Genomic DNA, 57671 nt, shown 5'->3' with positions numbered 1-57671 from the left:
TGAAACTGCTTGTGGAGTTATGCTCATGGGTTAAATGGCTCCTGATGTTTTGGCACGGTATTTGTTCAGCAAGAAACTAGCGATCGCCACCGCCGCAATCAATATTAAAAATGTCACTACTACCAGGGCTGCTCCATAACCAAAATCTAAGTAGCGCATCACCGTAGAGTAAATGTACAATGACACCACTTCTGTAGCGCCACCAGGGCCACCCCCAGTCATCACAGCAATCAAGTCAAAAATCCCGAAAGCTTGAGCAAACCGAAATAGCACTGCAATTAAGATTTGCGGCAGCAGTAATGGCAGGGTAATATTGCGGAAACTTTGCCAAGCAGTTGCTCCATCAACTGAGTAAGCTTCATAGAGGTCTTTTGATATCGACTGCAACCCAGCTAGCAACAGGATACTAATAAACGGCGTAGTTTTCCAAACATCAGCAAAAACCACTGCGATCATCGCCAGCGTTGGATCTCCTAACCAATTAATCCCAGTTTTAATCAGCCCCAACCGCAGCAAAATATCGTTCACAACCCCAAACTGGTCGTTAAAAATCCAAGACCACGCCAGACCAATCAAAGCAGTAGGCAAAGCCCAAGGGATAATTGCAGTTGTACGCACTATGCCCCGCCCAAGAAACGCCTGATTGAGAACTAAGGCAATCCCTAGTCCTAGCAGTAGTTCTGAAATTACTGATGCTGTTGTGAACACGGTTGTCGCCCACAAACTCTGCCAAAAACGACCATCCCCCGCCATCCGCACATAATTCTCTAAACCAGAGAATACAGGTTGTAGCTCTGTTGCCAAATTTTTAGTAAATACGCTTAACCAAAATGCTCGTAAAATCGGGTAGGCAAATACAAACAACAACAGCAGTAATGCGGGTGTTAGTAAGATCCAGGCTGTCTGTTGTTCTCGATTTCTGAGTGTATGTAAATTAGTCATTTGTCATTTGTCATTGGTCATTGGGCATTGGGAAGAGACTTGGGGACAAGGAGAAGGGAAAGACTTGTTGTAAGTTCTAACTTTTGTCCCCTTGTCCCCTTGTCTCCCTTGTCTCCCCTGCCCCCTGCCGCCAGCAATCGGCGTGTTTCCGCAGCAGCAGCTTGCATTGCTCGTTCAGGATTCATCCGACCAGATAAGGCGGCGCTGAGATAACGCTGCAAAATATCTGATGTCTGAGGATATTGCGCGATCGGCGGACGTAAAACTGCATTGTCCACAACCTTCAATAACTGCGGATAGTGAGGGTATTTAGCAACAATCTCTTGGTCAGTAAACAATTCCCGGCGACTTGGCACATAGCCTGCACTGAAAATGAATCGGCGCTGTGCTTCCCGACTGGTAAAATACTGAATTGCTTTCCAAGCTTCTTCTGGATGTTGAGAAGATTTCGCAATCCCTAAACCCCAGCCCCCTAGACAAGCCGCTCCCGTCTTACCAGGAGCATGAACCATCGGTTTAATCGCAATTTTGCCCCGGATTGGCGAATTTTCTGCCTGGGCTAAAGGCCACGCGTAGGGCCAACTGCGTAAAAATGCTACTTGACCACTTTGAAACAAGCGTCGGGTATCTTCTTCTTGGTAAGTCGTGACTCCAGGAGGAGAAACGCCCTGCCTAACGGTACTACGCAGAAACTCAATGGCTTGTAATGTTTCTGGTCGATCTAGTCCAACTTCGAGGGTCTTGGGATTAACCCAGAAGCCACCAAAGCCATCGAGGACTTCTGCAAACATCGCCACAAGTCCTTCATATTGCCGACCTTGCCAAAGATAGCCCCAATTTACCTGTTTTTTCTTTTGCAAAATTTGGGAAATTCTAATCAAATCATCAAAGGTTTCTGGCGGTTTCAACCCTGCTTGTTTAATTAAATCTTCCCGGTAGTAGAGCATTCCCACATCGGAACGCACTGGAATGCGGTACAGCTTGTCTTGGTAACGTCCCCCTTCTACATCCTGGGATGAAAATGCTGCTAACTCTTTTTTAGAAATGCGATCGTCTAAGGGTAGCAACCATCCAGCAGCAGCAAACTTGGATGTCCAGATCACATCCATATTGATCAGGTCATAAGGGGATTCACCCAAGATAAAAGATGAGGTATACAGGTCTTCGAGCAAATTTGTGGCATTGGGCCCTTCAACTAGGTTAATCCGAATACCTGGGTTCTCAGCCTCGAAGTCTCTAATTAAACCCTTCCTCCAAGGTTCGGCATCAGGAGCAGTCATTAATATATTCAGGGTAACTGGTTGCTGTGAAAGTGCTACCCAACTGAAAAATATAATACTCAAGAGAGTTGCCAAAAAAAACCCTATATGCAAATAACTTTGTTTTTGGATGAATTTTTGCAACTTGTTTATTGGCTTTCGGTACAACATTATCAATGTAGCGATCGCTAGTGGTAATTATTTAAGAAATAAAAACATAAAATATCTGAAAAAAGGTTATTTTGTATTATTTTTTATCAAAATGCTTGAGTAATGAAGAAGCAAGTCAATAAATTTAACATTAAGCTGGTATAAAAGTAAGTAATCTGATTGTCAATCAACGTTAAATGTTGCTAACAAACCGTAAACATTCAGTAGCCCATTTTCAGATAAAAAACTGTTTAATCATACTATTAAAGAGTAGTGCTATAAATGCAAATTAAATTATTTTTAATCAACTTACATCAGGTTAGCAGTTAGAGATAAAAACTGCTATATTGAAATATTTAAATATTGAATACTGAATAGATTATGCGTGCAATGATTTTATCAGCACCGCGTCAGCCTTTACGTTTAATTGACTTGCCACTACCAAAACCCAATCCTGAGCAAGTACTAATTCGCATTCATGCTTGCGCTGTTTGTCGCACAGATTTGCATATAGTTGATGGAGAATTAACAGAGCCAAAACTACCTTTGGTACTTGGACATCAAATTGTAGGTACTATTGAGGGTATTGGCGAACGTGTTAAAGGATTTACTATCGGTCAACGTGTTGGTGTTCCTTGGTTAGGCTACACTTGCGGCGTTCACTGTCGTTACTGTCTCTCTGGTCAGGAAAACCTTTGTGATTATGCGGGGTTTACTGGTTACAATTTTGATGGCGGTTATGCCGAGTATACTGTCGCTGACCATCGCTTTTGCTTGACTTTAGACCCTAGTTATTCTGATTTACAAGTTGCCCCTTTGTTGTGTGCTGGTTTAATTGGCTACCGGGCTTATAGAATGACTGGTGCTGCTCAAAAACTTGGTTTTTATGGCTTCGGTTCCTCTGCCCACATTTTAATTCAACTGGCACGCTATCAGGGACGGCAGGTTTTTGCTTTTACACGTTCTGGGGATATTGAAGGTCAAAATTTTGCTCGACAATTGGGTGCAAGTTGGGCTGGTGATTCAGATGTATTACCGCCAGAACCCTTGGATGCAGCAATTATATTCGCCCCGATGGGTCAGCTTGTTCCAGCGGCTTTGCGTGCAGTTGTCAAAGGCGGCACTGTAGTTTGTGCAGGGATTCACATGAGCGAAATTCCTGCTTTTGCTTATGAAATTCTTTGGCAAGAAAGGGTATTACGGTCTGTTGCTAATCTGACTCGCAAGGATGGAGAAGAATTTCTCGCTTTAGCACCCAAAGTTCCGATCCAGACACAAGTAAGTCTTTTCCCTTTAGCTGAAGCTAATGAGGCTTTGAATGCACTTCGCAATGGCTTATTTGATGGTTCGGTAGTATTAGTTATCGATGACAAAGGCTCTAGTTGAAAAATTGGCAGCAGCAAGTAGGGAAAAGATATTTTTCTTTGCAAGTACTTAAACATAGAGCTTGATAGTTGATAAATTTCTGCCTGTTAACTCTGTCATTTGTTAGAGTAAACAATTGTTCTTGTTGATTAGGATGTGAGTGCTGTCCTTAGTTCCCATACATGGAAGAGAGCGATCATGGCTACCCTTGAACAATTGCAAGCATGGCATGAGTTGGCACAACAACTGCGAATTGATAGTATTCGTGCCACCACCGCAGCCGGATCTGGTCATCCCACCTCCTCAATGTCAGCTGCTGACCTGATGGCAGTGCTACTTGCCAAGCATCTGCGTTACGACTTCAGCAATCCGCACTCCCCTAACAATGATCACTTAATCTTCTCAAAAGGACACGCATCACCGTTGTTGTACTCAATTTATCGAGCGGTGGGAGTAATTGATGATAGCGAATTGATGTCCCTGCGCAAGTTTGGTAGTCGCCTAGAAGGGCATCCAACCCCAGCATTACCTTGGGTAGATGTGGCAACGGGTTCGTTGGGACAAGGACTACCGATCGCTGTTGGTATTGCTTTAGCTGGAGAGTATTTAGACAAGCTGCCTTACCACACCTGGGTTTTGTTGGGGGATAGTGAAATGGCGGAAGGTTCTATTTGGGAAGCCTTTGAACACGCCAGTCACTACAAACTGGCAAATCTGATTGCTATCCTTGATGTCAACCGTTTGGGACAGCGAGGTGAAACGATGCTAGGCTGGAACACCCAAACATATTGCGATCGCGCTCTTGCTTTCGGCTGGAAGGCAATTGAAATCGACGGTCACAACCTAGAAGAAATTGACGAAGCATACACAGCAGCTATCGATAACCCTAACTGTCCGACACTGATTGTGGCTCGGACAAAGAAGGGCAAGGGTGTTGCAGATTTAGAAGATATTGGCGGTTGGCATGGAAAAGCCTTGAAACCTGACCAAGCAAAGGCAGCGATTAAAGAACTAGGTGGTGAACGTCAGATCACTATTGCCGTTTCCAAACCTAATTTACAAATCCAAAAAACTGCAATTGGGCAAATTCAAACTCTCCAACTTCCTAGCTATCAATTGGGAGAAAAAGTGGCGACCCGTAAAGCTTATGGGGATACCTTAAAAGCTCTCGGAGCGTCTCGACCAGATGTAGTTGCTTTAGATGGTGAGGTGAGCAACTCCACCTACGCCGAGGAATTTGCCAAAGCTTATCCTGAGCGCTATTTTGAAATGTACATTGCCGAGCAGCAAATGGTTGCCGCAGCAGTGGGGTTACAAGTGCGCCAGTATAAACCTTTTGCTTCTACTTTTGCGGCATTCTTAAGTCGCGCTTATGATTTTGTGCGGATGGCTGCCATTTCTCGCGCCAATATTAAACTTGTTGGTTCTCATGCAGGAATTTCAATTGGTGAGGATGGCCCTTCACAAATGGCACTGGAAGACTTAGCTTCTTTGAGAGCAGTGTATAGTAGCACTGTGCTTTACCCTAGTGATGCCAATCAAACCGCTCAACTTGTCGCCCAAATGGTCGATTGTGATGGTATTGTCTACCTACGCACAACCCGTGAAAGCACACCTGTTCTCTATGAAGCTGAGGAGGATTTTTCAATTGGTGGCAGCAAGGTCATCTATAGTTCCGATCAGGATCAAGCAGCAGTGATTGCAGCAGGTATTACGCTACATGAAGCACTTAAAGCATATCAGCGCCTCAAGCAGGAAGGGATTACGATACGCGTTATCGATGCTTACTCAGTCAAACCAATTGATGCTACAACTCTGCATCAGGCTGCCCGTGATACCCAGGGCAAACTTGTTGTAGTCGAAGACCATTGGGATGAGGGTGGACTCGGAGCTGCTGTCCTCGATGCTTTTGTGAGTACAGATGCTGCTTCTACCTCTGATGGATTGCCACTAAACTTAATCAAACTGGCAGTACGGTATCTGCCTGAATCTGGGACTCCAGAAGAGCTACTTCATGCAGCAAAAATTGACGCTTCTTCTATTGTTGAGGCTGTGCGATCGCTTGTTAAACAGCCTGCTTGGGCATCAACGAAGTAATACCAATTCGCAATTCGCAATTGAGAATTGGTTTTTACCTTGTGCTTTGTGCCCTATCTACAATTTTAAGAGGTAAATTACAATGTCAAATAGTTTAAAAACAATCAAATCTTTCAACGCACCCTAATTCAAGAAGAACGGCTAAAATAGTAATTTCTATTCTCAGAGATAATTACTGATTGTTTTCCAGTCCGCGTAAGCGGACTTTGTTTGTATAGCTATAGCGGGTTGATCCCGTAGAGAAGCGATCGCAGCTTGTAGATACTGTCTTATTATTGTTTGCTGTTATATAGAGACATTTATACGTATTATCTCGTAGTTTTTTTCAGAAATAAAATATGATTCCTATAGGATAAGTATTATCCTATGCTTACTCCAAACAGGCGTTAAAATTCTCTGTTCGATAAGCTTTTGGCTTATTTGTTTGGCATCTTGCTCAGTCAGCTTTTGGTAAACTCCCTAATTCACTAGAAATTATTTTTACAAGAGTTTTTTACAGATTGAGCTTTATGACAGAACATTCATGTTGAGCCTTGTTGCAATGGTCTTAGCAAGATACCCCAAAAATACTCAGCAGCCCCTTGTTGAGACAATAATTTCTTCACATTCTGTTGGCTTGCAAAGAAAGCCATTCCCAAAGGTTGCAGAAAAAGAGCATATCCATCATCAACTATAGACATGGATTCATTAATACTATTATCACTTCCTGAAGCATTCGAGGAATATGCAATGTCGCTTCCAGAAAGACGGCTACTTCCTCCTGTCCAAATTCGACATTCAGTAGCTTTCTTTCCCCTAATGTAGACAATAGCCGAAAAATGATTTGCATCTATACGCTTGAAATGTGTATCAACTTCTGGATTTCGGTTGGATAGTTCAGCAAGTGAATTCTCAAAAAAGTTGGATATGTATTCAAACAATTCCTCTACAAATTGATCCCTGTCTCGATCCGAGAATGTTTTGCGAATACGGAGATTGCTCGATCTTGGTATATCCAAAATTTGTGGTTTGACAGCAGAACCGTAACTTTTGCTTGGTGGCGTGGAATCCTGATGGGGTTGTAAGCGAGTAATTGTCGCTTGTACAGCGTTGACTACTTCAAGAAAAGCATCGTCTTGATCAGGGAATTTTTTGATAGGCTTGCCATCAGTCGGCGTGACTAAGAGCTTGCCAAATGGTGCACTGCGCCAATCGCATGAAAGCAGGATGACTGGTATAATGTGGGATTCTCCTTGCTCATGCTTTTGCATTGCACGTTGCATCTCAATGTCATAACAATAATTGGAAGCTAGAAAATCTGAACTGACTAATAAAAGAATGATGTCTGCTTCTTCCAAGTTTTTGCTTATCGCCTTATCGAATTCCTCACCAGCAGTTATTCGCCGATCATGCCACGTCTCTATGAAGCCTTGCCTTTTTAGCATAGCAAGATGAATTTCCAGCTCATCGCGCAGGGTTTCATCCCGATGTGAATAAGAGAAAAAAATTGTAGCCATTCGACGATTATTAATTAAAGGCAGGTATTTACTTATGATCAATATCTTTATATTTTATACCAGTACAAAAGAACTAATTCCCGAAAGTAAACATCAAGTTTGACGCTTTGTCTTTTGACAGCGATCACAACTTCACTTACAGTCCGCACTAGGGGAGTGTTGAGTACTGAGTAAAGAAGAAAAGAAAAAATTTCTTAATTTAGACACTCAGGACTCATAACTCAGAATCTCGGGACTTTTTTTATGGTAGATTTGTTGCTGATCGCAATCGTGGGGTTCCTGGGGAGTTTTGGACATTGCTTTGGGATGTGTGGGCCGCTAACAGTGGCATTTTCTCTGTCTCATCAACCAAAAAGTCCACAAACAGTTTCCTTGGGACGGACATTAACCTTAGAAAAACCCGATACTTGGCAACAGCAATTAAAATTTCATATCCTGCTAAACCTGGGGCGGATGTTGAGCTATGCTCTAGTCGGTGCTGGCATTGGGGCGCTAGGTTCGGTATTGCTGCAAAGTGGACAGCTAGCGGGTGTTGGCAGCGACTTCCGGCGCTGGATGGCAATTCTGACTGGTGTGATGTTGATTTGGTTTGGCTTAGGACAAGTGAAACCCAATTTACTACCGCGCATTCCCGTGTTACATCCCTTATCGCAAGGTAGTTTACACGATCGCCTCAGCAGAGGAATGGTTAAACTTTCCTTAAAAACCAAATGGTGGACGCCAATGCTTTTAGGGATGACTTGGGGGTTAATGCCCTGTGGTTTCCTATATGCTGCCCAAATTAAAGCCGCTGGAACTGGCAATTTATGGATGAGTACAGCTATTATGCTGGCTTTTGGCTTGGGAACCTTGCCTACGATGCTAGGTGTAGGCGTTTCCACATCTTTGCTAAGTAAAGACAAGCGCAGTCAGTTGTTTCGATTAGGCGGTTGGGTAACACTTACCATTGGCATCATCACCTTGCTACGGACTGGTGACACAATGGTAGATTACACTGGACACGCCGCCTTAATCTGCTTAATTTTGGCGTTAATTGCGCGTCCGATTAGTGGCTTGTGGGCTTCACCACTGCGTTACCGCCGCGGCTTAGGAGTGGGATCTTTTGTGCTTTCTGTGGTTCACACCCTCCACATGATAGAACACTCATTGCAATGGAATTTTGCCGCTTTTTCGTTTCTGCCGCCAGAATTTCAGTGGGGGATGGCTGCGGGTGCTGTAGCATTGGTATTAATGTCCCCCGCCGCTTTTACAAGTTGGGAATCGTTGCAAAAATCTTTGGGCAAGCGTTGGCGACAGATTCATCTATTGGGTGTGCCAGCCTTGCTATTGAGTGCCATTCATACTGTGTTGATTGGTTCCCATTACCTGGGTTCCTTGCAATCAACTTGGGGAAATAAATTAGCGGCAGTACTGATGGTAATTGTTACTCTCAGTGTCTTGCTAGTGCGATCGCGCTTTTTTTGGTCAAAGTTAGCCGTAGAAAAGTTTTATGTTCCCCCAACCAAATCGCGGTAAATCATCCTTATTTTCTGGCTCCATTCTAAAGAGTCAAAAACAGAGGCGTTACCCCCTCAAAGACATTTTCTGGAAGAATCAAGGAAAAATAAAGTATTTATTATTCCTAAGTTGCTTAGTTATATCAATAACTAATCTTTACCCTGCTTTTGCTCATAAGGTGGAAGTAGCTTCAGATGTTGGCGGCACTCTCCACATTGAACCAAATGATAATCCCCGTGCTGGAGAACCAAGCCAAGCCTGGTTTGCACTTACCCGTAGAGGTGGAAAGGTGATTCCCCTCTCACAGTGTAATTGTCAATTGGCTGTTTATGCCGAACCTTATGCAGCCGGAGAGCCGCCGCTTTTAGAACCACAGTTACAACCTGTGGCAGCCGAACGTTATCAAGGCATCCCAGGTGCAGATATTACCTTTCCCAAACCAGGTCTTTATGAATTGCAACTAAATGGAAAACCTGTCTCTGGGGCAAGATTCAAACCCTTTGAATTCAAATTTGAAGTAACTGTGGCAGGAGGTGGGTCTACACAAGATTCACGAAACCTGCGAAATGTCAATGGCGATTTAGTAGGAGGTGAATCTCAACAATTACCAACTTGGGCGATCGCACTGCCAATTCTCGGATTTATTGGCATCTTAGTTGTAGTCATGCAAAGTATGAGGAGGGGTGGGGAGTAGGAGAGTGGGGACAATACGGTTCGGATAAGCAGGGGGAGGCAGGGGAAGAAAGAGTTGATAAATTAGTTCTTTCCCCCCCTGCTTCTCTTCTACCCCTGCTCCAGAAGCTCACCTCAACGCAGAAATTCCTTAACAAAACGGTATTGAGAGTGGGGAGACATTTTTTTGTGTCTCCCTTTGTGCGCGTCAGAGAGTCAGTTAACCAAAGACCAAAATAACGCCATCGCCTTTTTTCTCCATGTTTTGGACATCTAGCTGTGCGTCTTGGTTCTCGATTTCTACTTTTTTAAATGAGTCAGCCAAAGCATCTGATTGATGCATTACGATCCCAATTTAAAAAATGATTGCGACAGATGCCTTTACAAAGCCCTGACGCAGAAGGCGATTCCCAATCCGTCTTAGAAAGTCTGAGCGTTGGAAATCGACGCTCAGATTTTCCACAAAATCTCAAATCCCAAATGGTATGAAGTACAGAACCGAAGCCTCAAAGCCAGATATGAAAACAGTTTTACCTCAGGCATTTATGCAGCTATAAGGCTGCGATGTTCATCCTGAATTATGTTGTAAGTCCGCATTCTTCATCAAAAATGCAGCACAAGTTCAGATTCAAGCGAAAACCACTATAAATCTTAACTAAGTATAGCTAGCATTCAACATTTCTGGCACAAGACAAATCAGCAAAGCCTAATTTTATTCTAAACCTGGGTGAACAGCCACTTAAAATGACTTTCACTGGCTATAGCTTGCCAGAATTAGGATTGCAATATAATCAAGATAGTTCTATTCCAATTGAATTAATCGTTAAGCCAGATAATTCTGAACTCAGGTTAAAACTGGCTAATAATACAAGTTTATCAATAGATTTACCTAATCCTAGTCAAGTAGATTATGAGCAATGGCTACGAGGAAATTTAGCAGTTAAAAACGTGCAATTTAAGGAGATAGACAAAACTGGAATTAATGTTAATGATAATTTAGAAAAATCCACCATTATTAATGGTGATATCCGTATGGGAGAACGAAATCTTAAAATTGAATCTCATCAGTTCCTTATGATAGAAAATCCGGGAATTGAATACCTGCGACATTTAGCAATTATTCCAGCTAAAACAAGTCAAGAAGTAGAATTACGCATCAATGGTGAAAGTGTAGAAATCTCTGAACCTCCTGAAGGAATAGAAGTGAGGATTGCAGGTAAATCTAAACAAATTCATGTAGGAATAGATCCCCCCGTTTACCTGTAAATAGTCTGCAATCAAACTTACTCACTAGCTGGGGATTACCTAATGATGTGGTAATTGCTATTATTCCATTTGTTATGGGTGTAATTGCTTCGGTTTTTACTTGGCTAATCAATGACTTTTTATCTTGGCTCAAAGAAAAAGATGTTAAACCAAAAAGTTAATGCGATCCAGCCATTTGCATTATCCCACCACGGATGTGAAGCCAACTTAGATTGAGATTTTGGTGGAGATTGAAGCATTTGAATATTGAGGTACTTCATCCCGCAGATTTTGTGCGATCGCTTTTACACCTTAATTGTAAGCAATTCTTTGTGGAACTGGCTTCAGACATTTTCATGTCTATCCTTTGAGTCTGTCTCCTTGTAATCTAGTTAATAATATACAAGTGTTGGGAGCAGCACTTCCCCCAGCACATGTACTTATCTACTTTTGACTTCTTTTACTTATGTCGCTTTTGATGCCACTGCCACGCATGAGCGACGATATCTTTAATGGATGGATACTGAGGTTGCCAGCCTAAGATTGTTCTGGCTTTATCGCTGGTGCCAATGAGAATTGGGGGATCGCCAGGACGGCGATCGCGTTCTTCTACTGGTATCAAAATTCCTGTCACATCTTCGACTGCGGCAATGACTTCTCTGACGGAGAAGCCACTGCCATTGCTCAAATTAAAAACTTCGCTATCACCACCTTTTAATAAATATTCCAATCCCAAAATATGGGCATCTGCTAAGTCATTAACGTGAATATAATCTCGAATACACGTACCATCGGGCGTGGGGTAATCAATGCCGAAAATTGAAATGGCTTCTCGTTTGCCTAAAGCTGTCATTAGTACCAAGGGAATCAAATGGGTTTCTGGGTTGTGATCCTCACCCAGTAAGCCATTGGGATTAGCACCAGCAGCATTGAAATAGCGAAAACGCACTGATTGCAAACCGTAAGCGACATCAAAATCAGAGAGAATCCTTTCTACCATCAGCTTTGTAGCGCCATAAGGATTAATCGGATTTTGGGGATGGGTTTCTGGAATCGGCACGAATTCCGGTACCCCGTAGGTGGCACAGGTAGAAGAAAAGACAAATTTCTTTACAGATGCTGTCAGCATCGCTTCTAACAGCGTCAAAGTACCAAGGACGTTATTGCGGTAATATTTGGCCGGATCGGTAACAGATTCTCCTACGTAGGCATAAGCAGAAAAATGCATCACTGCAGCAATATCGTGGGTTTTAAATAGATGATCGAGCAAAGCGCGATCGCTTGTGTCCCCAATTATCAGTTCTACCTGTAAAACCTTTTCTACTAAATCGCGATGTCCATAGACCAGATTATCAAGTATGACAACGCTATAACCCGCTTTCTTCAAAGCAAGCACTGTATGGGAACCAATATATCCAGCTCCCCCTGTTACCAGAATAGTAGGCTTTTCAGGCGACATAGTTTTTCCTTTTAAGTCGATTACTTAATTAATTTAGTTTATCGGTGCCATATTACTCTTCTGGAAAATTGTAAATAATAGACGCAGTGTCAAAAAATTGCACTAAAATCACTACGACGGTAGTCTTTGGGTGTGAGGTTTGAGAAATTTTAAGTCAAACAGTACGATTACAATTTGACAATAAAATAAATCCATTTCCTGAAACCTCTAGGTTGAGCCTTACGGGTGACGCTTCTAACGTCGCTATCAGTAAGAAGTCGCCAGTTGTTTTATGCAGGGAAACCATGCATAGCAGTCCTTTCTGGGGGCAACTCCAATCGAAACGGACTGCCTTACACCACACTGGCTCACTGCACCAGAAAATTTGAGAGTTAGTCTATGTTTCTATTGTTAAGCCGGGTACTGCTGTGGCTGCTGATTGGCACTATCGTTTATTCTCTGTTCCAGCGATTTTATCCCTCTGGAAGTTTTGTCGGGCGATTAATCTTAGTCGTTATCTTGGTAATCGTAGCCCTATCATTTCTTAACCCCAACGAACCTGCTGTGGCGTCGTTGTGGAGGATGCTATCTTTTCCACTCAAGCCTCTAGGAGCCTCTGTTTTACTGATGATTATTGCCGCTCAGAAAATCAAAGGAGGTGGAATAGACAAACCAGGAGGATACTTGATCGGTTGGGCACTGACGATTTTGCTGTTAGCAAGTACACCAGCAGTTGCCTATTTACTTTACAGAGCGCCAATAGCAATGACAGGTGAAAACTCTGTCGCATCTGTTACACCAACATCTGAGACACTGGTGGCATTAGGGCAACCCACCACAGCTAACATCTCAGATGTAACGGGAAGCATTCTTTCTTATAATTTAAGAGTGCCTCCCTATTTATTACAAGGAAGTCCTCAAGATATTCGTACACGCGGTTTACGACTTGAAGACTTTGTACCAAATTCGGAAACATTGCAATTGACAACAAGAACTTGGGAAAGTTACCTCGTTGAAATTTACAGATTCTTGCGTGTTCAGCGGTAATCAGGTAAGAAAATTTTATTGGGTTCGTAGTAAGCGCTTGAGTGCTTAATCCAAGGACTAAAGTCCTTACTACGAACTTATTTCTTCATTAAAGTTGCTGTGGTGGACTATTAGTAATGAATGGCAATAACTATCCAGTTAAAAGAGGTAACAAAAGCTGAATTTATAACAAGTGATATTTCCTCTGCATAGCTACCTTCTGGGACTAGCAGTTAATCTAGATGATAAAGTTGCACAATTGCTTTAATGGCAAAATCTCGACGAATTGCTAAACTCGGTGCTTACCTACGACCCCATTGGCGGGAAGCCTCCTTGGGTATTCTCGCTTTGTTGTCTGTCAACGCACTAGGTGTTTATATTCCTTGGTTGATTCGTGCTGGTGTTGACAAACTCTCGGCAACCTTCAGCTGGAACCAAATACTACATTACGTAGTAGTTATTGTCTTGCTCAGTTCGGCGATGTGGCTAATGCGGATGGCATCACGCATTTGGCTATTTGGGGTGGGACGGCAGGTGGAATTTGACCTGAAACAACGGATTTTTGAACACTTACTGAAGCTAGAGCCTGCTTATTTTGCTAGTAATACTGCTGGCGATTTGATTAGTCGGGCTACTAGTGATGTGGACAATATCAAGCGGTTATTGGGTTTTGCGGTCTTGAGTTTGGCAAATACGGTGTTTGCCTACGCCCTGACACTGCCAGTAATGCTGGCGATTAGTGTGGATCTCACTCTAGCCGCCCTAGCAGTGTACCCTTTTATGCTCTTGTTGGTGAGTCTATTTAGCGATCGCTTACGCAAACAACAAGCAGCAGTCCAAGAGCAACTCTCTGACATCAGCGAACTCATCCAGGAGGATATGAGTGGCATTGCCTTAATAAAAATCTATGCTCAAGAAGCAAACGAGCGTCGAGCTTTTGCCAAGAAAAATCAGCAGCTATTGACTGCTAACCTGGAATTGGCAAAAATCCGCAATACACTGTTTCCACTAATTGGTGGGCTAGCTAATATCAGTTCATTGGTAATCATCTGGCTAGGGTCGGCACGGATGTCTGCTGGAACGCTTCAGGTTGGCGATTTTTTAGCACTGTTAATTTATGTAGAGCGCCTGGTTTTTCCCACTGCTCTTTTAGGATTCACAATTACTGCCTACCAACGCGGTGAAGTTAGTATCGATAGGCTGGAATCTATTCTCTCTGTCACACCAAAAATTAAAGATGCAGCCGACGCTATACATTTACCAGTAGCTGAACTTAAAGGCGAACTGACAGCTAAAAATCTTACCTACAATTACCCTGGTTCCACTACTCCAGCTTTAGCAAATGTTAACTTTACCATTGCTCCTGGAGAAACTGTAGCGATTGTTGGGGCAATTGGTTCGGGGAAATCTACTTTGGCCAATGCTTTACCCCGCTTGTTGGATATTGAATCAGGACAATTGTTTTTAGATGGGCTAGATATTACTAAGATCGCTTTGACAGATTTACGAGGTGCGATCGCCTACGTTCCTCAAGATAGCTTTCTATTTAGCACTACAATCAAAAATAATATTCGCTACGGCGATCCACTTAGCGAACAACAGCAGGTAGAATCTGTCGCTAAACTTGCCCAAATTGAATCAGAAATTCAGAATTTTCCGCAGCAATATGAAACTATTGTTGGTGAACGCGGTATTAATCTTTCTGGCGGTCAACGGCAACGTACTGCTTTGGCTCGCGCAATGTTGATTAATGCTCCAGTGTTAATTTTGGATGACGCTCTCTCTAGTGTGGATAATCAAACCGCCACGCAAATCCTCAAAAATCTCTCTAGTGGTACTGAACGTAAAACAGTAATTTTTATTACGCACCAATTATCAGCGGCGGCGGCGGCTGACCGAATTTTTGTAATGGAAAAGGGAAAAATTGTGCAGGTCGGAAATCACTTAGAACTTTTAAAACAACAGGGTTTATACAGAACTTTGTGGAGCCAACATCAAGTTGAGGAATTACTGCGGTGAAGAAGACAGTATAAAACAAGTTTCAAAAGCCTTGAATGAAAGAATAACTGATAGCTTGCCCAGTTGAGCAAATTCATATCTAGCAACCTTTTGGGCTTTTCTATCCATCGAACTTACCTTAACAAGAGGTAAATATCATCATGCTTGAGAATAAAGTTGCCCTAGTTACAGGAGGTACATCAGGATTGGCATAACGGCAATCGCCTTTGGTGCTGCCAAAGCAAAAGTCGTCTTCTCAGGTAGACGCGAAGCCGAAGGTGAAGAAACTGCTGCGATGATTTGCGATCCTGGCTCAGATGTTCTTAATTTTTTCTAATTCTCTATCTGTAATCAGTATTTCACTTTTTGAAACTTCACGAGAATTAATACCAATAAACGAAAGGATAGGATTTTGATCTATTAATTATTGCCCGATTTTTAATCTATCTTTAGCCTGCTGGATTAGTTTTGACTTGTCTGACTCTAACAAGTCATCTACTTGCCGTTCTAAATCAGCTAAATTATATATTTGAGCGCTTCTTAGAAAAATAATTCTCTTGTAAAAAATGGGGGTATCGGTATTGGACACGATAGAAAACGATCAATATCAAGTAAAACCACTCTATCTTTGAGTAGTTGCTTTTCTAATCTTATTAATTTTCCTGTAATTCATATTTTATAGCTTCATCAAGAGCGATCGCCGCTAAAGAATCCCCATGTTCTCGACGAGCCAGAATAGTTACCCAAGTGCTGGCAATCCTATCTGTGTGTAGACGCTTTGCGGCTTGTCGTTAGCAGCCCATGTGCTGGGCGCACCTTCAGGATGAAAGAAACTGGAAATCCACAATACCAGGCAAAATAGTCAAAAAAATGACTTCAATAGAGAGATAATGGCATGTTCAGACAGTTAAGACCACACTAAAAAAACAGCTAATCGTGCTAATCTTGCTTTTTGCCAAGCTGCTGCTGCCCTCAAAGCCAGTAATACGACTTTAGGGCATTTTTATCGCCGGATGCGTAGCAAATTGGGGGCACCGAAGGCAATTGTTGCAACAGTCCATAAACTTGCTCGCATTGTTTACCACATGCTGAAGTATCGGGTGCCATTTGAAGCTATAACTCCACAGCAGGAAAATACTCGCTATCGCCAACAGGCTTTGCGACAACTGCAAAATAAGGCTCGTCAATTAGGAATGACCATAATTATAGAGCCTCAGCCAGAATCCGCTTGATGCCTTGATTGCGACTTTCGGCAATCAGAGGTTTCTTAGGAGACATTGCCCCCTTGCATTTGCACTGGGCTTTTCATATCTTGGTCAGTTCTCCAATGCGTTGAGCCAGCATATTTTCATCAGTTCGTCAGAGCTAATTCCACCTTGACATCTCCTTTATCACCCAAGGATATAATTGTCGGCACCAACGAATCTGCTTCGACCAATAGAATACTTTGTTCTAAAAAGGGAGTCCAATTTTGTCCAGATAAAGGTTCAGATGCCACAATAACTCCGTTGAAATTTTCCTGCTGATTACCAGACCAATAAAGAGTAGGTGCTTGCATACCATAAGCATAGCGGACTGCGGCAATCGCTTGACCATCGCTAACAATCATATTGGCACTAAAACTGGTATCGTACTTTTGAGCTAAATTAGTCAATTGTTGCAGCGTCATGCTTAGGGCTGACAAAAGATTGCTATCTGGAGATGACTGCCACATTTCTACTAACAAAGCAAAGATATGCTCTGAGTCTGTCATACCTTTAATTAGATGGTATGTTAAATCAGAAAGACTATCACGTATCGGTCTATAGAGAGTTTGTTGAAAGCTGGATATTTCACCATTATGAACAAACAAAAGGTTCTCACTGCGAAATGGCTGACAGTTACTAATGTCAAGTGCTTCGCCTATTCCTGCTAATCGAGCATAACCTACGGTACAATGAGACTGTATATATTGACTTAATTGTTGCAAATTTGTATCGTTCCACAGTGGAATAGTGTTACGGTAAATAAACGATTTTCCCGCTTCATCGTACCAACCTATACCAACACCATCGCCACACATTACTCCAGACTTCAATTCTTGAGAATTATAACTTTGTTGATAAAGAGAGTGTTCTGGTTTATATAACAATTCCTCTAATAAAATACTCTTGCCAAGATAGCCAACTAATCTACACATAGAAAAAATGATGTAAAAATAAGCAAATTTAGCTAAAAACTTAATCTCAATTGTCCGACTTTAGCTATTGTTAACTATTTTTATTTTAACAATCAATTTATATATTATGTAGGCATTAACTATGACTAAAGTCATGAATATATTTATAACTTTAGCTAGAAGATATTTATTTAAGAACTAGATTTAATAATATCAAAACTATCTAAAAGCCAGTAGGAATTTAGATAGTAAAACCTCATTAAAACCGCCGTCTGGGGACATTCACAAAAAGAGCAAAAACAAAAAAGCACCACCACAAGAAGATATCAAATCAGCCGAAAAAGAAACTAGGGGGACAGCCAGGACATCAGGGCAAAACCCGTAAGGGTTTTGGCTGAGTAGATCGTTTCCGAAAACAGATAAAAGCTTTGCATGACTGACTTTCATCATGCGATCGCCTTATAGCTTGCCTAGTTGAGCAAATTCATATCTAGCAACCTTTTTGGGCTTTTCTATCCATCGAACTCACGTTAATTTATTTATTGGAAATCCCTGCCTGCCGACTTTACTGAAGGATTGTAAAGAGGCCTAGCAAAATAATTGCATTTGTCATAACTTGATAGTTATGTAACTATTGATTTGATCGCTTCATTACTCATGGTTAACACCCTACCGAAGCCAGAAATCAAAACCCCCAGCAAAGAAACTGTACTCACCCCCCGGTTTTACACTACAGATTTTGAAACCGCAGCCAAGCTGGATTTGTCTGCTCAGGAAACGGAGTTGCAGGCGATGTTGACAGAAATGCGGACAGACTATAACCGCCACCATTTTGTTCGGGATGAAGCGTTTGAGCAGTCTTGGGAACACATTAGCGGTGAAGCAAGGCAGGCATTTATAGAGTATTTGGAACGCTCCTGCATTTCTGAGTTTTCCGGCTTCTTGCTATTCAAGGAATTATCCCGCAAGCTAAAAAATCGTAGTCCAGTGCTAGCGGAAATATTTCAAATGATGGCGCGTGATGAAGCCCGCCACGCCGGATTTCTTAACAAAGCAATGACCGATTTTAAACTCTCCCTTGATTTAGGCACTGTTACTAAAACCCGCACTTATACATTTTTCCCGATTGAATGGGTACTTTACACCGTTTACCTCTCAGAAAAAATCGGCTACTGGCGTTACATTATTATTTTCAGGCATCTAGAAAAGCACCCGGAAAACCAGTTTTACCCTATATTCCGCTACTTTGAAAGTTGGTGTCAGGACGAAAACCGCCACGGGGACATATTCAAAGCATTATTGCGTTCTCAACCGCAACTTTGGAACACCTGGAAATCCAGGCTGTGGAGTCGCTTTTTCTTGCTATCAGTATTTGCTACTCACACTCTGACAGTTCATGAACGTTCCGGGTTCTACAAATCATTGGGACTTAATGCCACAGAATTTGATATTCAAGTTATCTGCAACACCAATAAAACCGCAGGACGGGCTTTTCCTGTAATGTTGAATACCGAACATCCCAAATTTTTCCTACGTCTGCAACGCTGTGCTGGTTATAACTTAAAAATTGCAGAGATTGAAAGCAGTTCTAGTCCGAAATTGGTAAAGCTAATTCGTAAACTACCTTTGATTGCAGCAATTGTTTGGAATCTGCTGTTAATTTACCTGATCAAACCAATTGATACTGAAGCCCTGCGGGGAACAGTTCGTTAGCTATTTATCAGACATCTGCTGGTGAAATTAATTGTGTATCCTGAATAACGCATAATTAATTTCACTAGATGTCAATTCTTGAATATTTGGGTAGCTGAAAAATGACAAAACTAGACTAAAGTCTATACATAAGTATGTCAATAAAATAGTTAAATTTTTGTATATATAGGACTCATATTTGATTTTTGAAATACACGTAGTGGCGTGGCAAGGCTAACGCACCAAAACCTTTGGGTGGTGCGTTACGCTACGCGATAACACACCTTACATATACTGAGGAATTTACAGCTTTAGAATTATGGCGGGCATTGAGTAGCAGTCCAGCCGAGTGTTTGGGTCAGAAAGTCAGTGCGATCGTACCTCATCAATCAGCAGACATTCTGAGATTCACGACCCGGATTGGGCAGTTCCACCAAGTGTCAAAATTACTAGGCAATGCTGGAAAGCAACCTAGAACACCGATTCATTAATAAAGCACAAGACTGATAACCCTGTTTTAACGCCGATGCAACTTTTACAGGAGCAGACTTAGAGCAGGTAATTGGGTTGCGTCGCTAAGGTGCGATCGCTATTGATTACGCACCTACACCTAAATCTGACTCCAATTCATGCCCAATTCTGAGGGCTGATACCTTTCTTCTTTTTTGTTAAACTTCTCTACCGCCTGTATGTGAAGAAGTTAACGTCAATAAATAGCCGTCCGGTCCAGTCAAGGTAAATGAACTGTGGATTCTGCCTGTTTCGATCTCAGAAACAGTCAGTCCCCACTTCTTAAAAGTATCTCTGGTGACAGAAACATCATCTACCATCAGATCAAAAGGTGCGTTGATTCCAGGAGCGATTGTCTCTGAACTTGTTCTCAGAACTAAATGCGTTCCTCCCCGTAATTCTAAAACAGCTAATTGTTCTGATTGAGCGATCGGACGCAGCCCAATCAGAACGAAAAAATCCCTAGCCTCTGCTACATTACTCACATATAATCTCACATGCCCAATCGCCACCGGGGGACGGGTATCCTTTTCTTTTGCAATAGTTTCTGGTAGTGACATAGCTTTAATCCAAAAATCTTTAGTTACCGTTTAACTCTGTTGACTTCAGCAGGTTTGCGATCTCCCAAATCAGCTTGGTCAAATTCAGCAGTTTTGGGCAAATTTATCTCAACGTTTGATAAAGTATCAAGTTATACTTTAGCATTTTGAAATTGTCTATTTAAAATATGTTCTTCAGTTTTTCGATTTCCAGTTATGAAATGAAAGTGATAGCCATTAAGGATAATTTTTAGTCGGTAAGCGCTGATTTAATAATCGCTGCAATTGTTGATAATTAATCTGCTCTTCTATATTAATTAATATTTGTGGGATGTTGCTGAGTTTTTCCTGGAAGAATGATATTTAATAATGCAGTTATGGTTAAAATAGTGAACCATAAATAACGCTTGATTTTCATAATATAAAAATTATTACTTTTGAATACTCCCGCACTACGTAGTAATATCTCTAGGTGCCTGAAAGGCAGCTTATCATAGAGTAGGAGGTTGACAGTGACTAGCTTACAACATAGCAATAAATGTAAATTAATGAAACAAATCTTTTTGCTGGGTGCTTGATTCTTTTGTCTATCTTGTGATAGTTTTCTTTCTATGTCTTCAAAAATACTATAAAACTATCGGTTTACCGTAGTTATTTAAATATGATCAACCTAGTTGTAGAGATTTGGGTTAAGAAGGACTAGCCAAATCTATCGGTTTATTCTTGTAGGCAGTAGATCGTGAACCATCGCTCTAGAAATTTATCTTTAAGTCAGGGCATTCTCTATGAGTAAAATACGTGCTGTGATTGTTGATCCGAATGTAGTTGGACGTTTGGCACTGAGTGAAGTGACTGCACCGAAGCCTACCCCAGATGAGGCACTAGTCAGAGTGGCGGCGATTTCTCTCAATCGGGGAGAGATAAAACGTTCAACCACTGCTGAGGCTGGTTGGCAGCCTGGTTGGGACTTAGCAGGTGTAGTGGAAACCTCTGCTGCTGATGGTTCGGGGCCTTCCCAAGGAGCGCGTGTTGTTGGCTTGCGCCGTGTCGGTGCTTGGGCAGAACTCGTGTCTGTTCCTACTAACGCCTTAGCAGAAGTGCCGTCATCAGTATCTTTTGCTCAAGCCGCCACACTGCCTGTAGCAGGTTTAACTGCATACCATGCAGTGTTAAAAGGTGCTTCACTTTTGGGTCGAACAGTTCTGGTTACAGGTGCATCAGGAGGCGTTGGTTACTTCGCTATCCAATTGGCGCAACTGTCAGGAGCGCAAGTTGTGGCACATATTCGTCAAGCTGGCTATGAAACTCTAGTTAGAGAAGCAGGAGCGCAATCGGTGGTGATTGGCGAAGACCTTTCACCCGCCAGCGAGTACGGCCCCTACGATCTAATTGTAGAGTCAGTAGGTGGCAAGACTTTGGGGATAGCCCTTGGCTTACTGGCACAGGATGGGAAAACTGTGCTGTATGGAGTATCTGGGGGAGATGAAGTGACATTCAACGCCGCTCAGTTTTTTGGAACTGGTAGCGTCAGCCTATATGGTTTACGTCTATTTGATGAATTGAGATTTGAATCAGCCGCAGTCGGTCTAAAACGGCTTTTGAGTCTAGTAGAAGCAGGTGAGTTACATCCTCACATTGATTTAGAAGCTTCTTGGACACAAATAGCTGACGTGGCCCAACAACTACTCGATAGGCGTTTTCCTGGCAAAGCTGTGTTGCACATTTCAAATTGAGCAATAGCAGATGGTATGAGGGATAGTACTGACTTCTGGTTCAAACTAGATCGGCTTGTAGCCATTAGCAATCTCAAGATAGATCGCCCAAAAGGGACATCACATCCACGTTATCCATCTTTCATTTATCCCCTGGACTATGGATATTTACAAGATACTTGCTCTGGAGATAAATCTGATATTGATGTCTGGATAGGTAGCTTGTCTAGTAAAACAGTAACTGCTGTCATTTGTAGTGTTGACTTGGAAAAGCGAGATACAGAAATCAAGATACTTCTAAGTTGTACATCTGAGGAAAGCCGAGTCATCTTGGACATCCACAATACAGGTTCTCAATCAGCAGTATTGTTGGTTCGCAAGTAAATTACATTTTTGAAGGTAACTGTGTATGAGTTTAGAACTAAAACTATCAGGTAAAACAGCGATCGTCACTGGAGGAAGTGCGGGAATTGGTTTAGCAACTGCCAAAGCACTCTATAGTGAAGGTGTGAATGTGGCGATCGCAGCCCGCAATCAAGAACGCTTAGATCAAGCTGTAGCTGACATCCAGTCTTTACCAACTCCTGGGGCGAAAGTTATTGCCATCAGTGCTGATTTGACTAAAGCAGAAGATGTTGAGAAAGTTGTCTCCACAACATTGGCCCAGTTTAATCAAATTGATATCTTGATTAATAATGCAGGTTCAGCCCGTGCTGGATCTTTCCTAGAATCCACTGATGATTTATTTTTGGATGCTTGGAACTTAAAATTATTGGGCTATATCCGCTTAGTTAGAGCTGTCGTTCCCCATCAAAAAAATCGCGGTGATGGGCGGATTGTCAATATAGTCGGTGGTGCAGGACGGACACCTCGTCCTAACTTCCTAGCTGGTGGTACAAGCAATGCCGCCTTGCTCAACTTCACGCGGGGTATCTCTAAAGAGTTAGCCGAGTATAACATTCGTATCAATGCCATTTCACCAGGCGCTACTGCCACCGAACGTGCTGAAACTCTAGCCAAGCAGAACGCTCAAGCTCGTGGGATTACTGTAGAGCAGGCAAAAGCAGAAAGTCTTCAAAGCATTCCTTTAAAGAGAATTGCCCAGCCAGAAGAAATTGCAGCATTAGCGCTGTTTTTAGTTTCTGACCTGGCTGCTTCGATTACAGGAGCAGAGATACAGGTTGATGGCGGCTCTACTCCTGGTGTTTAAAGAGCGATTTTTACCAATGTCAGAGTTAAGACAATGGTGAAAATTAGAAAGGCAGAAGTAGCAGATGCACCGATTTTAGCGGCAGCTGAAGCCAAGATAGCCGAGACAGCAGGATATCTAGTTTCCCGCCCTGATGAAATCACACCGGATGCCTTCACAACAAAAATTGCCGACCTCAGCCAGCATCCTCGTGGACTTTACATCGTAGCCTTATTAGAGGACAAAATTGTTGCTCATGCCATGCTCGATCCCATGAGTTTGTCGGCACTGGCCCATATAGTCCGACTGAACATTTTCGTCTATCCAGAATTCCAACGTCAGAGAATCGGACAAACGATTATGGACTATCTACTGACTTGGGCTAAACAGACTCCTGGTGTGGAAAAGATAGAACTACTAGTGCGAGCTACTAATAAACCTGCGATCGCTCTCTATGAAAAAATCGGATTCTTTGAAGAAGGTAGATTCAAGAAACGATTAAAACTGCCAGACGGTTCTTACATAGATGACCTAGCAATGGCATTGTTTGTGGATTAAGTCTGGATATTTAAACAAAAACGATCAGTACAAACTTCCCTGGAAATACAAACACATGAGTTCTCAATACTTTGACATCAAACCAGTTGCCGGACGCATCGGTGCTGAAATCATTGGCGTTAATTTAGCTAGTGACCTCAGCAACGAAATTATCAGTGATATCCGTAAAACCTTAGTGCAATACAAAGTGATTTTCTTCCGTGGTCAGCAACAACTTGATGCTAATGGACAAGTTGCCTTCGCTCATCGTTTTGGTGAAGTCACTACAGCCCACCCAACTGTACCATCGCTGCCAGAAAATCCAGAAGTCTTAGACCTGAATTATGGGCGTACCACTTCCCGCGCCAATAGCTGGCATACTGATGTTACGTTCGTAGACCGTCCTCCTCTCGGCTCTATCTTACGAGCGCTTGACATTCCGCCAACTGGTGGCGATACAATCTGGGCAAACTCAGTAACTGCATACCAAGATTTACCTATCCATCTACGTAATCTTGCAGACCAACTTTGGGCAGTACACAGCAACAAATTCGACTATGCTACTGCATTTGACTTACCTGAAGATGCCAAGGCTTACCGGGCTGTCTTCACTTCGACTGTATACGAGACTCTGCACCCAGTTGTACGCGTCCATCCCGAATCTGGAGAGCGGGGGCTATTCATCGGCGGATTTGTGCGCCAGTTCCGTGGCTTATCAACAACTGAATCAGATGACATTCTGCGGCTGTTGCAAGCGTATGTAACACGTCCAGAAAACACAGTCCGGTGGCGTTGGCAAGTTGGTGACGTAGCTTTTTGGGATAATCGGGCTACTCAACATTATGCGATCGCAGATTACGGCAACCAGCCTCGCCACGTTCAACGAGTCACAATTGTCGGCGACCTCCCAGTTGGCATCGATGGTAAACAAAGTGAGGCGATCAAAGGAGATGCTTCTGAGTACAATCGACGTGAAGCAGTGACTGCGTAATTCTTGGGCATGGGGCATTGGGCATGGGGAATAGGGGACGAGTCTTTAATACTCGCGGATGAGTCTTTGATACTCGTGAACGAGTCTTTGATACTCGCGGATGAGTCTTTGATACTCGTGAACGAGTCTTTGATACTCGCGGACGAGTCTTTGATACTCGCGGACGAGTCTTTGATACTCGCGAACGAGTCTTTGATACTCGCGGACGAGTCTTTGATACTCGCGAACGAGTCTTTGATACTCGCGGACGAGTCTTTGATACTCGCGAACGAGTCTTTAATACTCGTGAATGAGTCTTTGAACTCCACTCCCCTGCTGCCTACTCCCTACTACCCTTTGCTAGCTTAACCTTCCACTGACTAATGACTCCTGACTCCTGAATTTTTGATAATTTCACTATGTCTGCCTGTGATGATTGAAAGGAGCGTTAGATGGAAACTGCATTCATTATGCCTCTTGCTGAAATAGAGTCAAATCCAGTTATTGCTGCACTTCCCAAAGCAGACTTACACATCCATCAGGAGTGGTCGCCGCGCCTTGACCGGGTGTTGGCGCGGCGCGAGGGGCAGACATCCTATAATTGGCGGCACTGGGCTAAACAGTTGATGACTGAAACACTGCCTGGAATGCCACGCCTCCAACTCCTTGCTAGCATTTTCCCCGTAGCGCGAGAAGTCGATGCCGAGCCAGAAAACTTCATCGCGCGGATTGAGGATTTGCTGGACGAAGCGGCAGCAGATGGAGCCATTTTGGTAGAAGTGCGTTTTGGTAACGAAGCGCTACTACGACCAGACTTTATGTTATTGTTTCGAGAAGCCGAGCGTCGCGTCCAGGCGCGACATCCCCAGCTTTGTGCTGAGGCGGTTTTCGTGTTCATGCTAGGTTGGTATGATCGCGATCACCTTGAGCAACTCTTACAAGCTTGTATTCAGGCAGCAGAACAGGGACTAGGCGGTATAGATTTCCTATACAAACCGTATGACACCGAGGCGGATTGGACAACTGCCTATCGCATCGCGGAGCGGGCTGCTGCGGTGGGGCTAGGAATCACCGCGCACGCAGGCGAATTTTCCACCGCCAATATTGCTGCTGCCCTGCGCGTCCTGGACTGACGCGGATCGGTCACGCAACACAGGCTGTTCGTGACCCGCATTTGTTAGAACTGCTAGCAACGAGCGGCGTTACTGTTGAGTGTTCCCTTACTTGTAACGTTGTCTTGGGAGCCGTCGCTTCTTATACAGAGCATCCGGTTCGGCAGCTTGTAAAGTCCGGGATTGCGATCGCTCTTTGTACAGATAATCCTGTGCAAATCTCTACCACCATCGGGCGGGAGTATACAGTGGCCCATGCCCTCGGTTTTTCTCCAGCTGAATTGCTTGCCGTAACTCGTAATGCGATCAAGGTAGCGTTTACATCACCAAAGCGACGAAACGAACTCCTAACTGAGTTGAGCCAATGGAAAGACTCAAAGTAGTGCTTTGCTAGTACAAAAGGGTTTGTAGTAAGCACGAAAAGTGTTTAGAAAATAAGAACTAAAGTTCTTACTACTAACTTGCTTAATCGGTCAATTTAAACTTGACAGACTAGTAGATGCCACTGAATATCTTTCAGACATTTCCTAATTTCCTTAACCAGATTTTTTCAAATGTTAAAACGATAGACATTTTAACCGAGTATCTAATGACGATCGCACTTTTTTATGAAACTCTTCTATACACCTAACTCATTGGTATGATGAATTCTCTAAACTACCCTCCATCCAAGCAACAAGACCAGAGTCTTAATAACTAATATTTTCTTATTCCAAACAAGAGAAAGAAAAAAGCACGAGTACGCTCTCACAAATAGAAATATGAGTACGAAAAAACAACTTAAACTCGGAGCATTTTTACCCGGTAGTGGTCATCATGTGGCAGCATGGCGGCATCCCAACACCCCGGCTGATGGAGGTCTGAACTTCCAACATTATAAGCAGCTGGCACAAACGGCTGAACGGGGCAAATTTGATATGCTTTTCCTCGCTGATGGTTTAGCCGTCTGGGATAGAGGACAAGGGACTGAGGCTTTTAGCCGTTCGGGACAATTCAGCGTCCACTTTGAACCTTTAACCTTGTTGTCGGCTCTGTCTGTAGTGACAGAAAATATCGGATTGGTGGCAACATCATCAACAACTTATGATGAGCCTTTTCATCTCGCCCGCAAATTTGCGTCACTAGATTATCTCAGCGGTGGTCGTGCCGGATGGAATCTTGTAACCTCTGCTGCTGAAGCCGCAGCACAGAATTTCAGCCAAGAAAACCACCTAGAACACTCACTGCGCTATGAACGGGCCAGAGAATTTGTGGATGTTGTCACCAAACTTTGGGACAGTTGGGAAGACGATGCTTTTCTCCACAATAAGGAGTCAGGTATTTACTTTGATGCCGAAAAGTTGCATATACCTCACCACAAGGGCAAATATTTCTCAGTACGCGGTCCGCTCAATGTGGCGCGTCCACCGCAGGGATATCCAGTAATCGTCCAAGCTGGATCTTCCGAAGCAGGTCAGGATCTGGCTGCCCAAACAGCAGAGGCGATTTTCACTGCACAACAGACATTGGCAGAAGCTCAAGCCTTCTACGCCAACGTCAAGGGAAGATTGGCTAAATACGGACGTTCCCCTGACCATCTCAAAATCATGCCAGGGGTGTTCCCAGTGATTGGTAAGACTGAGCAGGAAGCTAAAGACAAATATGAGCAACTTCAGGATTTGATTCATCCCTTGGTAGGATTAGGGCTGCTTTCTGGACTAGTGGGTGGCCATGATCTGTCTAAGTATCCCCTAGATGGGCCGCTGCCGGATCTGCCTGATACCAACGGTGGCAAAAGCCGCTTGCAACTGATCACCGATCTTGCCCGCCGAGAGAATTTAACAATCCGGCAGCTGTATTTGTGGATTGCAGGAGCACGGGGACATCGAACCATTCTTGGAACACCAGAACAGATTGCCGATCAGTTAGAAGATTGGTTTGTTAATGGTGGAGCTGATGGATTTAACATTATGCCGCCCTGGCTACCTGGAGGTTTAGAGGAGTTCGTAGACTTAGTAATTCCCGAACTGCAACGTCGGGGAATATTTCGTACTGAGTATGAAGGTAGTACTTTACGCGAAAATCTCGGTTTACCCCGTCCGGTGAACCAGTTCACTACAAAGACTGCTCCTGAACCTGTGGGCGTCGGTTCTTTGGCATAGTTTTGATTGAACAACTGGCAGTGTTTTTGAAGCGACGGCTTTGATTTCCTCAAACTTAATCTGGTTTGTTATTCCAGTGGTTTTAACAATACAATCAAGTCGTCTCTAAGGAAACTTTTTATCGTGTTGGGCATCCTAACGGTTCTTCTATCCTCCTTTGTTTTAACGTTTCACAACGTTACTGTCCGAGTTTTGTTTTCAGAACATCTCGTACTAGGTTTATTTTTACTCGGTGGATACGTTAAACCGGATTTGCAGAATTCCTTCTTGCTGATGTTCATGCGAATGCTGCTGGTGGTTCCACTGATGGCATCTTTATCATTCAAGCTATATCCAGCTGCTCTTAAAGAACTCCAAGACTTATTCACCCGCAACCGTAGGGATGTTCTGATTCAAGCTCTTGGCTGTGGAGTGCTGATGTTTGTGTATATTGCCTCACTCTACATTGCTATTGGCTTGATTCCCACAGGCATTGCCTTGACCCTTTTCTTCACCTATCCCGTATTTACAGCACTGCTGTCATGGAGATTTTTTGGCGATCGCCCCACATTGTTCCGTTGGCTGGTAATGGCTATTATTCTGCTGGGTAGCGCTCTCACCATTCCTCAATCTTCTGCTACCTACAGCAGTCATACCATTGCGATCGGTATTTTCGCTAGTTTTGGCGCTGGGATCGTTTATGCTTTTTATTGCATCATTGCTCAAAAATGTTTAGAAAAATTCCATCCAGTTCCATTCACCTGGATCAGTTTTGCTTCCACTCTACTGCTTTGCAGTATTAGTTTACTTTTTTGGCCGGCTAAGAGCGGCCAACTTGACTGGACACCCCTATGGATTGGCAGCATATTTTCGGGTCTAGTCAGCTTTCTCGGACACACATTGAACAATGTGGGGATTCGGATGGTTGGCGCTTCTACCGCTTCCATAATCGGCTCTAGCAGTCCAGCATTGACGGCACTAATGGCATGGATAACTATTAGCGAAACTTTAAACGTGATTCAGAGTGTAGGGATTGGTGTTGTCACATTAGGCATCGCCTTACTTAGTGCAGAAGGCTTTGTGAAATCGCTCAAAATTAAGGGTTGAATTGGGAATTAAGATATGCCTTTCTCCGCTATCCTTTTCGATCTTGACGGGACTTTGACAGATCCTAAACCTGGCATCACTGGTTGCATTCAGTATGCGCTCTCTGAACTCGGTTACAAACCACCGAATACTGATGAATTAAATTGGTGTATTGGGCCACCACTCAAAGATAGCTTTTCGCAATTACTCAATACCTTAGATGGCACAGTAATTGAACAGGCTCTTTTACTATATCGTCGTCGCTTTGCCACAATTGGATTATTTGAAAACTCCCTTTATCCCCAAATTTCAGAAGTCCTAAAAGTCATTCGTTTTGCTGGTTATAAAACTTTTGTTGCGATTTCTAAACCATATATTTATGCAATGCAAATTATTGAATATTTTGGCTTATCATTGCTTTTTGATGGTGTTTATGGTATTGAAATTGACGGAGCGCAAAGCAGAAAAGGCGACTTAATTCACCATATTTTATTAACAGAAAAACTTTTACCTTCTACTGTGGTGATGGTAGGCGATAACTTCGTTAAGCTTTCCTGCGGAACGCTGCGCGAACGCTAACGCTCACATGACATCATTGGAGCCAAGTGCTATCACATTACCTCAATTGGTGTCACCTATGGCTATGGAACTGAGGAAGAATTAAAAGCTCATGGTGCTGACTTGATTGCCCATTCTCCAAGCGATATTCCAAAATTAATAATTCGTAAATAATGCCACCATCATTAACACTTTTCCATAGCTTACTTCTGTTTAGTACCGCTTTTATTGCAGGTGGATTAAACGCTATAGCAGGTGGTGGAAGTTTTATCACGTTTCCAACTCTTATCTTTACAGGTGTACCCCCGATCGCAGCTAACGCCACGAATAATACCGCGATTTGGGTGGCTGCTCTAGCAAGTGCTGGAGCATATCGTCAAGATTTAAACATCGAGCGGCGATATTTTTTACTTTTATGTGGTGTCAGTTTAGTTGGTGGCATGATTGGCTCCATCACCTTGTTGTATACATCGCCAGATGTCTTTAAAAAGCTTATTCCCTATCTCTTACTGCTGGCAACCCTGGTGTTTACCTTTGGTGAACCTTTCAAAAAGTGGTTACAGCGTCAAAAGCAGAATACATCACCTGAATCTGTATCATTGTTAAATTTGATACTCGCTCAACTAGTAATCGCCATCTATGGCGGTTTCTTTGGCGCAGGTATAGGGATTTTAATGCTGGCAACTCTAACGTTTTTAGGTATCAAAAGTATTCACACAATGAATGCTTTTAAGACATTTTTAGGGAGTTGTATCAATGGTATTGCGATCGTTCCATTTATTTTTGCAGGTGTGATTGCTTGGCATCAAGCTATTTTGATGGCAGTGGGTGGTTCTCTGGGTGGTTATTTAAGCGCTCATTATGCTCGTCAACTTGAACCGCACTTAATTCGGAAATTTGTGATAATTGTTGCCTTCAGCATGACTGCCTACTTTTTTATTCACGGTTAAGGACTTAGAACTATTGATGGGTGATGTATGGAAGCATCAAAAAAATCACAAGTCGTGCTCCGTGCTTTTAGTTCCAGAAATTTTCGCCTGTACTACATAGGTCAGGCAATTTCTCTGATTGGTACGTCCATGACTCAAGTGGCTACTAGTTGGTTAGTATATCGCCTCACCGATTCTGCTTGGTTACTCGGTCTGGTGGGCTTTGCTAGTCAAATTCCCACGCTTGTGTTGATTCCTTTAGGTGGAATCATCGCCGATCGCACGAACCGCCACCGCATTCTGCTTGTTGCCCAGATTCTGGGGATGCTTCAGTCTTTGGCTCTGACTTGGCTGGTCTTAAATGGTACTATTAACGTCTGGCAGATTGCATTTCTTGGTGTGTTGCAAGGGATAATCAACGCCTTCGATATTCCCACCCGACAGGCATTTTTACCAGAAACGGTCAGTAAGGAAAATCTCGGTAATGCGACCGCCTTGTACTCTTCCCTTGTCAGCGTTTCACTTATGGTTGGGCCTGCGATCGCAGGCTTATTAATTGCGGCAGTGGGATCAGGGCTTTGTTTTCTGCTCGATAGTATCAGTTACATTGCCGTAATTATTGCCCTTCTTGCAATGAACCTTGCCCCCAAAAAAGCTATCATTTCCACACACAAACCTTTAGAGGAATTGAAAGCTAGTTTTAACTACGCCTTCGGGTTTTTGCCAATTCGCTCTGTCATGATTGGTTCGGCTTTAGTCTCCTGCGTGTGGGGATTTTACTTAGCTTTGGGGCCGATTTTTGCCAAGGATATTTTACAGGGTGGGCCTAACACCTTCGGCTTTTTGATGACAGCTTCCAGTTTGGGAACCTTAGCAGGTGGTATTTATTTAACTAAGTATAGCAATGTACTGGAGTCGGGTAAAGTTCTAGCATTGGGCATAGGTTTTATGGGGATAAGCTTGATTATCTTTGCCCTATCCCGCGTGTTCTGGCTTTCGCTGTTTTCATTATTGGCAGCTGGTTTCGGCTTTATTTTGCAGCTAATTGCCGGACGCACCTTGCTTCAACTGTTGGTGACTGATGAAAATCGCGGGCAAATTACAGGTCTTTACGTTATGGCATCTACAGGCGCATTTGCTATCGGCAACTTAATAGCTGGCGCACTAGCAAGCAAAATTGGTAGTAGTAATACTGTCATCCTTGGTGCAAGTATTTGTATTGCAGGCTCAATTTTCTTTATGCAGCAAATCTCCACCTTCCGTGATCTGGTACGTCTGAATCTACGTACTGAAGCAGCTTAAAAGAAAAATAGTTCTGACTATTTAAAAGAGTGCATAATCTAGCCATAATACCAAAAATTGGTAACAACAATGACTACTATAAATGACTCTACTGTTGTAGCTGAAATAACTGATTTGTACCTCAAGTATGAACAAGCCCTTTCTAATAACAATTTAGAAGTGATGGATAGCTTGTTTTGGGATGCGCCCGAAGTAGTGCGGTTTGGAATTACAGAAAATCTCTATGGCGGCGATGAAGTTCGTAACTTTCGTCAGAATCGACCAAACCCAAAAATAGAGCGAGAAATCTCGAATCTCAAGGTTGTAACCTTTGGGAAAGATGCAGCAACAGTGACTTTAGAATTTTGCCGGATTATCAATGGTGTAGAGCGTTTCGGGCGACAAAGCCAGACTTGGTACAAGTTTACCGAAGGATGGAAGGTGGTTTCAGCCCACGTTTCATTATTGCCAGTGTGAGTTTCAAAACTATAACTAGTATTTTAGTTAGATATTAGCTGTCAGAAAAGATAGTAAGTGGCGATAATACTAGCTTTACCTGATTTCAAATCATTAAAAATAATTCCTGTAAAAAGCAGAGAAATAGAGGTTTAAATATGGAAAACTCATTTGATTGGATTGTTTTAAAATCTAAACATCTAGTAAAAGACAAATGGATTTCAGTACGGTCTGACACTTGTCAAATGCCTAATGGAACAATAGTTGACCCCTATTATGTTCTTGAATATCCAAGATGGGTAAATGTTGTAGCGTTAACCAAAAATCAGGAAGTTATTTTAGTAAAGCAATATCGCCACGGTCTGAAAAAAACAATTCTAGAATTGCCCAGTGGTGCTGTAGAGACTGAAGATATTTTACCATTGGAAGCCGCAAAACGCGAATTATTAGAAGAGACTGGTTACACTAGCAATCATTTTATTGAAACTGGTATATTATCACCAAACCCAGCCAATCATAACAATTTAACCCATTGTTTTTTAGCAACAGATGTAGAATGTGTAGCTGATTTAAAGTTAGACCTTACCGAACAAATTGATGTAGTTTTATTGCCTTTAAAAAAGGTCATTGAAGGTATTGATAAAGGTATACTATTGCAAACATTACATATTAGCTCATTATTTTTTGCTCTAAAAAAACTTGATAAAGTGCAATTTTCTTAGTCATCTGGCTAGAGTTGTCTTTGTCAATAACTTCATTAATGACTAAACGAGGATTCACTAATGATATTGGAAACTCAACGCTTATTACTGCGGGAAATGAAGCTTTCTGACCTCGACGCCTTACTGCTTGTCCTTGGCGATGCAGAGTCGATGCGCTACTACCCAAAACCCTTTGACCGCGAGATGGTGGAAAGATGGATTGACCGACATCGCCACAACTACGCACAGCACGGCCTCGGCTTGTGGTCGATGGTTTTCAAGACGACAGGTGAGGTAATCGGCGACTGCGGACTGATTTGGCAGGAGGTCGAGGGACACCAAGAACTCGAAATTGGTTATCATGTCCGCCGTGACCAACAAATGCAGGGTTATGCAACTGAAGCTGCATCTGCTTGCCAGGACTACGCCTTTAACGTACTGGGTTGCGATTATCGCGTCATCTCCCTGATTCGCCCAGAAAATATTCCCTCTCGTCGTGTAGCTGAAAAGAACGGACTCAAGGTCGTTCAGGAGACACTTTGGCGCGACATACCGCACTATATATATGCTGTGCAGCGCTCAGAAAGTAAACTTCTTACAACAAGCAATCTTAGAAGCAGAGAAGTTTAATAATCTGTGTACCAACGTTGAGGCTGCTCACCAGGAACATAGTTAGCTATAGCATCAACATGAGAGCGAAAGTATCTCGTTCCTAGTCGGAGACTAAGAATGCCTGTTGTTGGGGCTGCCGTCTCAAGACTTGCGGCAGCAGCCCAATGAGTAGCATTTCTAGCCTCTGGCTGTAAACGAGATTTGAAAAGGATTAAGCGTTGGTTGTAGAGCGAACGTTTGGTTGGCTATGCTTCAAAATATCAAGTGCATTTAATTTTTTGAGTATAAAATCTAGCTGCTAAAAGAGCCGCACCTGCTACTAAAGTTGCTAGTACACTATCAGGTTCAGGGACGGCAGCAACTTGAGCATCAATTCGTGCAGTTCCAGCAAACAAACCGGACAATTCAGGGTGGTCTAATATATCAGCAAACTCTGGAGAAATCAACAATTGAACATCAGGGATGGTTAAATTTTGGCCATTAAATGCTACAGGTCCGGGAGTGCTTAAATCAAACAAGATTGTATTTAAAGAAAATGTGTCTCTTAAAACAAGTCCGCTGGCACCTGTGACAGTACGTCCTGGAGCAAAACCGATTGAAAAATCACCAACAGTAATTTGATTGTTGAATGTAACAGTACCAGTATGCTCGATTGTACCTGAGAGCGGAGTAAAACCGCCCTCGTCACTGAACGTGAAGTTAGTAAGTGAGTCGATGTTGAAGCCAACTAAATAATTGCTAGGAATTGGTGGGACTGTCTGATTAGTACCTGTCAAGGTTAGCCCAATACTACTAAGAATCTCCTCATGATCGCGATCAATGCTGGTGACTCCAGATATCACTTTAAAAGTTGCAGCTTCTACCTGTATGGGTGCTATGGAGATAAAAGCTGCTGTCGTACAACCAAGAATCCCTGCAAACTGAAAAAAACGCATATATATTTCTGATGATCTTCGTAGTTTATTTTATCTAAAAAAATATCTTTTTTTAATATATATATTAAAAAGTTACTGCTAAAGACTATTCTCAAAATTTAAGATTTTGTAAACGTCTAGTTAATAACAAAATTTAAACCATACAGTTACAAATACAAAGTTAAGTAAGCGGGGATAAATAAAAATTACTGGTGATAATGAGGCGAAAAGTATAAGGTATAAAGTATTAAGAATAGAAAATAAAAAAATATAGTTACGTTTAATTATGTCCAGTGCCAATTATTTAGGAGCTAATTTAAAATTCCCTCTTCCATGCTTGGGAAAGAGATTTAGGGTGAGGGCTTTTGATTCATCCAAGAAGTATAATTAGGTATTCGCAGACTCTAGCTGAGAACCAGAGAAAGCTGATTTATTCTCGCCGATTTACTTCTTAGTTCACAGACTTGTTCTAATCCACCAACTTATTTTCTCCAAATTAAGATTTATTTCCTGCCAAAAACTTGCTGAAGAGTCTGCTTCTCTTGTTTTTGCAAGTATTTTATCTATACTGTCAAAGTTTTTTTGAATTAACTGCTTATCTAATTTCGGAATATCTAATTTCAGATATTTTAAACGGTTGGGTAACTCTACTTTCTCTTTTGCTGGCAAGTGGGCAATCTGAGCAACTTGTTTTAAAATTGTATCTACTGATACAATAATTTCTGGCAGGTTGGGCTTTTTAGTTTTTAATTGTAAATCTTTTTCTTCAAAGGCTTCTTCTTGATTACCTAACTTTACTAAGATTATTTTGACGAAGAAAATATTGTAATTTACTTCACTAACTTCACCGACTTGCTGATGATATTTTCCACTTTTATTTATAACTACTATGTCACCTTTCTCAATTCTATTGTTCATAATTTATACAACCTTGTAATTAAATTACTAAATAATCTCCTCTACAGAAAATACTACTCTAAAGCCACAAACCCTCAGTCCACCGTCTGACTCATTCCAGCTACGACTGGCGCTGCGACAAAGTTCTGCACTAAAACTCCAAGAACCACCGCGTAGCACCCGGCGATTTATATCACCGCCAACTTCCCAAGCTGTTCCATCTAAGGGTGAGTCGTTGTAATTGTTATGCCACGAATCAGCACACCATTCCCAAACTAACCCGTGCATATCGTACAATCCAAAGGCGTTAGCGACTTCAAAACTACCGACGTTTGTTGTTTCTTTACGGAATTTGCTTTTTGGTTCCATAGTGCAGCTGACTAACTCAGGAGTAATGGTTTCGCCAAAATGGAATGAGGTTGTAGTTCCAGCACGACAAGCATATTCCCATTCAGCTTCACTCGGTAAACGATAGTCGCGTCCAGTTTTTTCTGATAGCCTGAGACAGAATTCTACAGCCTCATACCAAGATATATTTTCCACTGGTCTATCTAGACCTTTGAATTTTGATGGATGGGGATTTAAAGCTTGTTTGACTTTGGGTAAAGCTGCTACTACTCTCCACTGTGCTTGAGTTACAGGAAATTTCCCCATAAAAAATGGTTCAACGGTAACTTGGTGTCGCGGACGTTCGTCAGCATCTCCTTCAAATTCCGGTGAACCCATCATGTAAGTACCACCAGGAATTGATACCATTTCTAATGTGACAGACTTACCTAATTCTTCAGCAAAAAAGTTTGCATTACAGTTCATGCGGTTTACTTCTCTACCACCTGTGTCTACTGTTACTACGTCAAATTCAAAGGTTTCTAATGGGGGTAATGGTACGATTACTTTTTGTGGTAGCGGCGGTAATATTTGTTGAGACATCGAAACAATTTTTAAGGCAACAGGTTCAATGTTTGATGTAGCAAACTTTAAATCGTTAATAACTTCTACTGCTGTTTGATATCTTTCACTCGGTAGATGTTTGAGTAATTTCTCTAAAATGTTCCCTAATTCGTCGCTGATAGTAATACTTTTTTTCTGTAAATATTCGCGCCACAACCATTTAGCATTCATGGCATCATAAATAGGGTCATTAATCTGTCCAGAAGCATCTTGCAACGGCAAACATTGAGTTAAAAGACGTACACAAGTTACGCCCAAAGCATACAAATCACTGCCATGACAAGCAAATCCAGCCATTTGTTCTGTTGGGGCATAGCCAAGGGTATAAATTATCGTAGCTTGTCTTCCTATACTGGTTTGTGTCACCTGTTTAGCACCGCCAAAGTCAATTAAGACGGGTTTTTCATCACTTGTACGGCGGATAATATTTTCTGGTTTGATATCCCGATGAATGACGTTATGGGTATGAATGAATTCCAGAACTGGCAATAAATCAGCTAAAAGTTCCCAAATTTGTTGCTCACCATAAATTTGTTGCTGAACTTCTTGTAAAAGAGTTTTTCCTTGAATAAATTCTTGTACGAGATACAAGCTAGTACCTTGTTCAAAATAAGCTAGTAATCGGGGAATTTGGGTATGATTTTCTCCCAGTTCATACAACCGAAAAGCCTCTTCTTTGAAAAATTCTGCAGCTTTAGTGCGTTGTCCTGTTCCCTGAAACTGTGGGAAAAATTGCTTGATGACGCAAGGGGCGTTTAGTCTATCTACATCTTCTGTAGAATATGTTCTACTAAATCCACCTTCACCTAAGAGTCTTAATACACGGTAACGGTTTCTGAGAAGTTTACCAAAGTTGCTTTGTCCGCAACTCACGCAAAATCTATTGCTATCAGAGTTGAATGGATTTGAGCAATTGGGATTTTGGCAGATTTGCATAATCAGGAGGAAATAGCATCTTCTCCAAAGTTAGCCCCAATATTATCTAATTGAAAACAGTTATGTAGAGAAGCGAACACGGAAGTTTATTCATGTGCTTAAAACTATCTTTCACACGAGGGCTAAGGATAAATACAATTCAAAATTTAAAATTTAAGAGAGTGACATTAGGGGATTTAAAATTCAGAATGATACTGATATTTATACGTTATGGCAAGCATAACTCACCCGATATTTTAATATAGCTGTTGTTCATTATCCAAAAAAGTTCATAAAGAACCAAATTACCCATAATTTTTATTGGCAATAGCGAGTCTTATTTGAAAGTTTTGTTCTCTCCAGAAGCGCGAATTAATTCAGCTACAAGGGCAACGATCGCAGATACTGAAATTAACATGACACTTAGAGCATTAATATCAGGTTTAACTCCGGTTCTAATGCGGCTAAAAATTTCCATTGGCAGGGTGTTAGAACCGCTACCAGCAGTAAAACTGGCGATGAGAAAGTCATCTAAGCTGAGGACAAAAGCCAACAGACAACCAGCAACAATCCCTGGCATTAATTGAGGTAACAATACTTTGATGAAAGCTTGGGTTGGTGTAGCACCTAAATCTAGTGCTGCTTCTTCTAAGTGGGGATCTAAATTAGTTAGTCGAGAAGCAACCACAAGTCCGACGTATGCCAGACAAAACACGATATGGGCTGCAACTATCGTCCACAAACTCAAAGGTATCGCAAAGGCTGCTAGACATACTAGGGTAGCCACTGCGATCGCAATATCGGGAATAATCAATGGTAGGTAAGCAATACCACGATACAATTTTTTGCCAGGAAATTCATAACGCGCCAACCCTACCGCCATCAAAGTTCCCAGCACTGCTGAAATTGCCACAGCACAACCAGCAACTATCATACTGTTTTGCAAAGCTGATAAGATGCGATCGTCACTGAACAACTTGCGATACCAATCGAGAGTAAATCCTTGCCAAGCTGCACTATAGGGCGACTGATTGAAGCTATAAAAGCCAAGTACCAATATGGGCAGGTACATGAACACAAATATCAACAGTGAGAAAACCGCTTGCCATGAGACACGCGGTTTTTTGATCGGTGGAGAGATATTCACGTTTATATATGATTTTTCTTGATAAAAATCAAAAATATCACATTTAATGTAATAAGTCAATGATTTAACTATCTTCTCTCTCTTTTGACTAGTAGAGAATCCAATAGTATCTCAATTAATCAGACAAACAGCTTGAACAACTGGTTATAAGGTAGATAAACTTTCGCCCACACTAGACATCTGGTGAAAAAGAGACGTGGCAGTGCTACGTCTCTACAAAAGTTATGGATAACGCATATTTAATTTCTAAAGATGTCTAATAGTTAATTGTTACCTTTAAAAATTTAAATATAACTTATAAGAAAAATTGCTGTTTCTGATTTCCAACTACCTACTTTACTAATATCTGTTCTTTGAGCCACTCTAAATTATTCTTGACAGTACCGAAAGCCGCCCAAAAAGTGACTACACGATTTGTTATTTAATTAACTTTTGTAAATTAGATATTAACAGGCGATAGCAAAGTTTTTCTGACTATTATCAGCATTTAACTTCAAATTTGACGATTTTAGGTAATTTCTGTTTTTCAAAAACATCTACATTTAATATTGCACTAAATTACCAAAAAATACTAATCCAGAATGTCTTTACCTCTTTAGGAGTGGGTAATTTCCGTACTAGGATAGACAGAGATTCTAGAAGTATGAGCTTAAGCTTTAAAAGCAGTTGTTAATAAGTTTAGGATCTGAAGTTCCTTTCTGATGCCAAGTGAATCAATTACAAGCACTAAAACAACAGAAATCAAAAACTTCTAATTCAATTTTTATTTTTTAGGAGATTTATGATGCGAATTGCTCAAATAGCTCCACTATGGGAAAGAGTTCCACCTCCAGCTTATGGGGGTATAGAGTTAGTAGTGGGGTTACTGACCGATGAATTAGTCCGACGCGGACACGAAGTAACTTTATTTGCATCAGGAGATTCTATTAGTTTAGGAACATTAACATCAGTTCATCCTCGTGCCCTCAGACTCGATTCTAATATCAAAGATTACGGCATTTACGAGATGCTAAACGTAGCTTCAGTGTATGAACGTGCAGAGGAGTTTGATGTTATTCACTCGCATATCGGTTATGGGGCACTGGCTTATGCAAATCTGGTAACAACTCCTACGATTCATACGTTGCACGGTATTTTTACACCTGACAACGAAAAGATGTTTAGTTTTGGTAAAAAACAACCCTACGTGAATATTTCCAATGCCCAACGAGAACCAAGGTTAGGGTTGAACTGTATAGCGACGGTTTACAACGGAATTGATGTTAGCAGCTATGAGTTTCACTCCCAACCAGAAGATCCCCCTTACTTAGCGTTTTTAGGTCGGATATCTCCAGAGAAGGGAGCGCACTTAGCCATAGAAATTGCCAAAGAAACTGGTTGGCATTTAAAAATGGCAGGTAAAATAGATGTTGTTGATATGGAATACTTTCAGAAGGAAATTAAACCGCACATTGACGGGGAGCAAATTGAGTATCTGGGTGAAGCCAACCATGCTCAAAAAAATGCTCTGATGGGTGGTGCAGTAGCAACTCTATTTCCGATTACTTGGCGAGAACCGTTTGGATTGGTGATGATTGAGTCAATGGCTTCGGGTACGCCAGTGATTGCGATGAAATTGGGGTCTACTGAGGAGGTGATTTCTCAAGGCAAGACGGGTTTTCTCTGCAATAATATTCAAGAGTGCATTAGTGCTATTGATCGCGTCATAGAGTTAGACCGCTTTGCCTGTCGTCGGTATGTCGAAAACCTTTTCAGCGTTGAACACATGACTGATGGCTATGAGGCAGTTTATCAACAAATAATAGCAGAACGATTTTCTCAGAATGGGCATTTCCGCAGTTTGGTTAATTTAGCTAGCGATCGCATTTAGATTTCGCATTTGTGTAATACTACAGTGCTGGCGAATAAAATTTGCGGCTACACAAATAAAGCTCACCTCCGTGGGCTAATAAAAAATGCTGGGCACTTTACCAAGTGATGCGCTCGCTCCATTTTCCCAACATCTTAGCACTCACTCCTGGAACTCTTTCTAAGTCTTGTAAAGATGTAAATTTTTGCTGTTGACGACTAATAATTATTCGCTGTGCTAACTTCTTACCCACGCCAGGGAGAGTTACTAATTCTTCTAAACTGGCGGTGTTGATATTTATTTTTTGAATTGCTTGTAACTCAGTTGATGAAGAAGTTTTTATTTGAGGACACCGTGTTTGTTCTAATTTAATTTTTTGTTGAATTGCTGGTGGTAAGCCTAGTTTAACTTTGGTATAAAGACGAGCAAATTCTCGCACATAATGGGCAGCAACTATCGGATTCTCAATCACGACAAGTGTCTCGTCGTTACCATTATTGGCAGCATCTGACCAATTATGAGAACCTGTAATTACAGTTTGACTATCAATAACACCAAATTTGTGATGCAATAAATCGCCTTTGGGTAACACAGGTACACCTACGGTAGTAATTGGATTTGACCAAGGATGATTGTCAATTTCATATTTACATTTGTTACTCAGAGCAACCCCCATCATATCTAATGCTTCGCTATAAGAACGGTAAGCGAATTGTGGTTCAATTAAAGCGCGAATTTGCACACTTTGTTGATGGCGTTTTTCTAAAATATTGGCAAGACGCTGTTCAGAAAGGACAAATAACGCCATGTCAATAGATTTGGTTGCTGAATCTAAAGTTTTAGCAATTAAACCATTACTACTGTTATTCCAAGGTTGAGTTGGAGAAGTAGGCGAAAATTGCACAGTAATTTTGGTATTACCCAAAGTTATTTGTTTAGGTAAACGCAGCGGTTTTTTTAAACCAAATCGACTATCTGGTTGACCTCCCGGCCCATCTCCCCATAAAATGTTAAACTCTTCTGTAAATGAAGATGCTAATTCCGGGCTGTCAATCTGCAATAAATTATTGGCATTGCCTAAACTGCTGGAATTTGTAAAATCACCAGAAGTATCACTTAATGTAAAATTGGCCGAAGTGATAATTACAAGGCGATTGTCCACAATCACAAATTTGTGATGCATCAAGCTGCTACCTTCTGAACCATCTGCTCGATCGTCTAGCCAGGGAATTTTGGCATTCTGCAAAATTATCAAAGCATCTCTTTGATTAGTTTCGGCTGAACTGAGTTGATTATCTTGGTTAATATCGATAAATTGGCGAAATTCTTTGTAGCGTTCTTGTTCTCTTTTATCTAACTTACCTACTTCAGTAGATGTTAAGCTACTCCAAGGTCGGCTATAGGTATTTTCTAAAATTATCCTGACTTTTATCCCAGCTTTTTGTCTATCAACCAGTGCTTGGGCAACTTTGGGTAAACGTAATTCTTGCACCGCCACATCTACTGTAGATTTAGCTTGCGTAATAGCATCGGCAATCTGTTTTTCTAAATCATCCCCAAGGCGAGTTTGCTGACGGTAAGCTTCTTGGTATTGTGAAGACTCAGAATGGTTAAAGTAAACTTGAATTAACGGGTCTTGTGGTAAGGGTGCTGGACGCTGATTATAAGACTGGACTCGTTGACAACCAACAAGGGAGAATGTCAGTAAAAAGATATATAAAAAATATTTTTGTCTAGAGAGAAGTTGCACTGTAATCTGTTAAAAGTGGATTGGAAGTGGATATATTTATCATTCCCAAAATTTTGTGTTCTGAATTAATTAGAGAAATAAGTTTCCAAGTAAAAGGAAGAATCCACTATTAGATGTAGAATTACAGATATTTTTTTCAGAATTTGTCCACTAAAACTGTATATGCTGACAAGATCGGCAGTCTATCACTAACGTGTGTTCTCACCATTATCGGTTATATGCAAATTTATCTAGATTACAGCGCCACTACTCCGACTCGAAAAGAAGCGATCGCAGTTATGCAAACAATCCTCACTCAAGAGTGGGGCAATCCTTCCAGCTTACATGAGTGGGGACAACGGGCGGCAACGGTTGTAGAACAAGCCAGAGTCCAAGTTGCTGGTTTAATTAACGCCACCACTCCTGAATCGATCGTTTTTACTTCTGGCGGCACTGAGGCAGATAATCTAGCAATTATGGGTGTGGTTCGGTTGTATGCTGTTCCTCAACATCTAATTATTTCCAGCGTTGAGCATTCCGCAATTTATGAGACAGTACGGTTGCTAGAAATGTGGGGTTGGGAAGTTACACGTTTGTCTGTAGATATTAAAGGCAGAGTCAACCCCTTAGATTTAAAAGCGGCGTTGCGACATAACACAGCCTTAGTTTCTATAATTTACGGTCAAAGTGAAGTTGGGACTGTGCAACCAATCGCAGAACTGGGTAAGATAGTGCGATCGCATGGTGCTTTGTTCCATACAGATGCGGTGCAAGCTGCGGGACGCTTACCCATAGATGTGCAACAACTCCCAGTAGACTTACTTAGCCTTTCTAGTCATAAAATATATGGGCCCCAAGGTGCAGGGGCGTTGTACGTGCGTCCTGGTGTGGAATTGATGCCTTTACTCGGTGGTGGTGGACAAGAAATGGGACTGCGTTCTGGTACGCAAGCAGTACCGATAATTGCCGGATTTGGTGTAGCAGCAGAATTAGCAGCGCAAGAATTGGCTACAGAAACACCACGGTTGATTCAATTACGCGATCGCGCCTTTGCCCAATTAACTGAAATTCCTGGTTTAATTCCTACAGGGGATACTTGCGATCGTCTACCTCACCATGTCAGTATGTGCCTAGAAAACGCCGATGGGGAAAAACTCAGCGGTAAAACCTTGGTACGACAGTTAAACCTTGCTGGCATCGGCATCAGTGCTGGTGCTGCTTGTCACAGTGGTAAACTTAGCCCTAGCCCGATATTGTTAGCAATGGGCTATGCAAAAAAAGCTGCTTTGGGAGGAATTCGCATCACATTGGGGCGTGATACTACCGAAGCTGATATAGATTGGACGGTGATGGTGTTGAAGCAAGTTTTGCAAAGGCTAACACCGGATTTATCTTTAGTTAAACGTTGATTGCTCATACTAAAATTTATACCAATTCAAAAAATGTTTGCGACAGATATTTTCAAATTGGTATTAGGGGATGAGGGCAACTCTAAAACGCTTTCTCTTACCTAACTTTTACCTTAAGTTTTTACGAATGTGAGTTGATGCACTCCTTGGACATTTCATCGCGATGTCTACGACGGGCTACGCCTACGCTCAAATTCATATTTCTATTCTGCAATACCAATTTTCTTTTCCTTACTCAAAGAAGTCCTGCTGATTCATATAATCGTTTGAGCATTGCTGAAATCTTTGTACCATAATCCAAATCTGCTGACCACCGTCCTGATAGCTGATCGATTAATGGCGCAATCCCGCGTGTGACAAAGCGAAACCTTGGATCTACTACTTCTTGTACCAAAGGTTCTAAGCTAGCGTAAGCTTTCAAATGTTGGATGTGCGCCCTGACTCCAATTCTGGCACTTGGAAAAGACGCAGCCTCCGAACCACCACCGATCGCACCTAAGCCTGCAAAGTTATTTTGCTCAGGTCTAATATCACCACCAAACCGTAAAAATCCAGTTTCTACACACATTTGGCAAAAGGCAATATCATAGTTCACTCCTTCTATACCTGATTCTTCGCGATAAAGTTTTGGGATATCAGGAAACTTTGCTAAAGCATTTTCATTATTATTTCTCAGAAATAATTGTAACTGTACTTCGGAAGTATTACCGTTTGACATCACCCGCGAAAATTGACCGGGGCAAACTACTAAATTTGATCGCAAGCTGACAGTACGTGTTGCAGCATCCCAAGTAACTGCAATATTAAAATCTCGCAGTTCGATCGCTTTGACATAAACTACTTTGTGATAGGTAATCCGATTGACATTAGCCGCTTTTGAAAGGTCAATTCGTAAAAGGTCTATTAAATCAATGGGTATGTAAGCATTACCATTAACTAAAACACCTTGCTCGGTGTAACTTTGTCCATTAATATTGATATTAATTGGCGGATAATTTGCTTGTGTTGGAGTTCCAGGAGTGGGGTCAATTACACGACTCCAAGTCACCAATCCATCAACAATTCCCAAAGCAAAATCGCGGCGACGATTTTGCAGCAAAGCCCGATCCTCTGGATTGCTAAGAAACCCCACTTGTATCACCAAAGCTGGCAGCGTTGTCTGGCGACAGAATGCTAACCTACCCAATCCACTATCTGTATCTGGCTTGACTCCGCGATTCGGTAATTGGGGTACGCGGCGCAACAACCCAACTAGTAACTGTTCAGCATTACTCTTGCGATCGCTATTATTAGTAATGTAGAAAACACTAGCCCCACGCACAGAAGGGCTGTTAGCTGCATTAGCTGCAATTTCTAGAGCGACATCACCCCGACGGCCGCGAGAATTGATCCAGGTGATAGTTTGGGCAGCGCTCAAGTCATCAGGAACCGCCAAAATTTCCAAACTCCGCGCTCTCAGTTCCGTGACAATTAAATCCCGCAGCAAAATCATTTCTTTTGCTTCACTTGTACCACCTGCGATCGCACCTTGATCTATTCCTCCGGCTTCTTTGCCTCCATGAGCCGCTGATATAAAAATACGCCCCATCTTCAGTATTTCCTCTGATAAAATTAAGTTTAAGCAATTGTATAGATCATTCTTGGTCTAGCAACAAGAATATAATAGCGATCAGAAGTCATTTGTCCTTTGTCCTTTGTCCTTTTTTCAAAGTTAATGCCTAATGACTAATGACCAATGACCAATGACCAATGACTAATGACAAAGCCATGCAAATCCCCCGCTTGCACCCAGACACAATTGAGGAAGTTAAACTACGGGCTGATATTGTAGATGTCGTCTCAGAATACGTAGTTTTACGCAAACGAGGAAAGGATTTTGTCGGTTTGTGTCCCTTCCACGATGAGAAATCTCCCAGTTTCACCGTTAGTCAAACCAAGCAAATGTACTATTGCTTCGGCTGTCAAGCTGGGGGAAATGCCATTAAGTTTGTCATGGAGCTGGGGAAGCGTTCTTTTGCTGATGTGGTGCTAGATTTAGCACGGCGTTACCAAGTACCTGTACAAACTCTCGAACCAGAACAACGCCAAGAATTACAGCGTCAGCTATCTTTGCGTGAGCAGTTATATGAAGTTCTGGCAACGTCCGCACAGTTTTATCAACACGCCCTCAGACAATCTCAAGGGCAAAAGGCACTTCAATATTTGCAATCTAATCGCCAACTCAAAGAAGAAACTATACAGCAATTTGGTTTAGGTTATGCCCCCGCAGGTTGGGAAACTCTCTATCGTTATTTAGTCGATGATAAACATTATCCAGTGCAAATTCTGGAAAAAGCGGGATTAATTAAACCACGCCGGGAAGGAGCTGGTTATTATGATGTATTTCGCGATCGCTTGATGATTCCCATTCGTGATGTCCAAGGGCGCGTCATTGCCTTTGGTGGTAGAACCTTGACGGATGACGACACTTGCTTCAACGGGGGGAACCCCCGCAACGCAGTGTCTCAGCAACCTAAATATCTCAATTCACCAGAAACCGAACTTTTTAGTAAAGGTAAAACATTATTTGCCCTCGATCAAGCTAAGGGTGGGATTTCTCAACTCGATCAAGCGGTGGTGGTGGAAGGATATTTTGATGCGATCGCTCTCCATGCTGCTGGTATTAATAACGCCGTTGCTTCTCTCGGTACAGCCTTAAGCTTAGAACAAGTCCGGTTAATATTACGGTACACCGAATCGAAACAATTAGTACTCAACTTTGATGCTGATAAAGCCGGAACTAATGCCGCCGAAAGAGCGATCGGTGAAATTGCTGAATTAGCATACAAAGGAGAAGTTCAGCTAAAAATTCTCAATTTACCTGATGGTAAAGATGCTGATGAATACTTGCATCAGCGAACTCCCGAAGATTATGGAGAACTGCTAAAAAATGCGCCACTTTGGCTAGACTGGCAGATTCAGCAAATTATTCAAGACCGAGACTTAAAACAGGCTACTGATTTTCAGCAAGTAACTCAGCAAATAGTCAAATTACTTAAAAATATAGCTAACAGCGATACACGAAATTATTATGTTTCTTATTGTGCTGAAATACTCAGCTTGGGAGATACCAGACTCATACCTCTCCGAGTCGAAAATCTGCTAACTCAAATTGCTCCGGCTGCGGCTACATACTCTAAGCCTGTGTCAGTGAAGAAAGCATGGGGAAGTGGTAAATCTCCACTCCCCATTTCCAACTCCTCACTCCCCACAGAACGCAGCCTTTTAGAACACGCAGAGGCGTTATTATTGCGAGTTTACTTACATTGTCCCGAACAGCGTCAAATGATTGCTGACGAACTAGAGGAGCGAGATTTGCAATTTAGTCTTTCCCACCATCGATTTTTATGGCAACAGATTTTAGAAATTTTATCCAGTGATGGAGAAACGAAAAACTTTGCGTCTCTACCAAATTTAATTTCTCGCCTCCAAGATAGGTTCTTAGAATTTGACAGCGAGATCGGGTTAATTTCTCATTTATTTCATGTGGATGAAAAAAACCAAAAAGAAATACTGCGGACTCCGCAAGTAGTTCAAGCTGCGATCGCTTGTATGGATTTAGTCATGCTTGAAAAACGCTATCGTCACTTTTTGGAACTATGGCAACAAACCGATCCAGAAGCAGAACCAGAGCGGTATCAATATTATTATCAGGCTTTCTACGCTGAAAAAATCAAGCTTCAACAAATAGACCGACAACGGTTATTTTCCATCACAGAGCTAAATTGACACAATAGCAATACTTTCAGTATTCACTTGCTAACTCTCCCGATTGAACCTTAACACTCACAGGACAATGGAACGACGATGAACTCACAAGGATCTAAGTCGAGGGTTGAACTACAAGATCAAGGGATATCTCCTTTGAACAACTCAAAGGATTGGTCATGGCCATTCTGGGCTACTGTCCCACTGTACCCTTACGGCAAGCGGCGGACACTTCGCAAGGAAATAGTTAAGGACACTATCTGGACATTCGATCAGCTTCACGGCATTCTCTACACCATCGTGCCGATTCGGATGACTGTGGTCAAGCTCGCTGCCGGAGGTCTTCTGGTTTATGCTCCTGTTGCTCCCACAACTGAGTGTGTCCGCTTGGTTAATGAGTTGGTAGCAGAGCACGGTGCAGTTAAGTACATCATACTGCCAACGAGTTCTGGTTTGGAGCATAAAGTCTTCGTTGGCCCCTTTTCTCGTCGTTTTCCTGAAGCACAAGTCTTTGTTGCCCCGCATCAGTGGAGTTTTCCGTTCAACCTGCCGCTTAGTTGGCTAGGCTTTCCCCAAAAACGGACTCAAGAACTTCCACACGACTCAAGCCTTGCTCCCTTCGCTCTGGAGTTTGACTATGCAATATTGGACATCAATTTGGGACGAGGATCTTTTGCAGAAGTTGCAGTATTTCATAAGCGATCGCGCACTCTACTTGTAACTGATTCTATACTTTCTGTTCCAGTTGACCCACCAGAAATCCTCCAATTAGATCCTTATCCCTTACTGTTTCATGCCAGGGACAATGCCTGGGAGATGATCGAGGACAATGAAGACAACCGCCGCAAGGGATGGCAACGTATTTCATTATTTGCGCTTTACTTCCGTCCAAGTACCTTGGAAGTTACTCCCATCGGACAGATGTTTCGTGATGCTCTCAAAGCACCACAACGAACCCTAAAAACGTACTTTGGTTTATTTCCTTTTCGCTGGCGAGAAACCTGGAAGCAGGCATTTGACGCTCTACAAGGTCAGGGGCGACCATTTGTCGCACCAATTTTGCAAATCCTCATTTTTCCTCAAGCACCAAGACAAGTCCTCAACTGGGCTGATACAGTTGCAAGTTGGAATTTTCAGCAGATTATTTCCTGTCACTTTGACTCGCTAATTTTGGCAAATCCACGTCAATTTCGGCAAGCATTTGCTTTTCTTGAAAAAAATCTTTCTTCTAGCGAAAGCCAGCCTCTATTCGAGGAAGACTTAAAATTCATTAAAAAACTTGAAGCGGGTCTAGTTAAGTACGGTATCGCAACGCCAGCTAGAGAAAAGTTGTAATCAATAATACGTTTACCAAGGGGGATCGCATTTTTTTTCACTGGCTGATTTTACCTGCACGACAATGCTTTTATTTTTTGGAGTTGCTGCAACTGTGATTATTTTGACATGTATAGCAGGAGGCAGGAGGTAAAACTATTGCTAACTCTAGCATTCACCCCATCCTTATGTCCTAACCTGTGTGACTACGGCTATAGTAGTTACCGCATGGTTAAGGTAGAGAAAATCGAGTCAATTAGTGGGTTAAAACTATTCTCGAAGTACATAGCCCACGCCACGCACTGTATGAATCAAGCGTTTTTCATGATTCTCTTCTAGTTTTATACGCAAGTAACGGATGTAGACTTCAATGATATTGGAATTACCCATAAAGTCATAACCCCAAACTTTCTGTAGAATTTGGTCTTTAGTAAATACCTGACGGGGATGTGAAAGCATATACTCTAATAAATCAAACTCTTTTGCCGTTAATTCAATTGCCCGATTACCTCGGTAAACTTGGCGAGTACGATGACTTAAACTTAAGTCTTCAAACTGTAAAATGTCCTGATTTGTGTCTTGAGTACGGCGTAAATGAGCGCGGATTCTAGCTAGCAGTTCTTCAATACTAAATGGTTTGACCACATAATCATCTGCTCCAGCATCCAAACCTGCTACACGATCATTAACTTCATCTTTTGCTGTTAATAATATTACTGGTATAGAGATACCAGTTGCCCGCAACCGACGACAGATTTCTAAACCTGACAGTCCTGGTAGCATCCAATCAAGAATGACTAAATCCGGTGATAACTCCCGTGCTAAAGTTAAACCAGTGATTCCATCATGTGCCACATTTATATTGTAACCTTCGCTATTTAATTCTAATTCAACAAATCGCGCTAGTTTAACTTCATCTTCAACTAAAAGAATATTTGCTGACATATTTTTGCTCTGATAGCAGATATATAAAGTCAGAATATAATTGTCATTTCCAGCTACCTTTGGCTAACTATGTAAGTAAAGTTATTGTAAACTCACTTCCTTCTCCTAACTTGGATTGCACAGATACATTACCACCCATACCTTCTACAAGTGTTTTAACAATTGATAAACCCAAACCAGAACCTCCAGTAGATTGAGAGCGGGATTGCTCTACGCGGTAAAATCGCTCAAAAATCCGTGTTTGGTGTTGTAAAGGAATGCCATAACCTCGATCGGAAACTGTAATAATTGCTTTTTCATGAATTTTATTTAGCTTTATACTCACAGGCGTACCAGCTTCAGAATACTTAATAGCATTATCAATCAAATTTAGCAATACTTGTTTCAGACGACTGTAATCTGCTTTTACTTCAATAGGGTAAATTTTTGACTCGATTGTAATTAGGCGATCGCTATATTTTTGTGCCATGATAACGACTTCTTCAACTAAGTCATTCAGTACATAAGATTTCATCTGAAAATGTAAATAACCACTATCTGCTCGTGCTAAATCAAGTAAATCTTGTAGCAGGCGAATAGTACGTTCAGTTTCCGATGCAGCAGTTTCTAGAGCTTCTTGTTGAGTTTCTGTTAAGTTATTCTGCCGTCGCAAAACGCTTTGCAAATAACCATGTACAATCGTCAAAGGTGTGCGTAACTCGTGAGAAACGTTACTCACAAATTCTCGCTCTTGCTCCCAAGATTGCCAGAGGCGAGATAGTAACATGGTTAAAGTTTGAGCTAATTCTTTGACTTCACTGGGTGCATTATCAACATATAATTGTGCTTGTCCTAAATCTTTTATAGAAATGGCAGAAGTCATTTGACTTAGCTGACGCAGTGGTTGCAAAGAACGTCTAATATAAAATGTCATTATAGCTATCATCACAATAATTGCCGAAATACTAGCAATATTTAAACTCTGCACCATTGCTACAAACATCGTTTGTTCGCGAGTAATATTCTGTGCTACAAAGAGCTTACCTAGTAACTTACCCTGTACTTGCAAAGAACCACTACTTAAAACAAAGTAGCTTTGATTAACTTTGTAAATTTGTGCTTTAATCTGCATATTACTCAGAGACATCAACTGAGTCACTGTAGAATCAGATAACAAATCCAAAGTTATAGATTTTACCAATATTTTATCATCATCACTTTTTACCCATAATAATATTTTGGTATTTTCTAAGTTATTAATAGCCTTTTGTAACCCGGTTTCAGGTTGCATCATTTCACTATAAATTTGTACATCATGTGGCAAGCGTTGAGCAATTTGTTCTATATTCTGTTTATGACTATCAATCAAAAATTGCTGCATTTTCCAACGAGTCCATGCAGCAAGACTACCTAATATTAAAGCTGAAAACGTAGCAATACCAACTGTTATGCGTAGTTGTAATGAGAATGGGTCAAGATATATCCAAGTTTTTTTGCTTTGATTCACTATTTGAGTTTGAGTTGATAAAAAAGATGTTTATTTCTATATTATTAATGATTTGGTGGTAAATACAATGGTTGAATAGTACAAGATTTTGTGTCACATTTTTGTTCGTAAAGTATCTTAATATAGGGTGACTGCCAAGTAAGAGGAACTTCTAACAACGCCTGTGTTCCTGTTATTCCCTGCCCAATAAATAACAAAAGGGCGATGGAATTTAGAATAATGTGAACTTTGCGCCAGCTATTGGTTTTATCTTGATAAATGTCTCGCAAAATAGAGAGCGAAAAAATCATCAACAGAGCAGCAGTTAGCCCATAGTAGTAGTGAGAAATATACCATTGGTCAGTTTTGCGGTAGATACCATCTTGACAACCAAGCACTACTAATGCCATCCCTGTCAGGGTTGCAAATATGCCGCGCCATTTTTTCTCCTTTGCTTGATAGAGTAAATATAAAGAAGCGATCGCAGCCACGAACAATAGCCCAATAAAAATTACCTGGAATGGGGATTTCATCCAAACTTGATTGTCTAAAATATTATTTATAATATCGTTGGCGAACGCTATTAAAACAATACTAACAACTGCTCCAGTTAGCCAGTGACCCAACTGGACGTGTTCTTGTCCCACTGTGGGGGAAATTTTGCTTTTACCAGTAGTTAAAGTTTGCAATCGGCGTTGACGGACTTGTAAAGCACGGTTGACAATGATACCAATTAATGGAAAGACTACAAGTACAGCGATTGCTGGATGTAACAGCAGGATAATATCTTTAAATTCCATATCTGACCTCTCACCAAAAGTGATAAATTCCTTTTCTTAGACAATGCCTTTTGAGTAATTCTGCGGTTATTAGCAACTGCTAGAAAATTTCAGATTTCGGATAAATTTTTGGGTAGCGCTTGGCACTACCCTTTTTTAGATACTTATGAAGTGGTACACTACACTTAAACAAGCACCTACAACTAAAAATTTACTTAACTTCATCGGCGGCAAACTTAGTGACTTTACCCTTTTTAACTGCAACTATCACATCGTAAGTAGAACAATAAGCAAAGGTCACATTATTAGCTTTGTTATAAAGATTAACCACCATACCTGCACCACCAGGTTGAACAGCAAGCGGTTCAAGATCGCCAAAAAAGAAACGACGTAATTCGTCACCACCACCAAACTGACCCTTGTGCTTGATGACCAAATCAATCTTTTGTTGAGTAGTCAAACCTGTAGCATCTTTCATTTCTGCGGCTGATGCTTGCATCAGGGAAGGACTCACAGTTTTAAGTGGAACATTACAGGCTGTTAACATCCCAACAATAGCAACACTTGTAAGCACAGAAGAAGCGATTTTCATTTGTTTTTCCTTATATTGAAGCTCCTCAATAAACTAAAGCATCGCATCTGCTACTGAGGCTCAAATGAAACCAGTCTATTAATTATCTGAATTTATCCATTGGGAAAACTTAGTTTAGACTCAGCAGATTCTCAGTAAATTATGATATTCTTCTATCTCAGCTTGCTTTAAGTGTTTTCTCAGATTCATCTCATGTAAAATTAAGCAAGTCAGATGAGTATAGGAAAGAGTATTTCCTAGCAGTGGTGTTATTGTGAGCAGAGCGAGAAGATGGCATCCTTCTATCGATAAAATTCCAGGTCAAACCTATCTCTGGCTAGCAATCTTGATTTCTGGAGCCTCTAGTGCAGTTACCCGCAAGCTGACACAAATTGGCGCTCAACATTTCATAGATGGTCAAAATCCGATTTCTTTATGTAATGTTTTATTCATAGGGAATTTGTGTGCTTTGATAGTTCTGTTACCTATTTATAGGCAACAGTGGCAGAAAAAGACTTTGAAGCTACTGTCAAAAAAAGATTGGTTGGCGCTGACAGTAGTAGCTATTTTATCTGGAGCGCTGATTCCTGGTTTAGTTTTCCAAGCATTAGCATTAACAGAAGTTAATAATGTTATTTTGGTTGGACGCTTAGAGCCACCTCTAACTATGGCTTTATCAGTCTGGTTATTAAAAGAACAGGTAAATCGTTGGGAAATTCTCGGAGCGATCGCTGCATTTGTCGGTGTTACCCTTACTATTATTCTGCAACCTTCACAGGCAGCTACGATCAACATGGGTGTTTTAAGAGTGGGTGTTGGGGAATTTTTAGCGGCGGTAGCTGCTGTAGCTTCAGTCGCTTCAACGATTATTGTTAAAGTCAGAATCTCCAATATCCCAGTCGGAATCTTTAGTATATTTCGTACTGCTTTAGGAACTGTAATATTTTTCTTCGCTGCTTTAGTTCTCTATGGCAGCAACCATTTTATAAATGTATTCTCACCTTTCCTGTGGCAGTGGATGCTTGTTTATGGTGCTGTGATTGTGGTGTTAGGTCAGTTATTTTGGCTCAAAGGCTTAAGAGCTTCTACCGTGTCAGCAGCTTCCTTAGCAGGCTCTTTTACACCAATTGTGGGAATTATAGCAGCTTATTTAGTACTGGGTGAAGCTCCTACTCTAGCCCAGTATATTGGTGGTAGCTTGATTTTAGTTGGCATATTACTGAGCCAAGTTGGTATTCGCCCCCAGATTTATCGTTAAGTTGCAACTACTAACGGGACTTAAACGAAATAAGAGAGTAAAAAAGACTATAATGCATAAATAGCATAGCTTTCACGTTGAAAGAGATTTTATCACCAATATTTCCTTATCAATTGTCACACCACAATCGATAGTTGATACTTATGGTAATAGAAATTGAGTAGAAGTTTTCTATCAAGAAGCCAAGGGATGGTTAGGACTAAAAGAATATCAAGTCCGAGATAAAAGGAGTCTACTTCGGCATTTCATCTTAGTTTTCTGTGCCTATACTTTTATTCTTTGGCATCAGTTAAGTGGGGGATTAAGACGAAGGTGGGCTAACAGACCTTTGAATACTTTTACTGAAGCTTTAGAGGGCTTTAGAACGGCTATGTTTTATCAATTTTTCGATTGGTTAACACTGAATCGTGACCTGTTTGCCTCTTATAAAGCCAGTTTGGGCTACATTTGGGCTTGATTTTTGTTTAAGTCCCATTATTTAAAACCTCAGCGATCGCCTGGGAAATTGGTAAGCCAGGACAGCGTTCCAGCCAGAAGAACTCACCAACTGGGTTAACTTCAAGAAATACATGACGACCATCAGGAGTCAAAATGATATCAAGCGCCCCATAGTTTAAACGGAATTCTGCCATGAGTTTGAGCAATTTCTCTTCGACATCTTCGGGCAAAGCGTATGACTCCCAAGCGTCGAGTAAGGCGATTCCCTGTTTGCGCCAGTCGTAACGTGCCTTATCCAAAGCTTGAGAATCAACCGCAGCCGTTAGCACACGCTTACCTACAACAATTGTCCGCAATTCCAATGCCTTGGGAATCTTCTCCTGAAATGTCATTGGGCAGAAACGTAAGCCATCAAGGTTGTCTAGATCCTCTGATGAAATTGGATTTGTAAACACAACTTTTTCTCGCCCTCGTTCATCATAAATAGCAAAGGAAGACAGCATTTTGGTAATCATTCCCTGCTGACATTCTTGGGCAAATTGCTTTACTGCTACTGGATTATTTGTAGTCAGAGTGCGTGGCGTATCTAGACCGATATCTCCTGCTATTTGTAATTGCAGTTGCTTATTTTCTGCTCGGCGAATATTTGGCACAGGGTCAAGATGAAACCCCCTGATACTAGCAATCATTCCCTCAATACTGACACGAGATTCTTTCAGTGAGGCTTGTCTAAGTTGACTGTCCATTGAGTAGGGAATTTTTGATCCAATTGCAATGCGCCGATACCAAACTGCTGACACTTCATCTAAATCTAATGTCTGGTCATCGACACTCAGAATCACTCGCTTAGTACTACCATAGTAAATATCTAACTGTATTTCTGTGGGAAATCGGTCTGTATCAAAACGAAATGCTTTCTTTCCTTGGGCTTCAATTGCCTGAATAACTAGAGGAATACTTTCGTTATCTTGGCTGTGAGTAATTATTAAAATAGTCATTTACAAATATAGAGAATGAAGTACGCTACAGATAAATTTAGAGGTTATCAGTTAGTTTTGAATTTTTAAGTAAGAGCATTTTACTTTGGGCTTGTTGAAAGTAGTGCAGATGCGATAGCCAGAGCAATTGGATAGTCCAAATCTCTCTCCAGCATTCCCCACTCTCCTGTAGGATTAATTTCTAAAAAAACATATTCTCCTGATGGTGTTTTAATAAAATCAAATGCTCCAAAAACCAGTCCAAACTTGGCCATAAAGGCATCCAAACAACGGATTAGTTTATCAGGTAATTGATCTGGTTGCCAGGTCAGAATCTCTTTTGTCTCACGTCGCCAATCTTGGGTAGATGCTGCATACTCAGACGCATCTAGTGCCCCGACAAAGAGATTGCCATTCACATACACTACCCGTAGTTCTTGCTGTTTAGGGATTTGTTCTTGAAACATAACTGGACAATAGCGCAGTGTTTCAGCATCAAGTAAGTCTTCTTCTTTAACTACACTGGTATACATGAAAAAAGAGGAGGCTTGCATCCCAAAAGAAAGAGGTCTAAGCAGCTTGACAATCATTTTTCCCTTAACTTGGTAGAAAAATTCTCGTGCTTCTTGAGGATTATTGGTGACGAGAGTCCGAGGTATGACAAAACCTACTTCCGATGCAACCCGCAGTTGGCGTAACTTGTTTTCAGCTGCACTTATCCGGCGTAAATCATCCACCCACTTAGCTTCTCTCAGGCTGTCCCAAAAGCCATCTAAGACTGCAAGTGATTCATTAGAACAGGCTGCTTGAAATTGTGGAGCCAATTCTCTACCAAGATCGGGTTGCCAAATACGCCGCATCCATACTGCTTGCACTTGCTCGGTGTTGAGAAAGCAATCATTATATTCCAGTGTATGATTGCTACCAGAGTTACTTAAATTAGCCTGGAGCTGGAGTGCGATCGGAAACTTATCAGTATCAAGACGAAATGGCTGTGCGCCAAGTTTTGATACTGCTTCTGCAACTCTATCTATTGTAAAGTAATCACCACTATGGGTGATTAATAAAACTACATCACGATCAAGGTGCATAAAATATTTTTATTAGTTTTTGCATTTTCACTATTGTCAACTATTGAAAAAGCAAGATTTTAAAAAAGTGAACTTAATTTTAATGGGAAGCCAACTCCTAGATGAAGTTGGCAAAGCTAACTGTATTTTTATTCTGACAATAGTTTTAATACTGCATCTCTGGTGTAGTCAAAAGTATGCAGCTATGAAAGTGAAGATGGCGAACTATCCTCATTATCTGAAGGATACTTCTGAGTAACATAGTACTCATCACTATCAGAAGGGTACTTCTTGGTTGCTGAAGTGGCATCTTCTTGATCAGATGGAAACTTCTGAGTTTGGACAAGATCATCATTCTTCTTTGTAGCATTATTGCATCCACCAAGAATCGCTTTTGATTCTTCATCAGAAAGGTCTTCAATGCTTTGCCCTTCCAAGAATCGAGCAAAGAATGGTACTGCTTGTGAATTCAAATCTTCTGGTTTGTTTTTAGACACAATCTTCCTCCTATAAAAAGTGAATCTAAATTTAGACTGTATCTAATTATATGACATAATACTTACCAATATCTTTGCCCAAATAAGAGTTTATACATCAATTCACCCTCGGAAATTGGCGAATATATTAACTTAGCAAAACAAGTATTAATTTATTTTTTACCAAATATTTACTTTTGTGTAATTATGTTTGTATAAAGTTAAAAATATAATAATTTTTCTTAAGCAAGTATGAACGGGGCGCAATTGCTCATGCACCGAAAACTTATATGAAGCTGGCAATGGATATAGCACCTATAAAAGAATTTCGGCTTGCAGGTATCAACGTGGGTTTAGCTTCAGACAATGACAGTTGACAAAGTTGAAGTAATTAGTAATGTCCAGGCAATTGTTAAAAGATTCACTTAAATATCTGAATAATCATCCTAGAAATATTTTCGTTCTTCTTCAGAAAAAAGAAAAGTATTGCGAAAGATTACAGCAGATAGTATCAAATCATCAAGTGCAGTAGTAGAGGCTTTACGTTGGGCTAATCATCCGGAGATTTCCGGTTCTCATGATGCTGCCATTGATTTACTAGCAGAAAGTGACGATATTACACTTGAGTTAGCATTGTATCCTGGATTGGATAAGTTAATTTATGATAAAAACGTAGCAATTTTGCTCAGTGGAATTGTTCGTGCAGTAGGTATACCAATCCAGCAAAGACTCCAAGTTGTTTTGCAATATGTAAACACTGAAAAAAGAATTATAAAAGAATTAGTTATAGATGCCCTTGCTCTTTTTGCAGATGAAGCAAAGGAAAACAAAGCCCATAGCAAGATTATGCAAATTCGCCCAGGATAATAACAAGATAACTGATCTGGTTCCTTTTAAAACTAAGCGTTTGCAAAAGCTAGAAGCACAACTCGTTTTTTTAGAGCAGTTTCCTGAATTTAACCCTGGTGCAGAGCAACTTAAGGCGGAACTACAACGCCAGATTGAAGAGGAAACCAATTTCTTTCAGTCCAAGCACCTTGAAGACAAGACTGTTGAGGAGATTATTCAGGTAGGCAATAACCTGGGAATTTGGCGATCGCTGTCCAATAATGAGAAGGTTCAGATATATCGCCGCATAGTACATAGAATTTTCATTCGTGATGGTCAGATAGAATCCATCATTTTTCAAAACACCTCTTCTGTCACAGCAGAGAACCATGATGAATGTGCTTGAACTTATTCGACTAAATACAGTTAAGGTTTGAAGTTGCTTGCCAACTAGTTTTGCAGGAGTGGCAACCTGAAGACTTGAGTAAACCTAAATGCCCCAAATGCGATCGCAAATTCTATTCCCTAAAAACTGGGTGATGTATTGAAATTGGGTGTTGCATAATAAAGGGATGAGGAGAGGGTTCATACTGTGCATTGTCCATACTGTAAGTCTACGGAGATTAGAAAAAATGGAAAAAGAAG

Annotated in this window: 53 protein-coding genes and 2 pseudogenes (1 of these 55 running past the window's edge); 34 read left to right on the top strand and 21 right to left on the bottom strand. The window is 41.5% G+C overall.

Features of this window, described 5'->3' with window-relative positions; translation table 11 throughout:
• The 3 genes in view from V7K89_RS28580 to V7K89_RS28570 are tightly spaced (at most 17 nt apart) and all read right to left on the bottom strand, a layout consistent with a single transcriptional unit that may run on beyond the window.
• On the bottom strand, positions 1-27 hold the 5' end (the start) of the coding sequence (locus V7K89_RS28580; protein ID WP_335193284.1) for a carbohydrate ABC transporter permease. It extends 858 nt beyond the left edge of the window; only the first 27 of its 885 coding nucleotides appear in the window; the start codon lies at positions 25-27; its stop codon lies off the left edge, out of view.
• Between the two features lie 3 nt (positions 28-30).
• The gene (locus V7K89_RS28575; protein WP_335193282.1) at positions 31-942 is read right to left on the bottom strand and encodes a carbohydrate ABC transporter permease; all 912 of its coding nucleotides are present in this window, start codon (positions 940-942) and stop codon (positions 31-33) included.
• 17 nt (positions 943-959) lie between these two features.
• Positions 960-2372, bottom strand: a complete 1413-nt coding sequence (locus V7K89_RS28570; protein ID WP_335193279.1) for an ABC transporter substrate-binding protein — start codon at positions 2370-2372, stop codon at positions 960-962.
• Positions 2373-2732: 360 nt separating this feature from the next.
• On the opposite strand from V7K89_RS28570, the gene V7K89_RS28565 reads away from it, so the two are divergent.
• The gene (locus tag V7K89_RS28565; protein ID WP_335193277.1) at positions 2733-3737 is read left to right on the top strand and encodes a zinc-dependent alcohol dehydrogenase family protein; all 1005 of its coding nucleotides are present in this window, start codon (positions 2733-2735) and stop codon (positions 3735-3737) included.
• 177 nt (positions 3738-3914) lie between these two features.
• Positions 3915-5813: a transketolase gene (locus V7K89_RS28560; protein ID WP_335193274.1), complete on the top strand. Its 1899-nt coding sequence runs from the start codon at positions 3915-3917 to the stop codon at positions 5811-5813.
• Between the two features lie 521 nt (positions 5814-6334).
• On the opposite strand, the gene V7K89_RS28555 is transcribed toward V7K89_RS28560, so the two are convergent.
• Positions 6335-7309 carry a toll/interleukin-1 receptor domain-containing protein gene (locus V7K89_RS28555; protein WP_335193272.1) on the bottom strand — a complete coding sequence of 325 codons (975 nt, stop codon included), beginning with the start codon at positions 7307-7309 and terminating at the stop codon, positions 6335-6337.
• 243 nt (positions 7310-7552) lie between these two features.
• On the opposite strand from V7K89_RS28555, the gene V7K89_RS28550 reads away from it, so the two are divergent.
• Together V7K89_RS28550 and V7K89_RS28545 are read left to right on the top strand one after the other, a co-directional pair.
• The gene (locus V7K89_RS28550; protein ID WP_335193270.1) at positions 7553-8824 is read left to right on the top strand and encodes an urease accessory protein UreH domain-containing protein; all 1272 of its coding nucleotides are present in this window, start codon (positions 7553-7555) and stop codon (positions 8822-8824) included.
• 160 nt (positions 8825-8984) lie between these two features.
• Entirely contained in the window at positions 8985-9500 is a 516-nt protein-coding gene (locus V7K89_RS28545; RefSeq protein WP_442941784.1) for a hypothetical protein, read from the top strand.
• A 198-nt stretch (positions 9501-9698) separates the two neighbouring features.
• Here V7K89_RS28545 and V7K89_RS28540 read toward each other — a convergent pair whose 3' ends face one another.
• The gene (locus tag V7K89_RS28540) at positions 9699-9821 is read right to left on the bottom strand and encodes a hypothetical protein (protein ID WP_335193265.1); all 123 of its coding nucleotides are present in this window, start codon (positions 9819-9821) and stop codon (positions 9699-9701) included.
• 401 nt (positions 9822-10222) lie between these two features.
• Here V7K89_RS28540 and V7K89_RS28535 point away from each other — a divergent pair, with 401 nt between their 5' ends.
• Positions 10223-10744, top strand: coding sequence for a hypothetical protein (locus V7K89_RS28535; RefSeq protein WP_335193263.1), 522 nt, complete (start codon positions 10223-10225; stop codon positions 10742-10744).
• A gap of 439 nt (positions 10745-11183) precedes the next feature.
• Here the strand turns inward: V7K89_RS28535 and galE are convergent, their stop codons facing one another.
• Positions 11184-12182 (bottom strand): UDP-glucose 4-epimerase GalE, encoded by a 999-nt coding sequence (galE, locus tag V7K89_RS28530; protein WP_335193261.1) that lies wholly within the window; start codon positions 12180-12182, stop codon positions 11184-11186.
• 378 nt (positions 12183-12560) lie between these two features.
• Here galE and V7K89_RS28525 point away from each other — a divergent pair, with 378 nt between their 5' ends.
• The 3 genes from V7K89_RS28525 (at position 12561) to V7K89_RS28515 (ending at position 16417) form a co-directional block, all read left to right on the top strand.
• Positions 12561-13208 carry a hypothetical protein gene (locus V7K89_RS28525; protein WP_335193259.1) on the top strand — a complete coding sequence of 216 codons (648 nt, stop codon included), beginning with the start codon at positions 12561-12563 and terminating at the stop codon, positions 13206-13208.
• Positions 13209-13454: 246 nt separating this feature from the next.
• Positions 13455-15206 carry an ABC transporter ATP-binding protein gene (locus V7K89_RS28520; protein WP_335193257.1) on the top strand — a complete coding sequence of 584 codons (1752 nt, stop codon included), beginning with the start codon at positions 13455-13457 and terminating at the stop codon, positions 15204-15206.
• Between the two features lie 992 nt (positions 15207-16198).
• Positions 16199-16417 (top strand): hypothetical protein, encoded by a 219-nt coding sequence (locus V7K89_RS28515; protein ID WP_335193255.1) that lies wholly within the window; start codon positions 16199-16201, stop codon positions 16415-16417.
• A gap of 119 nt (positions 16418-16536) precedes the next feature.
• Here the strand turns inward: V7K89_RS28515 and egtC are convergent, their stop codons facing one another.
• Entirely contained in the window at positions 16537-17364 is an 828-nt protein-coding gene (gene egtC, locus V7K89_RS28510; RefSeq protein WP_335193253.1) for an ergothioneine biosynthesis protein EgtC, read from the bottom strand.
• A gap of 202 nt (positions 17365-17566) precedes the next feature.
• On the opposite strand from egtC, the pseudogene V7K89_RS28505 reads away from it, so the two are divergent.
• The 3 genes and pseudogenes from V7K89_RS28505 to V7K89_RS28495 all read left to right on the top strand — a co-directional run.
• Positions 17567-17738, top strand: a pseudogene (locus tag V7K89_RS28505) (IS66 family transposase); the annotation flags it as partial.
• Positions 17739-18000: 262 nt separating this feature from the next.
• Complete coding sequence (gene acsF, locus V7K89_RS28500) at positions 18001-19056, top strand: magnesium-protoporphyrin IX monomethyl ester (oxidative) cyclase (RefSeq protein ID WP_335193251.1); 1056 nt, start codon at positions 18001-18003, stop codon at positions 19054-19056.
• Positions 19057-19286: 230 nt separating this feature from the next.
• Positions 19287-19526, top strand: coding sequence for a hypothetical protein (locus V7K89_RS28495; RefSeq protein ID WP_335193249.1), 240 nt, complete (start codon positions 19287-19289; stop codon positions 19524-19526).
• Positions 19527-19703: 177 nt separating this feature from the next.
• On the opposite strand, the gene V7K89_RS28490 is transcribed toward V7K89_RS28495, so the two are convergent.
• Positions 19704-20105 carry a VOC family protein gene (locus V7K89_RS28490; RefSeq protein ID WP_335193247.1) on the bottom strand — a complete coding sequence of 134 codons (402 nt, stop codon included), beginning with the start codon at positions 20103-20105 and terminating at the stop codon, positions 19704-19706.
• Positions 20106-20869: 764 nt separating this feature from the next.
• Between V7K89_RS28490 and V7K89_RS28485 the strand changes: the two genes are divergently transcribed.
• The 15 genes from V7K89_RS28485 to V7K89_RS28415 all read left to right on the top strand — a co-directional run bounded on the left by V7K89_RS28485 (position 20870) and on the right by V7K89_RS28415 (position 33365).
• Positions 20870-21817 (top strand): zinc-binding dehydrogenase, encoded by a 948-nt coding sequence (locus V7K89_RS28485; RefSeq protein WP_335193245.1) that lies wholly within the window; start codon positions 20870-20872, stop codon positions 21815-21817.
• Positions 21818-21832: 15 nt separating this feature from the next.
• Positions 21833-22180 (top strand): hypothetical protein, encoded by a 348-nt coding sequence (locus V7K89_RS28480; protein WP_335193243.1) that lies wholly within the window; start codon positions 21833-21835, stop codon positions 22178-22180.
• A 25-nt stretch (positions 22181-22205) separates the two neighbouring features.
• Positions 22206-23006, top strand: a complete 801-nt coding sequence (locus tag V7K89_RS28475) for an SDR family oxidoreductase (protein ID WP_335193241.1) — start codon at positions 22206-22208, stop codon at positions 23004-23006.
• A 33-nt stretch (positions 23007-23039) separates the two neighbouring features.
• Positions 23040-23543: a GNAT family N-acetyltransferase gene (locus V7K89_RS28470; RefSeq protein WP_335193239.1), complete on the top strand. Its 504-nt coding sequence runs from the start codon at positions 23040-23042 to the stop codon at positions 23541-23543.
• 55 nt (positions 23544-23598) lie between these two features.
• Positions 23599-24513, top strand: a complete 915-nt coding sequence (locus tag V7K89_RS28465) for a TauD/TfdA dioxygenase family protein (protein WP_335193237.1) — start codon at positions 23599-23601, stop codon at positions 24511-24513.
• Between the two features lie 431 nt (positions 24514-24944).
• A complete protein-coding gene (locus V7K89_RS28460) occupies positions 24945-25625 on the top strand; it encodes a hypothetical protein (RefSeq protein WP_335193234.1) in 681 nt (226 codons plus the stop codon).
• Positions 25626-25666: 41 nt separating this feature from the next.
• Positions 25667-25987, top strand: coding sequence for a hypothetical protein (locus V7K89_RS28455; RefSeq protein ID WP_335193232.1), 321 nt, complete (start codon positions 25667-25669; stop codon positions 25985-25987).
• A 378-nt stretch (positions 25988-26365) separates the two neighbouring features.
• Positions 26366-27745 carry an LLM class flavin-dependent oxidoreductase gene (locus tag V7K89_RS28450; protein ID WP_335193230.1) on the top strand — a complete coding sequence of 460 codons (1380 nt, stop codon included), beginning with the start codon at positions 26366-26368 and terminating at the stop codon, positions 27743-27745.
• A 123-nt stretch (positions 27746-27868) separates the two neighbouring features.
• Positions 27869-28831, top strand: a complete 963-nt coding sequence (locus tag V7K89_RS28445) for a DMT family transporter (RefSeq protein WP_335193228.1) — start codon at positions 27869-27871, stop codon at positions 28829-28831.
• Positions 28832-28846: 15 nt separating this feature from the next.
• Positions 28847-29389, top strand: coding sequence for an HAD hydrolase-like protein (locus tag V7K89_RS28440; RefSeq protein WP_335193226.1), 543 nt, complete (start codon positions 28847-28849; stop codon positions 29387-29389).
• 152 nt (positions 29390-29541) lie between these two features.
• A complete protein-coding gene (locus tag V7K89_RS28435) occupies positions 29542-30318 on the top strand; it encodes a sulfite exporter TauE/SafE family protein (RefSeq protein ID WP_335193224.1) in 777 nt (258 codons plus the stop codon).
• 27 nt (positions 30319-30345) lie between these two features.
• Positions 30346-31599: an MFS transporter gene (locus tag V7K89_RS28430; protein ID WP_335193222.1), complete on the top strand. Its 1254-nt coding sequence runs from the start codon at positions 30346-30348 to the stop codon at positions 31597-31599.
• 69 nt (positions 31600-31668) lie between these two features.
• Positions 31669-32055: an oxalurate catabolism protein HpxZ gene (gene hpxZ / locus V7K89_RS28425; RefSeq protein ID WP_335193220.1), complete on the top strand. Its 387-nt coding sequence runs from the start codon at positions 31669-31671 to the stop codon at positions 32053-32055.
• Positions 32056-32192: 137 nt separating this feature from the next.
• Positions 32193-32756, top strand: coding sequence for an NUDIX hydrolase (locus V7K89_RS28420; protein ID WP_335193218.1), 564 nt, complete (start codon positions 32193-32195; stop codon positions 32754-32756).
• 60 nt (positions 32757-32816) lie between these two features.
• Positions 32817-33365: a GNAT family N-acetyltransferase gene (locus V7K89_RS28415; RefSeq protein WP_335193216.1), complete on the top strand. Its 549-nt coding sequence runs from the start codon at positions 32817-32819 to the stop codon at positions 33363-33365.
• Positions 33366-33607: 242 nt separating this feature from the next.
• On the opposite strand, the gene V7K89_RS28410 is transcribed toward V7K89_RS28415, so the two are convergent.
• From V7K89_RS28410 to V7K89_RS28395, 4 genes are all read right to left on the bottom strand, one after another.
• Positions 33608-34282: a hypothetical protein gene (locus V7K89_RS28410; protein WP_335193214.1), complete on the bottom strand. Its 675-nt coding sequence runs from the start codon at positions 34280-34282 to the stop codon at positions 33608-33610.
• A gap of 435 nt (positions 34283-34717) precedes the next feature.
• Entirely contained in the window at positions 34718-35179 is a 462-nt protein-coding gene (locus V7K89_RS28405) for a hypothetical protein (protein ID WP_335193212.1), read from the bottom strand.
• A 27-nt stretch (positions 35180-35206) separates the two neighbouring features.
• Positions 35207-37045: a bifunctional serine/threonine-protein kinase/formylglycine-generating enzyme family protein gene (locus tag V7K89_RS28400; RefSeq protein WP_335193210.1), complete on the bottom strand. Its 1839-nt coding sequence runs from the start codon at positions 37043-37045 to the stop codon at positions 35207-35209.
• Positions 37046-37361: 316 nt separating this feature from the next.
• Positions 37362-38171, bottom strand: a complete 810-nt coding sequence (locus tag V7K89_RS28395; RefSeq protein WP_335193208.1) for an ABC transporter permease — start codon at positions 38169-38171, stop codon at positions 37362-37364.
• 784 nt (positions 38172-38955) lie between these two features.
• Between V7K89_RS28395 and V7K89_RS28390 the strand changes: the two genes are divergently transcribed.
• On the top strand, positions 38956-40041 hold the full coding sequence (locus V7K89_RS28390) for a glycosyltransferase family 4 protein (RefSeq protein WP_335193295.1): 1086 nt from the start codon (positions 38956-38958) through the stop codon (positions 40039-40041).
• Positions 40042-40138: 97 nt separating this feature from the next.
• Here the strand turns inward: V7K89_RS28390 and V7K89_RS28385 are convergent, their stop codons facing one another.
• Positions 40139-41770 (bottom strand): DUF655 domain-containing protein, encoded by a 1632-nt coding sequence (locus V7K89_RS28385; protein ID WP_335193206.1) that lies wholly within the window; start codon positions 41768-41770, stop codon positions 40139-40141.
• A 218-nt stretch (positions 41771-41988) separates the two neighbouring features.
• Between V7K89_RS28385 and V7K89_RS28380 the strand changes: the two genes are divergently transcribed.
• Positions 41989-43158, top strand: a complete 1170-nt coding sequence (locus V7K89_RS28380) for a cysteine desulfurase family protein (protein ID WP_335193204.1) — start codon at positions 41989-41991, stop codon at positions 43156-43158.
• Between the two features lie 235 nt (positions 43159-43393).
• Here the strand turns inward: V7K89_RS28380 and tftA are convergent, their stop codons facing one another.
• Positions 43394-44746 (bottom strand): hormogonium tapered terminus morphoprotein TftA, encoded by a 1353-nt coding sequence (gene tftA / locus V7K89_RS28375; RefSeq protein ID WP_335193202.1) that lies wholly within the window; start codon positions 44744-44746, stop codon positions 43394-43396.
• 179 nt (positions 44747-44925) lie between these two features.
• On the opposite strand from tftA, the gene dnaG reads away from it, so the two are divergent.
• Together dnaG and V7K89_RS28365 are read left to right on the top strand one after the other, a co-directional pair.
• The gene (gene dnaG, locus V7K89_RS28370; protein WP_335193293.1) at positions 44926-46926 is read left to right on the top strand and encodes a DNA primase; all 2001 of its coding nucleotides are present in this window, start codon (positions 44926-44928) and stop codon (positions 46924-46926) included.
• A 78-nt stretch (positions 46927-47004) separates the two neighbouring features.
• The gene (locus tag V7K89_RS28365) at positions 47005-48240 is read left to right on the top strand and encodes a DUF4336 domain-containing protein (protein WP_335193199.1); all 1236 of its coding nucleotides are present in this window, start codon (positions 47005-47007) and stop codon (positions 48238-48240) included.
• Positions 48241-48489: 249 nt separating this feature from the next.
• On the opposite strand, the gene V7K89_RS28360 is transcribed toward V7K89_RS28365, so the two are convergent.
• The 4 genes from V7K89_RS28360 to V7K89_RS28345 form a co-directional block, all read right to left on the bottom strand.
• Positions 48490-49164 carry a response regulator transcription factor gene (locus tag V7K89_RS28360; RefSeq protein WP_335193197.1) on the bottom strand — a complete coding sequence of 225 codons (675 nt, stop codon included), beginning with the start codon at positions 49162-49164 and terminating at the stop codon, positions 48490-48492.
• A 67-nt stretch (positions 49165-49231) separates the two neighbouring features.
• Positions 49232-50650, bottom strand: a complete 1419-nt coding sequence (locus V7K89_RS28355) for a sensor histidine kinase (RefSeq protein ID WP_335193195.1) — start codon at positions 50648-50650, stop codon at positions 49232-49234.
• Positions 50651-50694: 44 nt separating this feature from the next.
• Positions 50695-51429: a DUF4079 domain-containing protein gene (locus V7K89_RS28350; RefSeq protein ID WP_335193193.1), complete on the bottom strand. Its 735-nt coding sequence runs from the start codon at positions 51427-51429 to the stop codon at positions 50695-50697.
• Positions 51430-51619: 190 nt separating this feature from the next.
• Positions 51620-52000: a hypothetical protein gene (locus V7K89_RS28345; RefSeq protein ID WP_334906620.1), complete on the bottom strand. Its 381-nt coding sequence runs from the start codon at positions 51998-52000 to the stop codon at positions 51620-51622.
• A gap of 253 nt (positions 52001-52253) precedes the next feature.
• Here V7K89_RS28345 and V7K89_RS28340 point away from each other — a divergent pair, with 253 nt between their 5' ends.
• Together V7K89_RS28340 and V7K89_RS28335 are read left to right on the top strand one after the other, a co-directional pair.
• On the top strand, positions 52254-53237 hold the full coding sequence (locus V7K89_RS28340) for a DMT family transporter (protein WP_335193191.1): 984 nt from the start codon (positions 52254-52256) through the stop codon (positions 53235-53237).
• 88 nt (positions 53238-53325) lie between these two features.
• A pseudogene (locus tag V7K89_RS28335) lies at positions 53326-53694 on the top strand (IS701 family transposase); the annotation flags it as partial.
• 7 nt (positions 53695-53701) lie between these two features.
• Here V7K89_RS28335 and V7K89_RS28330 read toward each other — a convergent pair.
• From V7K89_RS28330 to V7K89_RS28320, 3 genes are all read right to left on the bottom strand, one after another.
• On the bottom strand, positions 53702-54673 hold the full coding sequence (locus tag V7K89_RS28330; RefSeq protein ID WP_335193189.1) for an MvdD family ATP-grasp ribosomal peptide maturase: 972 nt from the start codon (positions 54671-54673) through the stop codon (positions 53702-53704).
• Positions 54674-54753: 80 nt separating this feature from the next.
• On the bottom strand, positions 54754-55743 hold the full coding sequence (locus V7K89_RS28325; protein ID WP_335193187.1) for an MvdC family ATP-grasp ribosomal peptide maturase: 990 nt from the start codon (positions 55741-55743) through the stop codon (positions 54754-54756).
• Positions 55744-55925: 182 nt separating this feature from the next.
• Entirely contained in the window at positions 55926-56219 is a 294-nt protein-coding gene (locus tag V7K89_RS28320) for a microviridin/marinostatin family tricyclic proteinase inhibitor (protein WP_335193185.1), read from the bottom strand.
• A 465-nt stretch (positions 56220-56684) separates the two neighbouring features.
• On the opposite strand from V7K89_RS28320, the gene V7K89_RS28315 reads away from it, so the two are divergent.
• Both V7K89_RS28315 and V7K89_RS28310 read left to right on the top strand, forming a co-directional pair.
• Positions 56685-57065: a hypothetical protein gene (locus V7K89_RS28315; RefSeq protein WP_335193183.1), complete on the top strand. Its 381-nt coding sequence runs from the start codon at positions 56685-56687 to the stop codon at positions 57063-57065.
• Positions 57066-57105: 40 nt separating this feature from the next.
• Positions 57106-57432 (top strand): hypothetical protein, encoded by a 327-nt coding sequence (locus V7K89_RS28310; protein WP_335193181.1) that lies wholly within the window; start codon positions 57106-57108, stop codon positions 57430-57432.
• Positions 57433-57671 lie beyond the last annotated feature (239 nt).

It is taken from the genome of Nostoc sp., assembly GCF_036917515.1.
Classification (GTDB): domain Bacteria; phylum Cyanobacteriota; class Cyanobacteriia; order Cyanobacteriales; family Nostocaceae; genus Nostoc.
The sequence above is the reverse complement of the archived record's forward strand: the minus strand, read 5'-3'. Positions and strand labels throughout refer to the sequence as shown.

What these genes read in the sequence shown, in the direction of transcription:
- V7K89_RS28575 (WP_335193282.1), bottom strand. Translation starts at nt 942, where the DNA reads ATGACTAATTTACATACACTCAGAAATCGAGAACAACAGACAGCCTGG.
- V7K89_RS28570 (WP_335193279.1), bottom strand. Translation starts at nt 2,372, where the DNA reads ATGTTGTACCGAAAGCCAATAAACAAGTTGCAAAAATTCATCCAAAAA.
- V7K89_RS28565 (WP_335193277.1), top strand. Translation starts at nt 2,733, where the DNA reads ATGCGTGCAATGATTTTATCAGCACCGCGTCAGCCTTTACGTTTAATT.
- V7K89_RS28560 (WP_335193274.1), top strand. Translation starts at nt 3,915, where the DNA reads ATGGCTACCCTTGAACAATTGCAAGCATGGCATGAGTTGGCACAACAA.
- V7K89_RS28555 (WP_335193272.1), bottom strand. Translation starts at nt 7,309, where the DNA reads ATGGCTACAATTTTTTTCTCTTATTCACATCGGGATGAAACCCTGCGC.
- V7K89_RS28550 (WP_335193270.1), top strand. Translation starts at nt 7,553, where the DNA reads ATGGTAGATTTGTTGCTGATCGCAATCGTGGGGTTCCTGGGGAGTTTT.
- V7K89_RS28540 (WP_335193265.1), bottom strand. Translation starts at nt 9,821, where the DNA reads ATGCATCAATCAGATGCTTTGGCTGACTCATTTAAAAAAGTAGAAATC.
- V7K89_RS28535 (WP_335193263.1), top strand. Translation starts at nt 10,223, where the DNA reads ATGACTTTCACTGGCTATAGCTTGCCAGAATTAGGATTGCAATATAAT.
- galE (WP_335193261.1), bottom strand. Translation starts at nt 12,182, where the DNA reads ATGTCGCCTGAAAAGCCTACTATTCTGGTAACAGGGGGAGCTGGATAT.
- V7K89_RS28525 (WP_335193259.1), top strand. Translation starts at nt 12,561, where the DNA reads ATGTTTCTATTGTTAAGCCGGGTACTGCTGTGGCTGCTGATTGGCACT.
- V7K89_RS28520 (WP_335193257.1), top strand. Translation starts at nt 13,455, where the DNA reads ATGGCAAAATCTCGACGAATTGCTAAACTCGGTGCTTACCTACGACCC.
- V7K89_RS28515 (WP_335193255.1), top strand. Translation starts at nt 16,199, where the DNA reads ATGCGTAGCAAATTGGGGGCACCGAAGGCAATTGTTGCAACAGTCCAT.
- egtC (WP_335193253.1), bottom strand. Translation starts at nt 17,364, where the DNA reads ATGTGTAGATTAGTTGGCTATCTTGGCAAGAGTATTTTATTAGAGGAA.
- acsF (WP_335193251.1), top strand. Translation starts at nt 18,001, where the DNA reads ATGGTTAACACCCTACCGAAGCCAGAAATCAAAACCCCCAGCAAAGAA.
- V7K89_RS28490 (WP_335193247.1), bottom strand. Translation starts at nt 20,105, where the DNA reads ATGTCACTACCAGAAACTATTGCAAAAGAAAAGGATACCCGTCCCCCG.
- V7K89_RS28485 (WP_335193245.1), top strand. Translation starts at nt 20,870, where the DNA reads ATGAGTAAAATACGTGCTGTGATTGTTGATCCGAATGTAGTTGGACGT.
- V7K89_RS28480 (WP_335193243.1), top strand. Translation starts at nt 21,833, where the DNA reads ATGAGGGATAGTACTGACTTCTGGTTCAAACTAGATCGGCTTGTAGCC.
- V7K89_RS28475 (WP_335193241.1), top strand. Translation starts at nt 22,206, where the DNA reads ATGAGTTTAGAACTAAAACTATCAGGTAAAACAGCGATCGTCACTGGA.
- V7K89_RS28470 (WP_335193239.1), top strand. Translation starts at nt 23,040, where the DNA reads ATGGTGAAAATTAGAAAGGCAGAAGTAGCAGATGCACCGATTTTAGCG.
- V7K89_RS28465 (WP_335193237.1), top strand. Translation starts at nt 23,599, where the DNA reads ATGAGTTCTCAATACTTTGACATCAAACCAGTTGCCGGACGCATCGGT.
- V7K89_RS28460 (WP_335193234.1), top strand. Translation starts at nt 24,945, where the DNA reads ATGGAAACTGCATTCATTATGCCTCTTGCTGAAATAGAGTCAAATCCA.
- V7K89_RS28450 (WP_335193230.1), top strand. Translation starts at nt 26,366, where the DNA reads ATGAGTACGAAAAAACAACTTAAACTCGGAGCATTTTTACCCGGTAGT.
- V7K89_RS28440 (WP_335193226.1), top strand. Translation starts at nt 28,847, where the DNA reads ATGCCTTTCTCCGCTATCCTTTTCGATCTTGACGGGACTTTGACAGAT.
- V7K89_RS28435 (WP_335193224.1), top strand. Translation starts at nt 29,542, where the DNA reads ATGCCACCATCATTAACACTTTTCCATAGCTTACTTCTGTTTAGTACC.
- V7K89_RS28430 (WP_335193222.1), top strand. Translation starts at nt 30,346, where the DNA reads ATGGAAGCATCAAAAAAATCACAAGTCGTGCTCCGTGCTTTTAGTTCC.
- hpxZ (WP_335193220.1), top strand. Translation starts at nt 31,669, where the DNA reads ATGACTACTATAAATGACTCTACTGTTGTAGCTGAAATAACTGATTTG.
- V7K89_RS28420 (WP_335193218.1), top strand. Translation starts at nt 32,193, where the DNA reads ATGGAAAACTCATTTGATTGGATTGTTTTAAAATCTAAACATCTAGTA.
- V7K89_RS28415 (WP_335193216.1), top strand. Translation starts at nt 32,817, where the DNA reads ATGATATTGGAAACTCAACGCTTATTACTGCGGGAAATGAAGCTTTCT.
- V7K89_RS28410 (WP_335193214.1), bottom strand. Translation starts at nt 34,282, where the DNA reads ATGCGTTTTTTTCAGTTTGCAGGGATTCTTGGTTGTACGACAGCAGCT.
- V7K89_RS28405 (WP_335193212.1), bottom strand. Translation starts at nt 35,179, where the DNA reads ATGAACAATAGAATTGAGAAAGGTGACATAGTAGTTATAAATAAAAGT.
- V7K89_RS28400 (WP_335193210.1), bottom strand. Translation starts at nt 37,045, where the DNA reads ATGCAAATCTGCCAAAATCCCAATTGCTCAAATCCATTCAACTCTGAT.
- V7K89_RS28390 (WP_335193295.1), top strand. Translation starts at nt 38,956, where the DNA reads ATGCGAATTGCTCAAATAGCTCCACTATGGGAAAGAGTTCCACCTCCA.
- V7K89_RS28380 (WP_335193204.1), top strand. Translation starts at nt 41,989, where the DNA reads ATGCAAATTTATCTAGATTACAGCGCCACTACTCCGACTCGAAAAGAA.
- tftA (WP_335193202.1), bottom strand. Translation starts at nt 44,746, where the DNA reads ATGGGGCGTATTTTTATATCAGCGGCTCATGGAGGCAAAGAAGCCGGA.
- dnaG (WP_335193293.1), top strand. Translation starts at nt 44,926, where the DNA reads ATGCAAATCCCCCGCTTGCACCCAGACACAATTGAGGAAGTTAAACTA.
- V7K89_RS28365 (WP_335193199.1), top strand. Translation starts at nt 47,005, where the DNA reads ATGAACTCACAAGGATCTAAGTCGAGGGTTGAACTACAAGATCAAGGG.
- V7K89_RS28360 (WP_335193197.1), bottom strand. Translation starts at nt 49,164, where the DNA reads ATGTCAGCAAATATTCTTTTAGTTGAAGATGAAGTTAAACTAGCGCGA.
- V7K89_RS28350 (WP_335193193.1), bottom strand. Translation starts at nt 51,429, where the DNA reads ATGGAATTTAAAGATATTATCCTGCTGTTACATCCAGCAATCGCTGTA.
- V7K89_RS28345 (WP_334906620.1), bottom strand. Translation starts at nt 52,000, where the DNA reads ATGAAAATCGCTTCTTCTGTGCTTACAAGTGTTGCTATTGTTGGGATG.
- V7K89_RS28330 (WP_335193189.1), bottom strand. Translation starts at nt 54,673, where the DNA reads ATGACTATTTTAATAATTACTCACAGCCAAGATAACGAAAGTATTCCT.
- V7K89_RS28325 (WP_335193187.1), bottom strand. Translation starts at nt 55,743, where the DNA reads ATGCACCTTGATCGTGATGTAGTTTTATTAATCACCCATAGTGGTGAT.